General features: G+C 55.1%; 55 protein-coding genes and 1 pseudogene (1 of these 56 only partly in view). 26 read left to right on the plus strand and 30 right to left on the minus strand.

The features are described 5' to 3' along the window. Both AC2D8P_RS13205 and AC2D8P_RS13210 read left to right on the plus strand, forming a co-directional pair. Positions 1-288: pseudogene (locus AC2D8P_RS13205) on the plus strand (bifunctional methylenetetrahydrofolate dehydrogenase/methenyltetrahydrofolate cyclohydrolase); the annotation flags it as partial. Positions 289-446: 158 nt separating this feature from the next. Further along, entirely contained in the window at positions 447-1,187 is a 741-nt protein-coding gene (locus tag AC2D8P_RS13210) for a LytTR family DNA-binding domain-containing protein (RefSeq protein WP_484703253.1), read from the plus strand. On the opposite strand, the gene pdeM is transcribed toward AC2D8P_RS13210, so the two are convergent. The 11 genes from pdeM to AC2D8P_RS13265 all read right to left on the minus strand — a co-directional run bounded on the left by pdeM (position 1,178) and on the right by AC2D8P_RS13265 (position 15,977). Then, on the minus strand, positions 1,178-1,861 hold the full coding sequence (gene pdeM / locus AC2D8P_RS13215) for a ligase-associated DNA damage response endonuclease PdeM (protein WP_484703254.1): 684 nt from the start codon (positions 1,859-1,861) through the stop codon (positions 1,178-1,180). The two genes, AC2D8P_RS13210 and pdeM, sit on opposite strands and share 10 nt — an antisense overlap. Further along, entirely contained in the window at positions 1,858-4,266 is a 2,409-nt protein-coding gene (locus AC2D8P_RS13220; RefSeq protein ID WP_484703255.1) for a ligase-associated DNA damage response DEXH box helicase, read from the minus strand. The genes pdeM and AC2D8P_RS13220 overlap by 4 nt, the downstream gene beginning before the upstream one ends. Positions 4,267-4,364: 98 nt before the next feature. Next, positions 4,365-5,522, minus strand: a complete 1,158-nt coding sequence (locus AC2D8P_RS13225; RefSeq protein WP_484703256.1) for a DNA recombination protein RmuC — start codon at positions 5,520-5,522, stop codon at positions 4,365-4,367. After that, entirely contained in the window at positions 5,519-7,375 is a 1,857-nt protein-coding gene (mutL, locus tag AC2D8P_RS13230; protein ID WP_484703257.1) for a DNA mismatch repair endonuclease MutL, read from the minus strand. The genes AC2D8P_RS13225 and mutL overlap by 4 nt, the downstream gene beginning before the upstream one ends. Positions 7,376-7,429: 54 nt before the next feature. Further along, entirely contained in the window at positions 7,430-8,731 is a 1,302-nt protein-coding gene (locus AC2D8P_RS13235) for a M16 family metallopeptidase (protein WP_484703258.1), read from the minus strand. Next, on the minus strand, positions 8,728-10,083 hold the full coding sequence (locus AC2D8P_RS13240; RefSeq protein WP_484703259.1) for a M16 family metallopeptidase: 1,356 nt from the start codon (positions 10,081-10,083) through the stop codon (positions 8,728-8,730). The genes AC2D8P_RS13235 and AC2D8P_RS13240 overlap by 4 nt, the downstream gene beginning before the upstream one ends. A gap of 90 nt (positions 10,084-10,173) precedes the next feature. Beyond that, a complete protein-coding gene (locus AC2D8P_RS13245) occupies positions 10,174-10,707 on the minus strand; it encodes a DUF3035 domain-containing protein (protein ID WP_484703260.1) in 534 nt (177 codons plus the stop codon). A 53-nt stretch (positions 10,708-10,760) separates the two neighbouring features. Beyond that, complete coding sequence (gene lspA, locus AC2D8P_RS13250; protein ID WP_484703261.1) at positions 10,761-11,219, minus strand: signal peptidase II; 459 nt, start codon at positions 11,217-11,219, stop codon at positions 10,761-10,763. Positions 11,220-11,228: 9 nt separating this feature from the next. Further along, positions 11,229-12,818, minus strand: coding sequence for a bifunctional phosphoribosylaminoimidazolecarboxamide formyltransferase/IMP cyclohydrolase (purH, locus tag AC2D8P_RS13255; protein WP_484703262.1), 1,590 nt, complete (start codon positions 12,816-12,818; stop codon positions 11,229-11,231). A 22-nt stretch (positions 12,819-12,840) separates the two neighbouring features. Beyond that, positions 12,841-14,553 (minus strand): heparinase II/III family protein, encoded by a 1,713-nt coding sequence (locus AC2D8P_RS13260; RefSeq protein ID WP_484703263.1) that lies wholly within the window; start codon positions 14,551-14,553, stop codon positions 12,841-12,843. A gap of 152 nt (positions 14,554-14,705) precedes the next feature. Then, a complete protein-coding gene (locus tag AC2D8P_RS13265; RefSeq protein ID WP_484703264.1) occupies positions 14,706-15,977 on the minus strand; it encodes an RsmB/NOP family class I SAM-dependent RNA methyltransferase in 1,272 nt (423 codons plus the stop codon). Between the two features lie 78 nt (positions 15,978-16,055). On the opposite strand from AC2D8P_RS13265, the gene AC2D8P_RS13270 reads away from it, so the two are divergent. Then, the gene (locus tag AC2D8P_RS13270; RefSeq protein WP_484703265.1) at positions 16,056-16,244 is read left to right on the plus strand and encodes a DUF1674 domain-containing protein; all 189 of its coding nucleotides are present in this window, start codon (positions 16,056-16,058) and stop codon (positions 16,242-16,244) included. Positions 16,245-16,264: 20 nt separating this feature from the next. Here the strand turns inward: AC2D8P_RS13270 and AC2D8P_RS13275 are convergent, their stop codons facing one another. Together AC2D8P_RS13275 and AC2D8P_RS13280 are read right to left on the minus strand one after the other, a co-directional pair. Next, positions 16,265-16,870: an MlaC/ttg2D family ABC transporter substrate-binding protein gene (locus tag AC2D8P_RS13275; protein ID WP_484703266.1), complete on the minus strand. Its 606-nt coding sequence runs from the start codon at positions 16,868-16,870 to the stop codon at positions 16,265-16,267. Further along, entirely contained in the window at positions 16,860-17,630 is a 771-nt protein-coding gene (locus AC2D8P_RS13280) for an MlaA family lipoprotein (RefSeq protein ID WP_484703267.1), read from the minus strand. Before AC2D8P_RS13280 ends, AC2D8P_RS13275 begins: the two co-directional genes overlap by 11 nt. A 258-nt stretch (positions 17,631-17,888) precedes the next feature. Here AC2D8P_RS13280 and AC2D8P_RS13285 point away from each other — a divergent pair, with 258 nt between their 5' ends. Genes AC2D8P_RS13285 through AC2D8P_RS13305 form a run of 5 tightly spaced genes read left to right on the plus strand, consistent with a single transcriptional unit; the run spans position 17,889 to position 21,446 of the window. After that, complete coding sequence (locus tag AC2D8P_RS13285; protein ID WP_484703268.1) at positions 17,889-18,350, plus strand: RidA family protein; 462 nt, start codon at positions 17,889-17,891, stop codon at positions 18,348-18,350. Then, positions 18,347-19,117: a glycerophosphodiester phosphodiesterase family protein gene (locus tag AC2D8P_RS13290; protein WP_484703269.1), complete on the plus strand. Its 771-nt coding sequence runs from the start codon at positions 18,347-18,349 to the stop codon at positions 19,115-19,117. Before AC2D8P_RS13285 ends, AC2D8P_RS13290 begins: the two co-directional genes overlap by 4 nt. 45 nt (positions 19,118-19,162) lie before the next feature. Beyond that, the gene (locus AC2D8P_RS13295) at positions 19,163-20,341 is read left to right on the plus strand and encodes a GNAT family N-acetyltransferase (RefSeq protein ID WP_484703270.1); all 1,179 of its coding nucleotides are present in this window, start codon (positions 19,163-19,165) and stop codon (positions 20,339-20,341) included. A gap of 2 nt (positions 20,342-20,343) precedes the next feature. Further along, on the plus strand, positions 20,344-20,640 hold the full coding sequence (locus tag AC2D8P_RS13300; RefSeq protein WP_484703271.1) for a 4a-hydroxytetrahydrobiopterin dehydratase: 297 nt from the start codon (positions 20,344-20,346) through the stop codon (positions 20,638-20,640). Between the two features lie 32 nt (positions 20,641-20,672). Continuing rightward, a complete protein-coding gene (locus AC2D8P_RS13305) occupies positions 20,673-21,446 on the plus strand; it encodes a mechanosensitive ion channel family protein (protein WP_484703272.1) in 774 nt (257 codons plus the stop codon). Between the two features lie 35 nt (positions 21,447-21,481). On the opposite strand, the gene AC2D8P_RS13310 is transcribed toward AC2D8P_RS13305, so the two are convergent. Then, entirely contained in the window at positions 21,482-21,967 is a 486-nt protein-coding gene (locus AC2D8P_RS13310) for a redoxin family protein (protein ID WP_484703273.1), read from the minus strand. An 86-nt stretch (positions 21,968-22,053) separates the two neighbouring features. Here AC2D8P_RS13310 and AC2D8P_RS13315 point away from each other — a divergent pair, with 86 nt between their 5' ends. The 8 genes from AC2D8P_RS13315 (at position 22,054) to AC2D8P_RS13350 (ending at position 30,631) form a co-directional block, all read left to right on the plus strand. Further along, positions 22,054-23,262, plus strand: a complete 1,209-nt coding sequence (locus AC2D8P_RS13315) for an NAD(P)/FAD-dependent oxidoreductase (protein WP_484703274.1) — start codon at positions 22,054-22,056, stop codon at positions 23,260-23,262. After that, positions 23,259-23,819, plus strand: a complete 561-nt coding sequence (gene rsmD, locus AC2D8P_RS13320) for a 16S rRNA (guanine(966)-N(2))-methyltransferase RsmD (protein ID WP_484703275.1) — start codon at positions 23,259-23,261, stop codon at positions 23,817-23,819. Before AC2D8P_RS13315 ends, rsmD begins: the two co-directional genes overlap by 4 nt. Then, positions 23,816-24,460, plus strand: coding sequence for an HAD family hydrolase (locus tag AC2D8P_RS13325; protein WP_484703276.1), 645 nt, complete (start codon positions 23,816-23,818; stop codon positions 24,458-24,460). The genes rsmD and AC2D8P_RS13325 overlap by 4 nt, the downstream gene beginning before the upstream one ends. 68 nt (positions 24,461-24,528) lie before the next feature. Beyond that, positions 24,529-25,836, plus strand: coding sequence for a lipopolysaccharide biosynthesis protein (locus AC2D8P_RS13330; protein ID WP_484703277.1), 1,308 nt, complete (start codon positions 24,529-24,531; stop codon positions 25,834-25,836). A 67-nt stretch (positions 25,837-25,903) separates the two neighbouring features. Beyond that, positions 25,904-27,127: an O-antigen ligase family protein gene (locus AC2D8P_RS13335; RefSeq protein ID WP_484703278.1), complete on the plus strand. Its 1,224-nt coding sequence runs from the start codon at positions 25,904-25,906 to the stop codon at positions 27,125-27,127. Then, positions 27,115-28,119 carry a sulfotransferase domain-containing protein gene (locus AC2D8P_RS13340; RefSeq protein WP_484703279.1) on the plus strand — a complete coding sequence of 335 codons (1,005 nt, stop codon included), beginning with the start codon at positions 27,115-27,117 and terminating at the stop codon, positions 28,117-28,119. The genes AC2D8P_RS13335 and AC2D8P_RS13340 overlap by 13 nt, the downstream gene beginning before the upstream one ends. Continuing rightward, entirely contained in the window at positions 28,116-29,303 is a 1,188-nt protein-coding gene (locus AC2D8P_RS13345; protein ID WP_484703280.1) for a glycosyltransferase, read from the plus strand. Before AC2D8P_RS13340 ends, AC2D8P_RS13345 begins: the two co-directional genes overlap by 4 nt. Beyond that, positions 29,300-30,631 carry a polysaccharide biosynthesis/export family protein gene (locus AC2D8P_RS13350; RefSeq protein ID WP_484703281.1) on the plus strand — a complete coding sequence of 444 codons (1,332 nt, stop codon included), beginning with the start codon at positions 29,300-29,302 and terminating at the stop codon, positions 30,629-30,631. The genes AC2D8P_RS13345 and AC2D8P_RS13350 overlap by 4 nt, the downstream gene beginning before the upstream one ends. 3 nt (positions 30,632-30,634) lie before the next feature. Here AC2D8P_RS13350 and AC2D8P_RS13355 read toward each other — a convergent pair whose 3' ends face one another. From AC2D8P_RS13355 to hspQ, 5 genes are all read right to left on the minus strand, one after another. Beyond that, entirely contained in the window at positions 30,635-31,381 is a 747-nt protein-coding gene (locus tag AC2D8P_RS13355; RefSeq protein WP_484703282.1) for a maleate cis-trans isomerase family protein, read from the minus strand. A 1-nt stretch (position 31,382) separates the two neighbouring features. Next, positions 31,383-32,450: a pyridoxal phosphate-dependent aminotransferase gene (locus AC2D8P_RS13360; RefSeq protein ID WP_484703283.1), complete on the minus strand. Its 1,068-nt coding sequence runs from the start codon at positions 32,448-32,450 to the stop codon at positions 31,383-31,385. Continuing rightward, positions 32,447-34,099 carry a hydantoinase B/oxoprolinase family protein gene (locus tag AC2D8P_RS13365; protein ID WP_484703284.1) on the minus strand — a complete coding sequence of 551 codons (1,653 nt, stop codon included), beginning with the start codon at positions 34,097-34,099 and terminating at the stop codon, positions 32,447-32,449. Before AC2D8P_RS13365 ends, AC2D8P_RS13360 begins: the two co-directional genes overlap by 4 nt. Then, positions 34,096-36,195 (minus strand): hydantoinase/oxoprolinase family protein, encoded by a 2,100-nt coding sequence (locus AC2D8P_RS13370; protein ID WP_484703285.1) that lies wholly within the window; start codon positions 36,193-36,195, stop codon positions 34,096-34,098. Before AC2D8P_RS13370 ends, AC2D8P_RS13365 begins: the two co-directional genes overlap by 4 nt. Positions 36,196-36,416: 221 nt before the next feature. Then, positions 36,417-36,743: a heat shock protein HspQ gene (gene hspQ / locus AC2D8P_RS13375; protein WP_484703286.1), complete on the minus strand. Its 327-nt coding sequence runs from the start codon at positions 36,741-36,743 to the stop codon at positions 36,417-36,419. Positions 36,744-36,921: 178 nt separating this feature from the next. Between hspQ and AC2D8P_RS13380 the strand changes: the two genes are divergently transcribed. Continuing rightward, positions 36,922-37,506, plus strand: a complete 585-nt coding sequence (locus AC2D8P_RS13380) for a transglycosylase SLT domain-containing protein (RefSeq protein ID WP_484703287.1) — start codon at positions 36,922-36,924, stop codon at positions 37,504-37,506. Positions 37,507-37,662: 156 nt separating this feature from the next. Here AC2D8P_RS13380 and AC2D8P_RS13385 read toward each other — a convergent pair whose 3' ends face one another. After that, positions 37,663-38,091: a MarR family winged helix-turn-helix transcriptional regulator gene (locus AC2D8P_RS13385; protein WP_484703288.1), complete on the minus strand. Its 429-nt coding sequence runs from the start codon at positions 38,089-38,091 to the stop codon at positions 37,663-37,665. An 88-nt stretch (positions 38,092-38,179) separates the two neighbouring features. Between AC2D8P_RS13385 and AC2D8P_RS13390 the strand changes: the two genes are divergently transcribed. Together AC2D8P_RS13390 and AC2D8P_RS13395 are read left to right on the plus strand one after the other, a co-directional pair. Next, a complete protein-coding gene (locus AC2D8P_RS13390) occupies positions 38,180-38,971 on the plus strand; it encodes an antibiotic biosynthesis monooxygenase (protein ID WP_484703289.1) in 792 nt (263 codons plus the stop codon). 9 nt (positions 38,972-38,980) lie between these two features. Next, complete coding sequence (locus tag AC2D8P_RS13395; RefSeq protein ID WP_484703290.1) at positions 38,981-39,523, plus strand: cytochrome b; 543 nt, start codon at positions 38,981-38,983, stop codon at positions 39,521-39,523. Between the two features lie 37 nt (positions 39,524-39,560). Here AC2D8P_RS13395 and AC2D8P_RS13400 read toward each other — a convergent pair whose 3' ends face one another. From AC2D8P_RS13400 to AC2D8P_RS13425, 6 genes are all read right to left on the minus strand, one after another. Next, complete coding sequence (locus tag AC2D8P_RS13400) at positions 39,561-40,187, minus strand: LolA family protein (RefSeq protein WP_484703291.1); 627 nt, start codon at positions 40,185-40,187, stop codon at positions 39,561-39,563. A 112-nt stretch (positions 40,188-40,299) separates the two neighbouring features. Then, entirely contained in the window at positions 40,300-40,746 is a 447-nt protein-coding gene (locus tag AC2D8P_RS13405) for a hypothetical protein (protein WP_484703292.1), read from the minus strand. Positions 40,747-40,953: 207 nt separating this feature from the next. Next, positions 40,954-41,172, minus strand: a complete 219-nt coding sequence (locus AC2D8P_RS13410) for a hypothetical protein (RefSeq protein ID WP_484703293.1) — start codon at positions 41,170-41,172, stop codon at positions 40,954-40,956. 159 nt (positions 41,173-41,331) lie between these two features. After that, complete coding sequence (locus AC2D8P_RS13415) at positions 41,332-41,577, minus strand: hypothetical protein (RefSeq protein ID WP_484703294.1); 246 nt, start codon at positions 41,575-41,577, stop codon at positions 41,332-41,334. Positions 41,578-41,786: 209 nt separating this feature from the next. Next, positions 41,787-44,660, minus strand: a complete 2,874-nt coding sequence (locus AC2D8P_RS13420; RefSeq protein ID WP_484703295.1) for a DNA translocase FtsK — start codon at positions 44,658-44,660, stop codon at positions 41,787-41,789. Between the two features lie 382 nt (positions 44,661-45,042). Continuing rightward, positions 45,043-46,374, minus strand: a complete 1,332-nt coding sequence (locus AC2D8P_RS13425; protein ID WP_484703296.1) for an amidase — start codon at positions 46,372-46,374, stop codon at positions 45,043-45,045. 78 nt (positions 46,375-46,452) lie between these two features. Here AC2D8P_RS13425 and AC2D8P_RS13430 point away from each other — a divergent pair, with 78 nt between their 5' ends. The 5 genes from AC2D8P_RS13430 to rfbD all read left to right on the plus strand — a co-directional run bounded on the left by AC2D8P_RS13430 (position 46,453) and on the right by rfbD (position 51,064). Continuing rightward, positions 46,453-47,679 carry an FAD-dependent monooxygenase gene (locus tag AC2D8P_RS13430; RefSeq protein WP_484703311.1) on the plus strand — a complete coding sequence of 409 codons (1,227 nt, stop codon included), beginning with the start codon at positions 46,453-46,455 and terminating at the stop codon, positions 47,677-47,679. 64 nt (positions 47,680-47,743) lie between these two features. Beyond that, positions 47,744-48,613, plus strand: coding sequence for a glucose-1-phosphate thymidylyltransferase RfbA (gene rfbA / locus AC2D8P_RS13435; protein ID WP_484703297.1), 870 nt, complete (start codon positions 47,744-47,746; stop codon positions 48,611-48,613). Further along, a complete protein-coding gene (rfbC, locus tag AC2D8P_RS13440) occupies positions 48,613-49,179 on the plus strand; it encodes a dTDP-4-dehydrorhamnose 3,5-epimerase (RefSeq protein ID WP_484703312.1) in 567 nt (188 codons plus the stop codon). Before rfbA ends, rfbC begins: the two co-directional genes overlap by 1 nt. Next, positions 49,176-50,216 (plus strand): dTDP-glucose 4,6-dehydratase, encoded by a 1,041-nt coding sequence (rfbB, locus tag AC2D8P_RS13445; protein ID WP_484703298.1) that lies wholly within the window; start codon positions 49,176-49,178, stop codon positions 50,214-50,216. The genes rfbC and rfbB overlap by 4 nt, the downstream gene beginning before the upstream one ends. After that, positions 50,213-51,064 carry a dTDP-4-dehydrorhamnose reductase gene (gene rfbD / locus AC2D8P_RS13450; protein ID WP_484703299.1) on the plus strand — a complete coding sequence of 284 codons (852 nt, stop codon included), beginning with the start codon at positions 50,213-50,215 and terminating at the stop codon, positions 51,062-51,064. The genes rfbB and rfbD overlap by 4 nt, the downstream gene beginning before the upstream one ends. Here rfbD and AC2D8P_RS13455 read toward each other — a convergent pair. The 4 genes from AC2D8P_RS13455 to AC2D8P_RS13470 form a co-directional block, all read right to left on the minus strand. After that, positions 51,061-52,011: a GlxA family transcriptional regulator gene (locus AC2D8P_RS13455; RefSeq protein ID WP_484703300.1), complete on the minus strand. Its 951-nt coding sequence runs from the start codon at positions 52,009-52,011 to the stop codon at positions 51,061-51,063. The two genes, rfbD and AC2D8P_RS13455, sit on opposite strands and share 4 nt — an antisense overlap. A 114-nt stretch (positions 52,012-52,125) precedes the next feature. Beyond that, positions 52,126-53,172, minus strand: a complete 1,047-nt coding sequence (locus AC2D8P_RS13460; RefSeq protein WP_484703301.1) for an ABC transporter substrate-binding protein — start codon at positions 53,170-53,172, stop codon at positions 52,126-52,128. After that, positions 53,142-54,515 carry a sensor histidine kinase gene (locus tag AC2D8P_RS13465; protein WP_484703302.1) on the minus strand — a complete coding sequence of 458 codons (1,374 nt, stop codon included), beginning with the start codon at positions 54,513-54,515 and terminating at the stop codon, positions 53,142-53,144. Before AC2D8P_RS13465 ends, AC2D8P_RS13460 begins: the two co-directional genes overlap by 31 nt. Further along, entirely contained in the window at positions 54,512-55,177 is a 666-nt protein-coding gene (locus AC2D8P_RS13470) for a response regulator transcription factor (protein ID WP_484703303.1), read from the minus strand. The genes AC2D8P_RS13465 and AC2D8P_RS13470 overlap by 4 nt, the downstream gene beginning before the upstream one ends. Before the next feature lie 107 nt (positions 55,178-55,284). On the opposite strand from AC2D8P_RS13470, the gene AC2D8P_RS13475 reads away from it, so the two are divergent. Further along, entirely contained in the window at positions 55,285-56,271 is a 987-nt protein-coding gene (locus tag AC2D8P_RS13475) for a Bug family tripartite tricarboxylate transporter substrate binding protein (protein WP_484703304.1), read from the plus strand. Positions 56,272-56,561: 290 nt separating this feature from the next. Further along, a protein-coding gene (locus tag AC2D8P_RS13480) for a tripartite tricarboxylate transporter TctB family protein (RefSeq protein WP_484703305.1) crosses the window boundary here: on the plus strand, positions 56,562-56,706 show its start. 338 nt of this gene lie beyond the right edge of the window; only the first 145 of its 483 coding nucleotides appear in the window; the start codon lies at positions 56,562-56,564; its stop codon lies off the right edge, out of view.

The raw sequence follows: 56,706 nt of genomic DNA on the forward strand, positions 1-56,706 counted from the left end.
CGCGCCGATATCGTCGTGGCCGCCGTCGGCCGCCCGGAAATGGTCCCCGGCGATTGGATCAAGGAGGGCGCCACCGTCATCGACGTGGGCATCAACCGCATTGAACGTGACGGCAAGAACGTCCTAGTCGGTGATGTTGACTTCGCCTCCGCCTCCCAACGCGCCGGCGCCATCACCCCCGTCCCCGGCGGCGTCGGCCCCATGACCATCGCATGCCTCCTGGCCAACACAGTCACAGCATGCTGCCGCGCAAATAACCTACCAGAACCAGAAGGCCTAACAGCCTAAAGGGGGGGGTTCTGGTATCAGTTTGATATTTAAGACTATTTTGAACGCCCCAAACACCGTTTTGGGGCGTTTTTCGTTGCAAATATTGTTGCCGGACTTGAGTCAATCAAATGCAAATTGTAAACATTGTTTAGTTTGTAGCGTAAATGTGAGGCCGCATGAATAAGGCGACCGCTTGGATTTCCGGGGATCATTCCCTGTTTCAATATTCGTTATACTGGGTCGTGCTGACGACGATCAGCACGGTTGCCGGTCCTTTCGGGACATATGCTCAGGTGGATCGACCAGAGCGGTTCGTGCTTTGGGCCTATGTGATTTTCGTGGCCCTGATCGAAGTTTGGATTGCAAAACGGATTGTTGCATCTTTGTTGCCAAGATCGTCGGAACGACAGAAGGCCTTGTGCTTCTGCATTCTGTTTTCGACGATGTTTGCGATCTATCCGCTTTGCTGTGCTGCCCCCTTTACCGAGGCGTCATATATTCACCGGATCGAGGCAACAGTTGCGGCCTGCGCCATATGTGCCCTCAGCCATGTCAGTACGTTCCTGAACGGTGATGCGAAGATAGTGGAAGAGACAAACATCCCCCGCCTGATCCAGCGCTTGCCGGTTGATAAACAGGGGACGTTGCTGCGCATGACCGCCCGTGATCATTATGTAGAAGTGTATACCGACAAAGGGGTTCACAAACTTCTTATGCGCCTGCGCGACGCGACAGAGGAGGCGCGCGCCGATGGCATCGATGGGTTTTGTGTGCATCGGTCGCATTGGGTTATGCGGGAGGCGATTGACTATGTTGAAGTTGTCGGTGCGCGCAGTTATTTGCACCTCAAGGATGGGTCGCAGATCCCGATCGGCAAAAAGTATCAACATAATGTGGTTGAGGCCGGCTATCTGTGACCCCGCGGCATGGGGATCATGATCGGTGGCGAGGCCAGCAGAATGGCTCGTGCCTCGTCCTGCATCAACCGAGCGAACGCCCGATCACTGCTGCGCATACCGCCTGTATAGCTTCCATAGGCAGGCAGGATCAGGCGCGAAGAATCCAGTAGAAAACAGCGTTGGGTCATGGCCCGCCCGCGAAGGTGGATCGTAGCTTTGGGGTGGTAGTGGCCGGATATTTCTGACGTTGCCTCGGGATCAGCGATGTGGCGGAATGTCAGGCCGCATTCGACGCATTCCTGCAGGTGGCTGCCACCCAATGTCATAGGGGCCGGGTCGTGATTGCCTGCGATCCATACCCATCGCCGTCCCGCCATTAGGCGCATGATCCAATCTCGTTGATCCGGTTCCAGTTCCCCAACAGCAGCGTCGTCGTCAAAACTGTCGCCCAGGCAGATGACACGCGCGGGCTCGGTCCCCCGGATATCGGTTTCCAACCGGTTTAGCGTGTCCTCTATTTCATACGGGGGCAGGGCCAGCCCGCCCAATCGTGCCCGCCGCCCGGATTTGCCCAGATGCAGATCCGACACGCATAGGGTTCGCGCCTCTGGCAGATACAGTGCCCCGGAGGGCAGGGCCAGCAGATCAACACCGCAGAAGGTAAACCGGAGCCCGTTCAGATCGCTGCTCATCCCAAACCTTCCAGCCCAGAGGTCGACAGTATTTCGGCAGCCTCGGCAAACAGGCGCTCTTCTGCCTGCCCTTTGATCGGCACCTTGCCCACTTCCAACAACAAGGGCGCAGCAAAGGGGGTAATTCTGTCAACGGCCACATGATCGACCCGACCACGGGTGCGTGCCAACATTTCTTCGATCCGGCCGTAATCCACCAACCCGCACAAGGCTTCTTGCCGGGTGATACGCAACATCAGATGATCCGGGTCATATTTCATCAGTGTGTCATAAAGGATATCAGATGAAAACGTCGTCTGCCGTCCGGATTTCCGCGCCCCGGGGGCATTGCGATCAATCAGTCCGGCGATGGTGGCGACGGTCTTGAACGTCCGTTTCATCACCGCATTGCCCGACAGCCAAGTTTCAAACCCCTCTCGCAGTCCTTGCGCTGATAACAGCGCTGCCGGATCAGATACTTCCTCCAACCCCCAGATCAACGTCGCGTAATCGCTGGAGACGAACCCCAAAGGCGCCAGCCCCATTTCCTCCATCCTCTGGGTCAGCAAGAGCCCCAGTGTTTGCTGCGCATTGCGCCCGGAAAAGCCGTAGATGCACAGGTGGTGTCGTCCGTCATGGGGGAAGGTTTCTGCCAATATGCGATCCGCCTCTGGTAGACGCGACACACCCTGCTGTAGGCGCAGCCAATCCTGTGTGTGGTCGGGCAATGCGTTCCAGTCCCCCGTTCGAAACATCCGCAGCATCCGTGCCGATAGCTGGGTGGAGGTTGAAAACTTCGTCCCGGAAAACACCGCGATTTTGGGTTTGCGCCCGCCGCGTTTCGACACTTCCACCGTCATTTCGCGCAGCCTCTCATAACGCACGATCTGACCGCCGATCAGGAATGTGTCTCCCGGGGTTAAAGAGGCAGCAAAGGCCTCCTCGACCTCCCCCAGTGGCCTGCCGCCCCGGCTACCTTTCATCCGCACGGCCAGCAGGTCGGCATCCTGAATGGTGCCCAGATTCATCCGGATCAGGCTGGCCGAACGCGGGTCACGCAACTGCCAGTGCCCGTCCCGTTCTACGAGCCGCTGCCAACGGTCATAGCGTTTCAGCGCATAGCCTCCAGTGGCGCAGAAGCTCAGGCAATCGTCAAATTCAGCGCGGGTCAGATCGGCATAGGCGCCGCAGGTGGTGACTTCGGCAAACAAGTCATCCGACCGAAACCCGCCCGCGCAGGCGGCAATCAGGATATGCTGGCACAACACGTCGCGCGGCCCCGGTCCTCGTGGATCACCATCCAGATCGTGTTCGCGCGCGGCCTCCAGCGCAGCATGGCATTCAATCACCTCAAACCGGTTGGCAGGCACCAGCCGCGCCTTGGATGGGGCGTTGTACCGGTGGTTGGCGCGGCCAATGCGCTGGATCAGGCGCTTGACGTTTTTCGGTGCGCCGATCTGGATCACCAGATCGACATCACCCCAGTCGATCCCCAGATCAAGGCTGCCGGTGCAGACAATCGCGCGCAACTCTCCCTGCACCATTGCTGCCTCCACCCGTTTGCGCTGTTCCAGCGCCAGTGATCCATGGTGGATGCCGATGGGCAAGCCGTCCTCGTTCGCCAACCACAGGTGGTGAAAAAAAATCTCGGCCTGCGCCCGCGTGTTGTGAAAGATCAGGGTCGTTTTGTGCTTTCGTATCTCCTCCAACACCTCAGGGATCGCATAGCGCCCGCCGCCCCCGGCCCAGGGGGGCGGATCGGGCAGGTTCAGCATGGCGATATCCGGGTCCGGTCCGGGATCGGCGTTCAACACCTTGCACGGATCGGGATGGCACGCCAAAAGCCCGGCAATGGCGGCAGGATCCTCGACCGTGGCAGATAGACCCACCCGGCGCAGGGCGGGGCAAAACCGTTGCAAGCGGCTGAGGCACAGCATCAGCTGATCGCCACGTTTTGATTCTGACAGGGCGTGGATCTCATCCACAATCACCCGCTTCAGCCCGGCAAAGGTGCGATGGGCATCGTCATAGGACAGAAGCAGCGCAAGGCTTTCGGGTGTCGTCAACAGGATATGCGGCGGATCGGCCCGTTGCCGCTTGCGCCGCGACTGTGGCGTGTCACCGGTGCGATCCTCGATCCGGATTGGCAAGCCCATCTCTGTCACCGGGGTTGTCAGGTTGCGCCGGATATCCGCGGCCAGCGCCTTGAGCGGAGAAATATAAAGCGTGTGCAGTCCCTGATGTTCCCCATCTGCCAATTCTATGAGGCTCGGCAAAAACCCGGCCAATGTCTTACCCCCGCCAGTTGGCGCAACAAGCATCAGCGCTGGGGCATCGGCGCGGTCCAGCATTGCCACCTGATGCGGATGGATGGACCAGCCACGGGTATCGAACCAATCGCAAAATGGGGTGGGCAGTGTGCTCATGGGTAGAGGTTAGGCGCTGCAAGTAGGGAAGAAAACCACCTGAAATTTCGCACCGTCGTGATGCAGTCGCAATACCGACGTAATACCGACAGACGATTCTAGCGTCGGGTCAGGGGAACGACGCTGTCATCGGGCGCAGGGGCGATCTCCTCGAAATCGAAATTATCCAGCCGCTCCGCCCGCTTTCCGGCCCGCGTTGCCGCAGTCAGGATACCGCCGACATCGTCACCGGCTTGGCGCAAATGGGTTTCCAGTTTTCCGGCCCGTTCGCCGATCAGTTCCACATCCCGGTGCAGATGTTTCAGGGCGATTCTGATGGCACCGGCCTGTTCGCGCATCCGCGCATCTTTCAGGATCGCTCGCATGGTGTTCAGGGTCGCCATGCAGGTTGTTGGTGACACGATCCAGACCCGTGCGGCGAACCCTTCGCGCACCAATTCGCCGAAATTGGCGTGGAGTTCGGCATAGACGGCCTCTGAGGGCAGGAACATCAGGGCACCATCGGCGGTTTCGCCTTCAATGATGTACCGCTCTGAAATATCGCGGATATGTTTCTTGACCGAGGTGCGAAAAGCGCGTGTTGCCTCGGTCAGATCACGTTCATTTCCGGCATTTCGCAAGGCCTCATAGGCTTCCAGTGGAAATTTGCTGTCGATCACGATCGGCCCCGGCGGGTTGGGCAGATGGATCAGGCAATCAGCCCGTTTTCCGTTTGATAACGTGGCCTGCAAATTGAAACTGTCCGACGGTAGCGCCTTGGTCACGATGTCATTGAGCTGGATTTCGCCAAAGGCCCCACGGGTCTGTTTGTTCGATAGAATATCCTGCAGGCTCAGCACGTCACCCGACAGTTTTTCGATATTGGCCTGCGCCTTGTCGATGGTTGACAGCCGCTCCTGCAGCTCGGTCAGGGACCGCGTGGTCTTGACCGAACTGCCATGCAGGCTGTCGGTCATATTCCGCTGCACCTCCGACAAGCGCCGTTCCATCATCTGCAACATAGACGTCTGCGCCTTCGCCTGCGCCTCCGCCACGTGGGACAGGCCGCCGGAGAGCTGTTGTTGGCCATCGGATAGGGATTGGACGCGCTGTCCCAACTGATTGATATGATGTGACAATGGTGCGGTTATTTGAGTGGACCGACCAACCGCCCGAATGGCGACTAGCAGCAGGATCAGGATCAAAACAACCGCCCCGCCGGGGATCAGGATCACCGGGTCGGTCCAGTTAAAGCTTTGTCCTGCAATCTGGATCATGTGCGGCCAAACAGCCTTTCGATATCTTTCAGTTTCAGTTCCACATAGGTGGGGCGGCCGTGATTGCATTGGCCGGAATGGGGCGTGGCTTCCATTTCGCGCAAAAGCGCATTCATTTCTTCTGCGCTCATCCGACGCCCCGAGCGGACAGACCCATGACAAGCAACACGGCTAAGAATGGCCTCCAACCGCGACTGTAAGGCCTGACTTTCGCCCTGATCGGCCAGTTCGTCCAAGATGTCCAAAATCAATGCGCGTGCATCCACCTGCCCCAACAGCGCCGGGGTTTCTCGCACCGCAACCGTGCCCGGACCAAAGGGCTCAAGCATCAGGCCCAACTGAGCCAACTCATCTGCATGGCCCAGAATTTGCGCGGCGTCACTCTCAGAAAGATCAATAATTTCAGGGATTAAAAGCGCCTGTGTCCGAACGCCATTTTCAGCCATTTGGCGTTTCAGTCTTTCATAGACCAGCCGCTCATGGGCGGCGTGTTGATCAACGATCACCATTCCATCCGCAGTTTGGGCGATGATGTAGTTTTCATGCACCTGCGCCCGGGCAGCCCCCAAAGGTTGATCGGAAAGAGATGTTTCAGCGTCTTCTAAAGCAGGGGCTTCCACACGGGCTGACCGGGCGACCGCTTCGGCAAACCCGGGTTGCTGGATTGGTGGTGCCTGAACTGCGTAGGCGTTTTGCAGAGTGCCCTGGCGGGGGCGATCCATCTGATACACGCGCGCGGTCTGCGATGTTGCGGGTTCAACCCGCATGGCGCCGAGAACGCCATCCGCGACGGTAGATGATGCGCGATGCCCTGCCTCTGCCAACGCGTGCCGCAGGGTAGACACGATCAACCCGCGCACCAGTCCGGGATCACGAAAACGAACCTCTGCCTTGGCGGGGTGAACGTTCACATCCACCTTATGCGGGTCGCAATCCACAAACAAAGCCGCCGCAGGGTGCCGGTCTCGTGACAAGAAATCCGAATACGCACCACGCAATGCCCCGATCAACAACTTGTCGCGGACAGGGCGGCCATTGACGAACAGAAATTGCTGCACCGCCGATCCGCGCGAATAGGTGGGCAGAGCGGCATAGCCTGTCAGGCCGATGCCCTCCCGCTCAGCCTCTATCCGAACTGAGTTTTCGGCAAATTCAGATCCAAGTATCCGCCGCAAGCGACCATGCAGGGCATCGAACAAATCACCAGTTTCCGCATCCGCACGAAACAGTTCTCGCGGTTTGTCCCCTGAGACGTCGCGCAGGCTGAATGCGATAAAGGGCTCTGCCATTGCCAGCCGTTTAACTACATCATTGATTGCTTGCGCCTCTGCCCGATCCGTGCGCATGAATTTCAGTCGGGCGGGTGTGGCGTAAAAAAGATCACGCAATTCAACGATGGTTCCACCGCTCAGCGCTGCCGGTCTAACCACCCCGAGTTGCCCGCCGGAAACCGAAAGACTTGCGCCTTCTTCTTCTGACGAACGCGAGGTGATTGTCAGCCGTCCGACGGCACCCAATGACGGCAACGCCTCCCCTCGAAATCCGAATGTGTGAATATCCAGAAGGTCCGATCCGTCGATTTTCGATGTCGCATGGCGCGACAAGGCCATGGGCAGGTCCTCGGTAGTCATACCGCATCCATCATCGCGCACACGGATCAGTATCTTGCCACCATCGGTATAGTCGATATCAATCCGGCGTGCCCCCGCATCGATGGCGTTCTCTACCAACTCTTTCACCGCAGACGCGGGGCGTTCCACGACCTCGCCTGCCGCGATCCGATTGATTGCCGCATCGTCGAGCTGTCGAATGACGGGTCGATTTTCGCTTATATTGGGGTTAAGGGCGGTCATGGCACAAGGTTTAGCATGAATTCAGTCGATTCTGCTATTGGAAATCGGGATGGTTCACAAACCTTCTGGTTGGCCGACAACCACGAAATAGAGCCCCTCTGGATCCAACAATCGGCTGGCCACGCGCAAAATATCGTCTTGCGTTACGGCGTTAACCTTATCGTTGCGTGTGGCGATATAGTCGATGCCAAAGCCCTGCAGCTGCATCGACGCCAAGATATTGGCAATCTGCGCATTGCCATCAAACCTGAGCGGATAGGAGCCGGTCAAATAGGTTTGGGCGTCTTTCAGCTCTTTTGCGCCGACACCGTCGTCGATCATCCGTTGCCATTCGATCCGGACCAACTCAATCGCCTCGGCTATGGTGTCATTCGATGAGGCGACTCGCCCCATGAAGAGTTCCGACATCTCCATATCGACCAAAAACGTGTTGATGCCATAAGTTAACCCACGTTTTTCCCGGATTTCATCGACCAAGCGAGACGTAAATCCACCACCGCCCAGAATGCGGTTCATCACAAAGGCAGCGAAGAAATCGGGGTCCTCTCTTTTCAATCCCGCATGGCCGAACAAAGCAACCGATTGCGGTGTGTCAAAGGGGATGACCTCTACGCCGCCGTCGGGTTGGAAGGCGATTTCTTCCGGAAAGGGGGCGCCGATCTCAGGCAACTCGCCTAAGAGGGTGTCTATAAGTGTGCCAAGCTCTTCGGCAGTTATGTCCCCTACGACCCCGATATAGACGTGATCAAGAGTCATGGTTCTTGCTTTGGCTTCGACCAGATCTTCGCGGGTCAGGGCGGTTACGCTTTCGATCGATCCATCGCGCGAACTGCCATAGGGATGATCACCAAAAGCCGCGACATCGAACGCTTTGCTGGCAATGCTGTTTGGGTCTTGTTCACTAGACCGGATATTTGACAAAACTTGCGCGCGCACGCGATCCACAGCAGTGTCATCAAAACGCGGTTGCGTCAGCGCAAGGCGCAATAAATCCACCGCCTGATCGCGGTTTTCTGACAGGAAGCGGGCGGAGATTCGGAGCGTGTCATCGCCAGCCTCGAACCCAAAGTGGGCTGATAATTCTTCGCGTGCAGTGGCAAAAGCGCGGGCATCCAGATCACCGGCCCCTTCTTCCAACGTTGCCATCATTAGATTTGTGGCGCCACGCTTGCCGGGGGCGTCCAATACCGCTCCACCTTTGAAGCGGATTTCCAACGCTGTGAAGGGGAGCGTGTGCTCTTCGACAAGCCAAGCTTTGATCCCACCTTCTGATGTGATGGGTTGGATGTTGACCTCTGTCCAAGCAGGGAGTGCCGATGAGAACCAAATCAGAGTCAGAAATGCAAAACGCATCATTCCGTCGCCTCCTCGGACGTTGGTTTGGTCAACCAACCGGTCACGGATTTTTTCGTGTCAAACACGCGCCGTGCAGCGGACAATATATCATCTTCGTCGATCGACTGAACGATGTCTGGCCAATCCTCAATGTCTTGAAGCGTAAGGCCTGCAGTCAAGGCGCTGCCATAGCGCCGCGCCAGTCCTGATGCGCTGTCATCGGCATAGATGCGTGAAGCGCGGGCTTGCTGTTTAACACGTGCCAGCTGTTCTGGATCAATGCCCTCATTCAGAAACTCGGATATTGCCTGATCGAGTTCTGCCTCTGCCGTTTCCAAGGAAATGCCTTCGGCAGGCACGACAAACACCGTGAAGCTCGTATCATCATAGGTGGTGCCATCATAATAAGCGGCGCTGTGAATGGCGATCTGCTTGTCAAACTGCAATTTTCCGGCCAGCACTGATGTTGTCGAACTTCCGCCAAGCAACTGGGCCAAAATCGTCAACGCGGCGGCCTCTTCTTGTGCGCCACTGTCGCGTTCTGGTGCGAGGTAGCTCCGAACAATGTATGGCTGTCCGACGCGAGCATCCTCCATCGTCAGGCGACGCGCAGACAGTTGTGGCGGTTCCTGAGGTCTTTCTCGAGGTCCCAACCCCTCAGTAGGTTCAAGCGGGCCGAAATGCGCCTTTGCCAATGCGTAAACGTCGTCGGGCATCACATCGCCTGCGACGATCAGGATTGCATTGTTGGGCGCGTAGAAAGTTCGATAAAAATCGAGCGCATCATTCAGCGTCAAATTCTCTATCTCGTGGCGCCAACCGATCACCGGGACCGAATAGGGATGGTTCAGATAGAGCGCTGCATTTCGTTGCTCAGCGAATAAAGAACCAGGATCCCCGTCTGTCCTTTGCGCCCGTTCTTCCAGCACCACATCGCGTTCGGTGAGCATGTCCGCTTCGGTCAGTTGCAAATCGCGCATCCGGTCTGCTTCCATCCGGATGACCATTTCCAGCCGATCTGCCGCGATACGCTGGAAATAGGCGGTCTGATCGCGGCTGGTAAAGGCATTGTCACTGCCCCCATTTGCGGCAACGATTTCAGAAAATTCCCCTGGCGCCAGATCATCCGTGCCCTTAAACAGAAGATGTTCCAAAAAATGTGCGATTCCGGACTTACCCGGCGGTTCATCGGCTGACCCAGCCCTGTACCAAACGATGTTGACCACCACCGGGGCGCGGTGATCTTCCAGCACGACAATTTCCATCCCGTTGTCCAGCGTGAATGAACTGACGGTTTCAGCAAAAGTTGGCGTTGCCGGAACCAAAATCAGGATCACCAATCGGCCAAAAAAGGCACTGAACTTTCGGGGCATAAAGTCTCCTAACCGCGATACTGCTTTGGGCAAATGTAACCCCGAAAATTGTCGGTTCAAGCCGACAAACACCTTTGTGACATTCCGTGGTCAACCTTCCGGGTCGGGAGGGGCGGCTGGCGTCCAGATGCCCAGCCTGCGTAGCCGCAAAAGCTCCGCATGTTGGTCAAGAGATTGGTCACGATAGGCCTTGAAATAGATATTTAAGTTGAACCAACGCTCAAGCAGCCTTCCGTCATTATCACGGCGGTATTCAAGATCCTCAACAGCGAGAACCTGACGGATATCGGCCTGGCGTCCGAAGCGGGATGCAAAGTTCACCAAACCACCATCGCTATCAATGCTTCCGTCCCGCGCAACGATTTGTGGCTGACCGCCAAGTGCTGCAATTGCATCAGATGTTGGGGTCGGATCAATGCGATTTCCACCGCCAGGGGTTGGTGTCGGCAAAGCGGCATAGGTTTCTGGTGCTTCCAACGGCTTGTTGGGCAGAACTGTGAATTCGTCAGGTGTTTTTGTTCTGGGGAAATTCGCCAGATTGGGCTCTTTGTTTCGGTTGCCACATGCAGACAACGCCACAGCAACCACTGCCAAAATGGTAAATCCGCTAAACACCTTGTGCATCGAGCGCTCCCTAATCTAATTTAGATGTTCCATAGCGCATCCCGGTGGGCGCGTCACGGGGTCTTCTTATCCGGTGTAAACAAGATTAATCCAAATGCCCCAACGAAGATGGCAATGTCGGCGACGTTGAACGCATATGGGTTATCAATCCCACAGCATGACATGTTCAGAAAATCGGCAACGGCACCATAGATAAAACGATCAAGGACATTACCCAAGGCACCGCCGATCAAAATGCCCGAGGAGACATATGCGATCGGCCGATGTTCCCCCCTGTACATCCAAACAAATACCCATGTGCAGATGGCCAAGGCGATGATGATCAACAACCATCTTGATGTGTCGAACAGGCCAAAATTGATGCCATAATTCCAAGCCATCCGAAAATTTAGAATCGGGGACAGCACATCTATGCTACCCAGTTCCTTCAAATTCAGTGCATGAACCACCAGAAGCTTTGTCAGTTGATCCAGTAGAAATGTCGCAAGTGCGGCCCAGAATAATGGTTTCATACAATGCCCTTAATGAAGGAAATGACGCATGCCGGTAAAGACCATCGCCAATCCGGCCTCGTCCGCGGCCTTGATCACATCATCATCGCGCATCGAACCACCTGGCTGAATGACAGAGGTCGCACCCGCGGCGGCGGCCTCCAGTAAACCATCGGCGAAAGGGAAAAATGCGTCAGAGGCAACGGCTGATCCGATGGCGGGACTTTGTTCCAGGCCCAAAGCATCGGCCATGCGCAGCGCCTTGGCAGCCGCGATGTTTGCACTGTCCAGTCGGCTCATCTGACCGGCACCAACACCCACTGTGGCCTGGTCTTTTACATAGACGATGGCATTGGATTTGACATGTTTGGCCACATTCCAGGCAAACAAGAGGTCACGCAATTCTGCGCCTGTTGGGGCACGTTTGGTCACCACTTTAAGATCGTCCAGTCCGATATGTCCAATATCCTTGTCCTGCACCAACAATCCGCCGGCAACTTGTTTGTACGCAGTGATTGGCTGGCCGGGCACCGGCAAACTGTCGGTAGTCAGAAGGCGCAGGTTCTTTTTCGCAGCAAAGATTTGCTTGGCTTCATCACTTGCGCCGGGGGCGATGACAACTTCGGTGAAGATACAGGTAATTTCTTCGGCCGTGGCGGCATCCAGCGGTTGGTTCAGCGCCACGATACCGCCAAATGCAGAAGTGCGGTCACAATCAAATGCTTTCGTGTATGCCTCTTGCAAATTGCCGCCCCGTGCTACACCACAAGGGTTGGCGTGTTTGATTATCGCGCATGCAGCACTTTCAGAAGGATCAAACTCTGCAACCAACTCGTATGCTGCATCCGTGTCATTGATGTTGTTGTAGCTCAACGCCTTGCCCTGATGCTGAACGGCTGTTGCAACACCGGGACGGGCACTGCCATCGGTGTAGAAGGCCGCCGATTGATGCGGGTTTTCCCCATAGCGCAAAGATTGTGAAACATGTCCGGCAAAGACCCTGCGGCGCGGCGTGGTTTCGCCAATTGCACCAGCCATCCATGTTGATACAGCAGCATCGTAGGCACCAGTCCGTGCATAGGCAATCTGGGCAAGCCGCTGGCGGAAGGGAAGCGTGGTTTGCCCCTCGTTTGCATCTAACTCCGTCAACAAGGCATCGTAATCCTCCACATCAACAACGACGCTGACAAAGGAATGGTTTTTAGCAGCAGCCCGAATCATTGCAGGGCCGCCGATATCGATGTTTTCAATGCAGGTGTCGTAGTCTGCGCCCTTGGCCACGGTTTCCTCGAACGGGTACAAATTTACGACAAGCAGATCGATCGCGCCGATACCGTGCGTTTTCATTGCCGCTACATGATCGGCATTGTCGCGCAAAGCCAGAAGGCCACCATGCACCTTGGGGTGCAGGGTTTTAACCCGCCCATCCATCATTTCAGGAAAGCCCGTGACATCAGCGACATCGGTGACGGTTATTCCTGCATCACGCAGCGCACCTGCGGAGCCACCGGTAGATAAAATTTCCACCCCGCGTTTGGTCAATTCGGTGCCAAGTTCTATCAACCCGGTTTTGTCGGAAACAGAAATCAGGGCGCGGCGCAGGGGGGCGAGGTTGGTCATATGGAAGGGTCTCTTTGGTTGCTCAACGGGCCATCAGGTCACTGGTTTCCAGATCGCGCAGGGCACTTGGTGTTTCCTGCGCCTTGGCCAGCGACCAAGTTACGCGGCTCGAATACTCTACTATGCGGGCAGATAGAACCACTTGTTTCGTCGCACGTGGTTTCAGACGATTTTTTTCGAGGTAAACAGAAGGTGCCAGTTGGAGCTCGGCATAGCCATCATGGCGTAAAATCCAGATCTCTCCGCTTTTTAGGGCCATCGACACTGCGGTTCCGCCAAGATCCAACGTGGCATCAACATCGGGATGCAGGTGGAACCTGATGGAGTATGCGATCCCTTGCAGTTGGCTTCGATCCATCATCAGATCAAACCGGTTCTTATCCGACGGTTCCAGCGCCGCCAGAGTATCTTCGCCATCCAGCGTTCGGCCATCTGCACTTAGGTCCAGCTTGCGTGCATGTAGCAGGCCATGGCTGCGTCGATATCCGTCATGTGTACTCAGAAGTGCCGAACCATAGGATGTTCGGTCCTGTTCGCACGTCACGTGGCCCGGTCGTGAGGTCAGCAATTCCTCAGATCGATCACCCGTCGATGTTGCATTCCCCAATCGTGACGATGACACGCCTTCCAAGCCAAGGGTGGAGTGTGACGGAGTCGCTCTGCCCGCGCGCCGCCAGGACGGGCCGAAGTCGCTACCCGATCCGCAATTCACGATCAGTGGCCGCCGGCCTGATGTTAGTTCAAACGCAAGTGTTGAGGCATGCGCGTTGTGTGAATTTCGACCTGATGGAGGCGGGCTGTTATCCACCACCATGGTTGTTCGCCCGCCCGACATGCGCGCATAACCCATGGCAAGCCCATCTGTTTGATGGGATCGTGTGCCAGAGCTTGCCAAAGCGTGATCCAGCCGCCCCTCCAAACCTCGCCCACCCCCATGGAACCGTGCCAAACCGCCATCGGCATGTCGCAGAGCGCGTAGTGCAGGCGCAATTCGCTCGATCGCCGCTATATGATCAGGGGAGGGCGTCCTGCCGGCTTGGTTGAGCGCCAAAGCGGCCCATGTCAGCAACGTGAACACTTCCAACAAATCTTCGGGGTTTCGGTTGGGGATACCGCCATGCTCATCGATTTCTGACCGGCAGTCTTGATTAAATGCCTCCAGTGCAGGGTCGATCAATCGTTCCATGCCCTGAAGCGCGAGCCCCGCATAGATCAGCCCAGTCAGGGCCTCAAATCTTGGTAACCCGCTGGATGCCGACTTCCAGCGTCGCGAAAGGTAGACCACCTGTTTTCCAAGCGATTTGAAATACAGATCAGATGCTGAGGATTTCTGCCCATTCATCAGAAACAAAGCATGATTGATCCACCGGATCAGACGCCGCCCTGTTAGATCAGCCGTCCACCCGGGCCCATTACCGGTTCCATATTTGGTGATCCATTCCTGCGTCCATGCTTGGGCCTTCAGTCGTGCCGCATAGCTGCCGACGGCCGCCAAATCATCCAGCCAGACAAAACCGTGAAGCTCTTCCTCGAACTTTGGGTCGGGCATCGGCAAGCTCCAGATTGAGCCTTCAGGGACCTCAACCAGAAACCCAGCGAACAGAAAATTTCCGGCGATCAGCTGTCGGCCTTTGGCAAATGACCCGATTGTTCGCGGTTCTGGTTGTGATACAAATCCAGCTGCTGCCTTGGCAAAAGATGCCTGCCAAAGCTGAAACCGGTTGATAAGGTGCATTGCCCTCTCTGACAGAGGTGGTGTGCCCGTCAAAATCTGCCCCATCCCGGCTCACATTCAAGAGCCCTCAGTTCGTGTTGCCCAACTTAGATGTAGTTGTGTAAATCATACGATGGGGTGCGGGCTCTGTCATCGGCGAATTCGAACTTTGATTATGATTTGCGAAGACACGCCATATAGAAGCCATCCATGCCGCCGATACTTGCCCAGTAATCCGGACGCAGACGAATACCGCCCAAGGGAGAGCGCCAGTTCTCTTCAATCCAAGACAGCACAGTGGGCTCAATACTGAATTTCGGATTGCGATCCAAGAAATCAGCGATTTGTGTTTCGCCCTCCTGCGGCAACAGCGAGCACGTGCAGTAAACCATTCGGCCACCCGAGCGTAGCAGTGTTCCCGCGTGGTCCAGCATTCTTGCTTGAATGTCGATCAGCTCATCAACCGCTTGGGATGATTTTAGATGAGGCAGATCAGGATGGCGTCGAATGGTGCCCGTTGCAGAACACGGTGCATCCAGAAGGATTGCGTCATATTCGCCTTTGTGGTTCAGCGCGTCGGAATGAACGACGGTTGCCTCTAATCCTGTTCGCGCCAAGTTTTCATGAACACGTTTCAGGCGATCCTTGGACTGATCCAATGCAACAACATTCGCACCTGCTGCAGCCAGTTGCATGGTTTTGCCGCCGGGTGCGGCGCACAGATCGAGAATGGTCTCTCCGGGTCGCGGATTTAGCAGGTGAACCGGCATCGCCGCGGCGGCATCCTGAATCCACCAGTCTCCTTCGGTATATCCGGGCAGCGCACTGACCTGAACCGAGGAGGTCAACCGAACTGAGCCGTTTGGCAGGGCAGTGCCACCAACCAAGGCCGCTAGCTTGTCGGTGTTTCCATCTTTGGGCGTAAGGTCCAAAGGGGCGGTCTCGCTGTGCGCTGCTTCGATCTGCGTTACCGTTTGTTTGCCATAAGCGGTGATCAATTGTTTTCGGAGCCATTTGGGCAGTTGGGGCAGGGGTAACCCTGGCCAGAGTTCGGGGGCTTCGGTCGCGACTTTGCGCAATGTTGCATTTACCAGACCTGCCAGTTTTCCGGGCGCTTTGGCAGCTTTGGTCAGCGATACCGCATCGTGCACGACACCGTGAGGTGCTTCGCCATTTTGACATATCTCTATGACAGCAAGGCGCAGAATGTTCATCACCGGCAAGGGTGGCATTTTGCGCAAGTAACGTCCCAATACCCTGTCTGCCCGATCCATCCAGCGCAACGTTTCCATGGCAAGCCGACGCGCCCGGGCGCTATCAGACGGACTGAGAGCGTTCAGTACCGGGTTTTGAACCAGCAAATCTGACAGTAGGCGCTGATCAGACAGAACGCCGTTGATCAGTATCAGCGCGGCTTTGCGCGCCGGTTGACCTGTTTGCGACATATTTCCCGCTCCTGTCAGGTTGCAGCCGATGAAGACTGTGGACTATATCAGCATATGCCGTTCGACAAGGATCAAGCTATGACCGATGCCCGTGACGCAAAATCAGATGACCTGCCAGAGGCTGCAAAACGCGCCTTGGCGGAAGCTGAGGAGCGCAGAAAGCAAGCCAAATCCCAAGCAATGGCTAAAGAATATGGCGGACGTGATGGGCCAGAACCCGTTCGCTATGGCGATTGGGAGAAAAAGGGCATCGCTGTCGATTTCTAAGAAATCAGATAGGCTTGGCGCTAACCCAGAGACCGCAAGTCACGTGATAATCGCTCAATGTCCCGACCACGCGCGTCAAACATCGACCCGATCTCTTCGCGTTCCACACGGGTTAGGCTTATGCCCTCTATTTCCATATCAAAGAACAAGTCTCTGCCGCCTGCGGCTTTCACCATGAACACAACGCTAAAGGGTAATTCGCCCGGAAGCGTCACAGTCGTCTCCACCTCATGCCAGCTTTTGACGGCACTTGCTTTTTCGACAAGTATTTGGCCGCCAATGAATTCGCGAAAACGCCTGCCGTATTTTCTGGCCAAGTAGCCACCAAAAGCATCAATGAACGTGTTGAGTTGTGTATCGCTCATGGACCGTGAATCGGCGCCAAGTACCCGACGGGCAATGATCTGCGTATTGGCATATTTGTCGAACAATGCCTCGAAATCTCGCAACATCCGCGTTTCTGAGGCACCAGAATTAATAATCCGGTTTACCTCATCAACAAGGTCATCGATCAACACGCGTGCTTGCGAGGTGGTCAGCGCGACGGCACGACCCGGAATGACTGAAACGAATGCCAGGGCTGAGATTCCGCCCATAGCAGTGCGGCGGGATACATTATTCACCATATAAATCCTCAAACAAAGCGTCTATTTCGTCGGCTTCTTCTTCAGACGTATCTACACCCAATTGATGCCGACGGTTGTCAAGGTACAGCCGGCGAGTTTGGGCATAGCTATCCTCACTTTCATAGAGGATCGCTTCGATCGTCGAAGAATATTCATACCGGTTGTCCACGCCAGACAATGTAACAGCCGTTCCCGTCACGATATAGTTGTCCGGAGAGTCAATGATATACGTGAGCGGATTTGTGAACAAATCGACCACCCGACCGGTCAAATGCCGCTCAGTGGAAGGCCCGATAACGGGCATGGAGATCAGATTCCCCTCTGGCACGCCCCAGACATAAAGCGTCTGTCCAAAATCTGCCTCGACCACGGGAATGCCTGCTTCGGTCGCGATGTCGAGCACGCCCGCGAGACCGAATGTACTATTGAACGCGAACCGCATTGAATTCTGAATTGCGCCTTCGAAATTCAATTGCAGGATATTGTTCACAACTTTACCCGGCAGGGCCAGGTTAGAGGCAAAATTTGCAATCGCCTTGCGTCCTGGTCTGGGGACCGTTGTGCCATAGGTTTCTGCCACCGGACCGACGAGTGCCCGATCCAATGCTACGTTAAAATTGTGAACGCCACGGTTTTGTCTCTCATACGGGTCAAGCACGCCGTCGGGTGTTTCGGGGTTTGAGGCACAGCCAGAGAGGGTTGCAACAATACAGGCAGCCAGCGCTGCCTTGATTGGATTTATGGTCAGTTTCGTTGTCAAAATGGTCAGCTTTTTTCAATGGTGCTTTAATCGATGCAGATAATCATTTCTGAGCCGGAGCCAATGTTCAATCCCGTGAATGAACACAATTGTGATTATCTGGCAATTTGGTGTTTCAATACCAGTAAACTTTGATTTGGGGGTTGATTGCAGACGGTATTTCATGAGCCAACTTCAAAACTCGGTCCAAAAGCGAATAACTGTTTCGCAATATGTCATCTCAGATTAGCGTCCTGCCAACTGATTCTGGAGGATAAAATGAGCAATTTTGAATCTCGTTTGGCTGATATGGGCGTGACTTTGCCAGAGGCACCTGCACCGGCTGCAAACTATGTACCTTATGTGATCGTGGGCGACCTTGTGTTTGTCTCCGGTCAGATATCCAGCAATGCTGACGGCTTTATCATTGGAAAACTGGGGGACACCATGACCGTCGAAGAGGGCGCCGCCGCTGCAAAGGCCTGTGCGATTGCATTGTTGGCACAGGTGAAAGCGGCCTGTGGTGGGGATCTGGATCGTCTGGTGCGTGTCGTCAAATTGGGTGGCTTTGTAAATTCAACGCCGGAATTCGCAGAGCAACCGAAAGTGATCAACGGGGCGTCTGATTTTATCGGCGAAGCGCTTGGCGATGCCGGGAAACATGCGCGTGCTGCAGTGAGTGCGCCATCACTTCCGTTTGGCGTTGCAGTGGAAATTGATGGTGTGTTTCAGATCAGATGACCACACTACCAGATGTATTTCTGACCACGCCGATTGCCCATCGCGGGCTTCATGATGTTCGCGATGGGCGGCCTGAAAACTCGATCGCGGCTGCCAAAGCCGCGATTGCGGCTGGCTATGGCATCGAACTGGATATTCAGGCCTCGCGTGACTGGGTCCCGATGGTTTTTCATGACTATGACATGAACCGTCTGACCGGAAACCCAGTTGCAATCCAGACTCGCAATTCTGCTGAGCTTTCAGTGATAGAACTGCTGGGCAACAATGAATCCATCCCAACTTTGGCCGAGTTTTTGGAAGTTGTGGATGGTCAGGTCCCGCTTCTGATCGAGATAAAGGATCAGGATGGTGCCATGGGCCCCAATGTTGGTCCTTTGGAACGAGAAGTGGCCAGAGTCCTAAATGGATACACAGGCCCCGTTGCGGTGATGTCCTTCAACCCGCATTCTGTCGCGGCATTGGCAAAATATGCCCCAGAGATTCCTAGGGGTCTTACAACAGAAAGCTGGGCAGGGGCAGATGTTGAGATCATTCCGCAATCCAGACGGGATGAGTTAAAACAGATTGGCGATTTCAAACGTGTTGGTGCATCATTTGTTAGCCATGAGGCCAGCGACCTCGACCGCCCAGTCGTTTCAAAATTGAAAGATCAGGGGGTGCCGATCCTGTGTTGGACCATCCGAAATGTTAAACAGGAAGAGCGTGCAAGGCGCATAGCTGATAATGTAACCTTTGAGGGATACTTGCCAAAAGGTGTAAGCGCTTGAATTTCGGTCATTCGAACCTGATTTAAGAAAGGTCGGGGGCGAAGAATGAAAGATCAGATCGAGATTGAAATTGTCGGCTCCTTGCGCGAAATTTCGGCGCAGGAATGGGATGCCTGTGCCTGTCCGGAGGCCGCCGACGGATCCCGACCCGTTGATCCCTTCACAACCTATCGGTTTTTGTCAGCGCTCGAAGACAGCGGTTCAGTTGGGCCGGGGACGGGGTGGGAACCGCGATATCTGATTGCGCGAGATCGCTCAGAGGCCATCGCCGTTGCGCCGCTTTATGCCAAGGGTCACAGCCAGGGAGAGTATATTTTTGATCATAGTTGGGCTCATGCTTATGAGCGTGCCGGCGGTCGATATTATCCGAAACTTCAGTTGGCTGTGCCGTTTACCCCAGTCACCGGCAGGCGGTTCCTCACCAAACCACGAACCGGCCCGGCAAGTATTTCCGCGCTGGTTCAGGGAATGGTGCAATTGGGGGTGGAGCACCAATTGTCATCGGCGCATGTTACATTTTGCACCAAAGAAGAAGCAGAGATCGGAAAACAAATCGGGCTATTGCATCGCATCGGCCAACAGTTTCACTGGTCCAATGCCGACTACAGATCATTCGACGATTTCTTATCCACACTTTCATCGCGTAAACGAAAAAACATACGCAAAGAACGTGAAACTGCGGCAAGCTTTGGGGGAACCATTCACCACCTGACCGGTGAAGACATTGAACCCGAACACTGGGAGGCGTTTTGGCAGTTTTATCAGGATACCGGAGCTCGAAAGTGGGGTCATCCTTACCTAACACGAAATTTTTTTGATCTGGCACAGTCTGAATTGCGGGATGATATTCTTCTGATCCTTGCCGAACGAAATGGTCGTTGGGTCGCGGGCGCATTGAACTTTATGGGTCGAGAGTCGCTTTACGGGCGCTATTGGGGATGTATCGAACATCATCCGTGTCTGCATTTCGAACTGTGCTACTATCAAGCGATCGAGGTAGCGATCGAAAAGGGTTTTGTGCGCGTCGAAGCAGGTGCGCAGGGGGAACACAAGCTCGCGCGCGGATATATGCCGGTTGCCACGCATTCGTTGCATTGGATTGCAGATCAGGGATTTCGCGATGCGGTCCAAGAATATCTAAGAGCGGAGCGCAAGGCTGTTGATAGTGATATAGAGGTGTTGACCAGTTTCGGACCTTTCAAACATGTGATTGCGGAGGAGTAGATGTGACAGACAAATTGGATGATGTTCTGCGGCAAACGGAACTGCCTTTGCTCGTTGGAAACGGATGGGAAATGATCGCCGGTCGAGATGCGATCACAAAGACTTTCAAGTTCAGAAACTTCGTAGAGGCGTTTGGGTGGATGACCCGATGCGCCATCTGCGCAGAAAAGTGGAACCACCACCCGGAATGGGAAAATGTTTACAATCGGACCACTGTAACTTTATCGACGCATGATGTAGGTGGTCTGAGCGCGCTGGATATCAAACTGGCGCGCAAAATGGATGCACTGGCCGAATAGGCCTGATGGTTAAGTAAACTGAGAGAGTAACAATGAGTCTTGTCGTTAATATTGCCTACGCAATGGTAATCGCAATCGTGGCATTTTGGGGCAGCAGTGTCGTAAAGTCCAAGATCGAAAGGTTGCCCGAGCAGCACGAAAAATTTGATCCGACGCTTGCGAATTTTCTTGGCAGTATTGCCCGTTGGGCGATTGTTGCTTTTGCCGGGATATTTATCCTCGGTCGCTTTGGAATTGAAACCACATCGCTTGCCGCGATTGTTGGTGCGGCTGGTTTGGCGATTGGGCTGGCGTTACAGGGATCGTTGTCCAATTTGGCCGCAGGTGTTCTTTTGGTGGCGTTTCGCCCGTTCAAGGTGGGTGACTATATCACCGCCGGTGGGGAATCAGGCACTGTTGATGCCGTGACCTTGTTCACCACCGAACTGACAACCCCAGATCATGTCAAAATAATCGTGCCCAATGGGGATATTTTTTCTTCCGCAATCACCAACTATTCACACTATGACACCCGTCGCTGCGACATGGTGTTTGGCGTGTCATATGATAGCGATTTGAAGAAAGCAGAGAAAATTCTTCGCGATTGCATCAAGGCGGATGAACGCGTTCATTCCGACCCAGAGCCGTTCGTCAAGGTGACCAACTTGGGCGACAGTTCCGTTGATTTCACGTTGCGTGTCTGGTGCGACGCGTCTGAATACTGGAACCTGAAGTTTGATATGACCCGGTCTGTCAAAGAGGCGTTTGACAAAGGTGGGATCGATATACCCTTCCCGACGCAGATCGAGATTACCAAATCCGTATAAGTTTATAGCGCCCCGTTTTGGGGCGCTAACCCTGTTCAGAGCAAATCCAGCATTTCGCGGGCGACAGACATCGTGCACTGCCCGGGTTGATCTTCCAGCAGATGTTGGACGACGCCATTGTCGACCAGCGCCGCAAGTCTGCGGCAACGGTTGAACATTCCGTCGGGTTCGTAGTCATAGTTCCTTCCGATGGCTTTTGCGAAATCTCCGCCGGAGTCGGCTAAAAATGTTAGGCCTGCGGCCTTACCCCCGGTGGCATCGGCCCACGCATCCATCACGAAAGGATCATTGACCGAAACACAGATGATATCTTCGATGCCCTTGTTGTTCAGAGCCTCTTTTTCGTTGATGTAACTCGGAACATGGATCGCTGTACAACTGCGTGTATACGCACCCGGTACGGTGAACAGAATGACCTTTCGATTTGCCAACAGATCGTGAAGGTTCACGCGCCCAATACCATCGCCCTCTCGCCTTAGTAACTGCACGTCTGGTAGTTCGTTTCCGACAGAAATTGGCATCTGGATGTCCCTTTGCGCGATTGCATTTACAATACACTGGCATATAGGGTCCCCCATGATGGGTTGGCAACAGAAGGTCGGGATTAATGAGCCACATAGTCGTCGTCGGGGCCGGTCAGGCTGGCAGCTCGCTCGTGGTGAAACTACGCAATCTCGGGTTTGATGGTCAGATCACCCTGATCGGAGAAGAGACCGCCCCGCCTTACCAGCGCCCGCCACTGTCCAAGGCCTATCTGCTGGGTGAGATGGAGCTGGAACGCCTGTATTTGCGCCCCCTGGATTTCTATAGCGGTCAGAATATTGATTTGCGACTGGGGCAGCGCGTGGATGCAATCGATCCCACCGCAAAAACGCTATCGCTACACGGTGAAACGCTGAACTATGACCAGTTGGCGTTGACGACAGGTTCAATTCCACGTCGCCTTCCATCTGCGATTGGCGGTGATTTGGACGGTGTCTACACAGTGCGAACATTGGCTGATGTCGACGCGATGGCCGCCGAATTTGCTGAAGGTCGCCATGCTTTGATTGTTGGTGGTGGCTATATCGGGTTAGAGGCAGCGGCCGTCGCGGCCAAAAAGGGCGTCAATGTTACGCTTGTGGAAATGGCGGATCGAATTTTGCAGCGAGTTGCAGCGCCTGAAACGTCGAATTATTTCCGTGATTTGCACCGGTCGCGCGGTGTCGAAATTATCGAAGGTGTCGGACTTGACCATCTACTGGGCGAGGGCCGCGTAACCGGGGCGCACCTGAGCGATGGCCGTGTTCTCGACATCGACTTTGTGATTGTTGGTGTGGGCATTCAACCATCAACCACGTTGGCAGAGGCGGTCGGGTTGGAAATCGAAAACGGCATTCGAACCGATGAACATGGACTTACGTCGGATGCGTCGATCTGGGCTGCCGGTGATTGCGCCTCTTTTCCATTCCGTGGCGACCGCATCAGACTGGAAAGCGTACCAAACGCGATTGATCAGGCGGAAGTTGTCGCAGAAAACATGCTGGGCGCTGAAAAAACCTATGTTGCGACACCATGGTTCTGGTCGGATCAGTATGACGTAAAACTGCAGATTGCCGGGCTGAACTCTGGATACGACAATGTTGTGACCCGCAAGGGGGAAGGTTCCTCAGTATCCTTTTGGTATTATCAGGGGGATACCTTGACTGCGGTTGATGCGATGAATGCGCCTCGTGACTACATGATTGGTAAGCGATTGATTGAGGCCGGGAAATCGCCTGACAAGGCAGCAATAGCCAATCCCGAAACCGATATGAAAGCTCTGCTGAAAGCGTGAGGATAGTTGGCGGCAAATATCGCGGCCAAACGCTGGCGGCAGTGGGAAAAGGGGATTCTGGCGCACATTTGCGGCCAACCACAGATCGGGTGCGGGAAAACCTGTTCAACATGCTACTTGGGGGAAGGTTTGGTGATCCTGTGACGGATGCGCGGGTGTTGGATCTGTTCGCGGGCACTGGGGCGCTGGGGCTGGAGGCGCTCAGCCGGGGTGCATTACATGTGACATTTGCGGATAGCGGGCGCGTTGCGCAAAACTTGATCCGCGACAACGTCAAGCGGCTAGGTTGCAGCGAAAACGTACGGCTTATCACGGTTGATGCCCGGCGCCTGCCAGTAAATCAGGATCATCCCTGCAACCTGATTTTTCTTGACCCGCCCTACGGCAAAAACATGGGGCAACAGGCACTGGTCGAGGCCATGGCGTCAAACTGGATTGCCTCATCTGCCGTGGTTGTTTGGGAAGAAGCATCACCACAAGATCCGCCGGAGGGTTTTGCGCTTTTGGATCAACGGCGCTACGGGGACACAACGATCACAATTCTGGAAGCGTTGTGAGCACCCAGCTGGTCATATTCGATTGCGATGGGGTGTTGGTGGACACAGAGCGCCCAGTCAATGAGGTCTTGTCGAAAAACCTGGGGCGACACGGACTGTCCATTTCACCAGAAGAGTGCCAAGACTTGTTTGTCGGCGGCACAATCTATGGGGTCCAAGCAGAGGCAATAAAACGTGGTGCGGTTTTGCCTGATAGTTGGATCGAAGAGATTTACGACGCAATCTTTGCGCGCCTCACTGAAGGCGTCGAAGTGATCCCTGGCGTGTTTGATTTGCTGGATCGGCTGGATGTAGCAGGGATTTCTATAGCCATCGCCTCCAACGGGCCGATGCAGAAAATGCGCTTGTCACTCGGTCCATCAGGATTGTGGGAAAGATTTGAAGGGCGCATATACTCTCGCGAGGATCACGCACCCAAGCCAGAACCAGATATGCTTTTGCACGCGATGCGTGTTGCGGGTGTTGATCGAAAACAGACATACCTGATTGATGACAGTGTGACGGGCTGCCTGGCGGCAAAAGCCGCCGGCGTTAGCTGCTTCGGGTATGTGCCAACGGGTCCGGCCGACGGCGTCGTTGGTGTGGGGGCGGTACCGATCCGCGAGTTATGCGAAGTTTCAAGGCAACTCGACCTGGCATGACACAACTATAAATTGCATTTCGTGATTGACGGGCGCACTATGTGCAAATGGGGCATGGCCAAGTCAAGTTGATCAGATCGACATTTAAAAATGCTCTCGCACAGCTTTTCGGGCGAGATGCACTATTGCTTACGGCCAGCTTTGTATCTGCGCAGCTACTTTACGTTGTGGGCCTTGTATTTGTCGCCCAATGGGTGCCGCCTGAGGAACTGGGGACCTATGCGCTGTTTATCAGCTATTGTGCGTTTTTTACCGTGACCGGGGCGTGGGCGATTGAGAACGCTTTTTTCGTCTGCCAACCCGGACGTGATCGTCAATCTATATGGGATGTGGCGTTATTTGCATGTGTCGCGAATTCTCTGGCCGCTGCCCTAGTCTATTGGGGCTTCGTGGCGCGTTGGATTGAATTGCCTGCACCTATATCCTTTTTTATTCCTGTTTATGTCTTTGCGCAGTGTCAGGTTTCCGTCTTATTGGCTGACCATTTTAGCCGCGGAGGGGTTCGGGTCGTTGCGCGAAATCGGGTTTTTCGGGTGCTCTTAACGGTCTCGATCTGGTTGGCATGCGTTGTTTTTCCCACGGGTCAGGCGGATATGGTTCTAATCACGGGCGTCATTGTTGGAGCTGTGGTGTCGATGTTGCGATTGTATCCAACATCTTCGCGTAAAGGAGGTGTCGGCAAAAGCACGTTGGTCGAGCGTATCAAGACCCTTCAGGTGTACCGGCGTTACCCCCTGGCAGAGGCGCCAGCCCTATTCCTTAGTGCACTTTCCGGTCACGGGATCATATTGCTAACAGGGATATGTTTCGGACCAGAACTGGCTGGATTGATTGGGATGGCGATTTTAGCGATTACCAAGCCTGCAGGTTTAATCGCGCAATCCATTGGCAGGATGGCCCAAGCGGATTTTGCCCATACATTGCGAAACCAAGACTACGCCGGCGCGCGACGGATATTGATGCAGACTTTGGTCGTTCTGTGTATCTGGGCATTTGGTGGCGCAGCATTGATTTGGACCTTGGCGCCTTATGCGATCTCCCGCTTTATGAGTGCCAATTGGGCTGGTTTGGCGGATCTGGTTGTCATGTTCATCCCGGCATTGATTGCCATGGTACTCATACGTCCCGTGATCTTGTTTCTAAGCGTATCTGCGAAACAGAAGATCATTTTTATACAAGAACTTACCATTTCAATTTGCCCATTGATTGGGTTTGGCTTGGCATGTGCTATTTCAGGCATGTGGATAACAACCATAACAGCATATATAATTACATTAACTCTACTTTACATTGTGTTTTTTCCAATTGTGATTTATGCCTTGTATTCCATCGGAACGGATCAGGTGCCAAGCAGTGCGCTACGGGAGAGGCGATAAACAATTCCAATATCACCCAATGTTGTTGGCATGGGTGTGCCTCTGCCTGTATTGCGCCACGAATTGGATGCAGACCTGGTTTGTCACCTCGGGACTTCCTCTCAACAACTTTTTGCTGTTGGTGCTTGTGTTCGCCACCTTTTTACGGGGCCGCGCGCAATTCCCCAACATCTCACCGGGTTTAGGCGCGATTTTGGTTTGGCTTTGCTGCTGTGCCGCGGCTCTTGCAGCGCTATCGGTACTTTCTGTTTTGCACGCAGAAGATGTATTTCGCGTCGGCCGACCCATCTTGGTCTATGCGCAGTTCTTTGTTTTGATCTGGGCTGTATTGTGGATAAGCGAAGCGGACAATTCTTTTGATGTCGCGACAGCGTTGATCATTTCGGGATACATTGCTGCCGCGTTTGTTGTCCTTGATTTGATCGTGCCGATGACGAAAGAGCCGGGCGATGAATACGATCGTACATCCGGATGGTTCAAGAACCCTAATCAATTGGGCATTGCGTTATCCATGTTGCTGCCGTCCGCTGCCGTTGCGACAATTTATTCGCCAAAAGGAAAACTATTTCATTTTTTGGGTGCTCTGTTGCTTTTCGTTGCACTTACGGCAAGCGGATCCAAAACCAACTTCGTTCTTGGCATCATGGGTGTTGTGGCTGTTTTCTTAATCGCCCCGTGGACCCACAATAGATGGAGGTTCGCCGCGCTGCATTCGGTTCGCAATCTCGTGCTGTTGGGTGTATCTCTGATCCCCGTTTGGTGGGTGATCAATTGGCTCAACCCACGCACTGTCCATGTGCTAGCAAACTACTTCGTGAATTCGGTTGAAACCGCCACGATCACGGGCCGCAAGGCGATGTGGGCATATGGATTGGAGGCTGGATTTTCCAATCCCATTATGGGTGTCGGGGCGGGACAGTTCACGCTTCAACCTTTGACCGGGGAATATTTGTCGCACAGCCACAATGTTGTCGTTGACTATTTGCGCACGTCAGGCGTGCCCGGTGCGGTGTTGATATGTGCATTGTTGTTAGGGATTGCAGCGTTGATTATTCGCGCACTCTTTCACTCTGTGAACTCTGACGCAGATCGATTTGATCGTCTGCAGGCCGTTGGTCTGTCGGTTGGGGCCGCCTGCTTCATAGCAAGCAATCAAATGAGCGATTCCATCGGGCCAACGACGGCACCTTTGTTTTGGATTCTGTTGGGGTGCTTATTCATTTCAGCGAACAGGATGGAGAAAGCGTCCTCCAGTACAATCAGGTCAGAGAGAGTGGCATGGCAGAGCTAGATCCACATAAAAAAATGCGCGGTATTCAGCAAAGCGCCCCAAACTTTTTTCTGGTAGGTGCCGCCAAGGCAGGGACGACTTCACTATGGAAGTACATCTCGGACCATCCTCAAATCTATATGTGTCAAAACGCGAAGGAGCCGCATTACTTCCTATGGGCGGAGGAAAATCACCAGTTCGAATATTGCCAATGGCGCTATATTCCAAAGCCCTATCATACAGATTGGAATTCATACCTGTCATTGTTCAGGAATGCCCAAACATCCATCATTGGTGAGGCATCAGTATTCTATCTGCCGCATCCATCGGCGCCACAGAAAATCAGGTCGAGATGCCCAGATGCCAAGATCGCGATCTGCTTGCGAAATCCTGTTGACCGGGCCTGGTCGTGGTACAGGTTCAATCGAATGCGGCATGTCGAAAATGCCATGAGTTTCGAAGATGCAATCGCCAGAGAGGAGCGCAATTCAGGCCTATTCTATGCAAACCAGTATGTCGCTTTGGGTCTGTACGCAGCGCAGGTCGAAAGATATCTGGAGGTCTTTGGCAGGGAGCGGGTCCATATTATCTTGTTTGATGACCTAGTGCGTGATCCTGCAGGGTTGTGCAGAAAGCTGTTCGAATTCTTGGGAGTGGACAACGTTTCAATCGACGGTTTGGGGCGCGTATATAATCCAACCGCAGACCACCTTCCATCGCTTGATTTGTTGTTTCGGCTTCGATCCAGCAACACTTATTGGGGCAGAATTGCAAGACGTGCCCATGGTCTTGCATCCGGGAATTCGACCTATCGAACAACTAAGCAATTGGTATTCGATGCTGCAGAGAAGGTGACCTGCGCCCGCAAAGGCACCGCGGATCAACAGAGCATGTCCGAAGTCACCCGGGCCTTTTTAGAAGACAGGTTTTCTAAAGATGTCAGCCGACTGGAAGAATTGATTGGCAAAGATCTTTCCCATTGGGGCTGTCGCCCCGGAACGGCGGCCGCATGATCATCGTTCACATTCTTACCAGATTGCTTCAGGCGGGTTCTGAAGAAAACACGCTTATCAATTGTCGTGCGCAAGTGGCAGCGGGGCATGAAGTTCATTTGATTTTCGGAAAAGAGGTTTCGTCACACCTTTGGCACAGCGCAATGGAATCCGGGATTAAGATGCATCAGTTGGGCAGCCTCGTTCATCCTGTATCAGTGCTAAATGATCTGGCTGTGTGTTGGAAAATCAGAAGCCTGTGCCGAAAAATTAGGCCAGATATCGTCCACACACATCAGAGCAAAGCAGGTATCTTGGGCAGGCTCGGCGCAAGGCTGGCAGGCGTGCCAGTGATTTTGCACGGCGTTCACATTACCCCGTTTCAAGGCGTCACTGGTTTGCGCCGCATTTGCTATTTGGGTGCAGAGAGGTTGGCTGCATTTGCCACGGATGGGTTCATACATGTAAGCGAGGGGATGAAAGATCAGTATCTTTCTCTCGATATTGGGCCGGCAGCGCTGCATCACATCATACGATCAGGGATGGAACTGGATCGCTTTCGTTCTGCCGCGCCAACAGATGAGTTGACGCAGATTTTCGGTTCAGGAACTGGATTAGTAAGAAGTGGACCCACTTTGCTGATGGTGGCTGCGTTTGAGTCGCGAAAGAAACATTTTGTACTGATCGAAAGCTTCCGAGAGCTACTAAAACAATATCCCGATGCAAAGCTGGTGCTTTTGGGTGAAGGGCCCAACATGTCCACAGTCAAGATGCAGGTTGATCAAATAGGGTTGAGCAAATCCGTTTATTTCGCCGGGTATCGGGAAGATGCCGAGCGGTGGATCGCCGCCGCGGATCTTTGCATCTTGCTATCAGAACGTGAAGGTTTGCCCAGAGTGATCATCCAATATCTCGCTGCAGGAAAACCGGTCCTCTGTTCTGATTTGCCGGGCCTTAATGAGGTGGTGAAGCAAGGGGCGAACGGTTTGATTGTTTCTTCAGATCCCACCGAAGTTTGCAACGCGATGTGCGAAATGCTTGATCCAAATAAATACGGAAAATTTGTGAGGTCGGCCAAAGCATCCAAATTGGACGCTTGGGATCAAGATCGCATGTGTGATGATACGATCAAGCTCTATGAAAAATACGTGCGTCAGAACAAGGCTGCAAAAACAGGAATGCGTTCGGGGGCGCAGCACACATGAGTGTTTTACTAGAATTTCTTTATGTCCGGTTCATGGCTCTACGGGATTGTACAAATGCCATGTTGCGCCACTCCCTATTCGCCATAGTGGTCTTCCTATCTGGGTGCGGTACAGTCTATCACAGCCCGGGGGTTGACGCAGACAATAGCGATGGGGTTTCGGTAGAGGTCGTTGGGTTATCGGCAGAAACGATCACCCTTGCCAACAAATCACCGTATCAACCGCGCCCCTTTCCGGTGGGCTTGCTAGACGATGATCAACTCGGAACGTTTCCTTTAACAATAGAAACAGGATCACTGACATCCCCAAGTAACATGGTTGGTGGCGAAATCCCGGAGATTTTTCCAGAAAACCCACCGCCTGGCCCGTATCGGCTGGGTACAGGTGATGTGGTTCGATTGCGATTTGCCGAAGATACCGCAATGCCTAACCCTAATCGACAAGGTCGAGAGGGCCGGATGCTGATCGTGCAAGATGACGGTTCGATCTCACTGCCGCGATTGGGGCGAATTCAGGTGTTGGGACTGACCTTGCCCGATGCTGAACACGCACTTGTTCAGGCATTGATCGACCGCCATCAGGATCCTGCGATAAGCTTGGAAGTGGCAGAGTTTAAGGCCCACAAAGTGTCGGTGTCCGGTGCGGTCAAAGCACCAACCAACATAACGCTCTCTATGTCCCCCCTGACGTTGGAGGAGACATTGATTCAGGCAGGAGGAATTGAACCGGCTGCCACAGCACAGTTTGAAGTCACGCTTCAACGAGGTGGCAAGTCATATCGCATATCTGCACAAAAATTGCGAACAAGGCCGCAGGTTTGGCTTCAATCTGGTGACCGAATTCAAGTGGCCGCACAAGATTCAGGGTTTAACTTCCCGTTTGATCCTGATGAACTGGTAAAGTGGCGGCAGCTTGATCTTTTGCGCCATCGCGAAAACAGGGAGCAGTTCGAAGCCAGACTAACCCTGAACGCCGTGCCGCGTGACTACGTCTATCTGACAGGCGAAATTGGCCGGCAACATCGCTATGATCTGCCATTTGAACAGCGCGCAAGCCTAGCAGACGCATTGTTTGACGGCGGACGTGGTCTGCCGACCGAAACGGCGGACATTTCACAAATCTACGTCTTGCGCAAAGATGATGTCAGGGTGACCGCCTGGCATCTTGATATCCGAAATGCCGCCAATTTGACCTTGGCCACGCAATTCGAACTGCGACCCAATGATGTGATATTTGTTGCCGAGCAGCCCATTACCAGATGGGGGCGTGTTGTACGCCAGATTTCACCGTCTTTGATCACCACACCTTATCGGGATCTGGCTGAATAGGTATTAGTCGTTATTTAAACATTGAAACAATCGGCCGGGTTTAAAACTTGCGCCGTTCAAGGTCAGTTTTTTGCAAAGGGCGAATATCATCGCTTGATTGGACGTAACAACGGGCTTTCCCAGGGTCTGCTCCACACGCTCGATAACCTCAACACTGCGCATATCGGTGCAGGACATGACGATCGCTTCTGCGCTCGGATGATCGGCACGCAGAGCGAGCTCATAAACTTCGTCCGGTGTTAACTCGCCTTGCCCATAGTTGCTAAGGCTTCTTCCTATGTCCGCTGTCTTGACGGTCTGAAAGCCATAGCCTTCCAAGAAAGCCGTCGCTTGCCGGTTGATTTCCCCAACATATGGGGAAGCGAACCCCAATTTGTGAATTTCAAGCGCCTGTAGGGCAATCACCAATGATCCCGCTGCCGTAAGAGCATGTGCGCCGGACATCATTTTGATTTGTCGCGCCAGATCTTGATCGAATTCCGGTCCATGGGTCAACGTGGCAGATGTGCATCCATAAAGAACGGCTGCCGGACGCACCCCGCAGATCAGACGCAGGGATTGGGTCATATCTGACGCCCCCAACCCGGCCATCTGGTCGCTGCCGGGCACCTCATCCACGTCATAGCCGCCCAACCGTTCGAAGTGCATTGTGCACCCTTCGGGGCACAGGGCCATCATATCTGGCTCCAGATTTGTGTTTGTATAAGGCACCAGAACACCGATTTTCGGCCCGCTTCTTGGATCAATCATTCTAAAAATCTCCTGCGCTGGTGGTCAAAAGAGATGTCACCGCACGCATGTCCGAAGCTGGACCTATGGTGGCGCGCAAACATTGTGGCAAACCATATCCCCCCATTCCGCGTAGCAGGTATCCGGCATGGCGCAATATTCGGTCGGCGGTCGTTGCCTCCTCGGTTGATGCAAAGGGGATCATGATGAAATTGGTATGGCTTTCCGGTACGGCGTATCCTGACCGGCGGAGTGTCGCGATGGTTTGTTTCCGCAACGCTGCCGTTTTATCGACGACGTTGATCATGTGTTCCTGATCCAAAACCGCTGCCCGGGCCATCGCTTGGCTGATGTTGGATATGTTATTCGGGTTCAACAGCTTTCTGATTTCAATCGCGATATTATTTGGGAAAACGCCCCAGCCCACTCTTGCCCCGGCCAATCCGTAAGCCTTGGAAAATGTACGTGTAATTACCGTGTTTCCACGACCGGTAAGTTCGAATATGGGGGAATGATCCTGTGTGTCAAACTCTGCATATGCCTGATCAACGACCAACAAGACTTTTTCTGGCAAGGCGTCTCTGAGACGTACAATTTCTTCGTTGTTGATCCGTGTGCCAGTTGGATTGCCGGGATTGCACATGAAAACGATCCGCGTGCGATCCGTCACGGCGTTGATCAAAAAGTCCACGGAAACGGTGAAATCTGGCTCTGGGGCCGAGCGGTAATTCGCGCCCGCGATCTGTGTGGCGGTGACAACGTACAGATATCCATAAGCCGGGCATAATACCTCGTCTCCCGGTCCAGCGTAGCATCGGATCAAGGTGCCAATCAGTTCCATCGAGCCCGCGCCACACAGGATCAGGTCTGGGTCGATGTTGTGGATCATTCCAATCGCATTCCTTAACTCTTGCCAATCTGGATCGGAATAAAGATTGGCCGATTGTAAAGCGGCGGTTCCGGCCTTAATAGCGGCGGGGCTTGGGCCAAAGGCGCTTTCATTTTGAGCCAAAGAAATCAAATTTCCCCCGCCCATATCCGCAAGGTCATAGGTAGCCATCGCCGCGATGTGAGAATTGGGCTTGATCACGGGCAATCTCCATAAATGCGCGCCGCAGCATGGGCCGAGATGAGCCCCTCACGTAGGTCTTGTGCGACTGATGATCGGTCACGTTGTGTGGGGTCGCCAATTCCCCCGCCGCCTGGTGTCTCAAAGATCAAGGTTTCCCCCGGCTCGACCCGCAGTTCACATTTGCCCGGTATGTCTGTGGATCGTCCTGATACTCTGATCCGGCCCGGGGCACCGGGGTGGCCGCCTGACCGCCCAGCTGCCGGGTTTTTCAACCTTTCGACGGACAGGAAGACCAAAAAGGGTTCGTCAATCGCGGAACTCATCTCGATCCGTTGCCCTAGCCCGCCGCGATAGATGCCAGCGCCACCGCTGTCGGTGCGCAGCTCGCGTTGCCAGATCGTGACTGGCGCCACCGCTTCTGTTACTTCAACTTGACTGCCAAACACGCCCGACGGATAGGCTGTGGCTGACAGACCATCCGCATGTGCACGAGCACCGGTCCCGCCGTTATGGACCAGCTCCACCGCAAACAGGCGGCCACCATTGCGGACCGCTTCTGCCGTATGGCGCAGCGGTAGATCATACATGCATGACGCCCCTTCGGCCGGGACCTGATCTGGCACCGCTTGGGCAAGACAACCAAGTACAAGGTCGGGTGTCATTTGACCGATCGCATGTCGCATGGCGACCGGGGCCGGTCGTTGGGCATTCAGGATACATCCAGCGGGACCGGATACAACAAAGGGCTCCAGCGAACCGGCATTGTTGGGGATATCCGGTCCAATCAGGCAACGCAGTGCAAAAACCGTATAGGCTGTGGCATAGTTCAGCGGCACATTGATACCTTTGGCAGAGCATCCCGATGTACCTTCAAAATCAACGTGCAGATGATCAGTACCGATGGTCAGTGTGGCGTGAAGTTCGACTTCAGCCTCATAGCCGTCGATCCTCAGGGCATTGTGAAAGATGCCCTGAGGCAGTTGCGAAATCGCCTCAATTGTTCCGCGCCGCGATGTGTCGATGATGTGATCCGATAGGGCGCACAAATCCTCTATGCCGAAGTCGTCCATCATGCCCACCAGCCGATTTACACCGGCCTCGCAGCAGGCAATCAGGGCATAGATGTCGCCCTCATTGGCAATGGGTTCGCGGGAATTTGCACGGATGATATCCATCAAAAGCGCGTTGATCTCTCCGGCCTCGACCAACTTACAAGGCGGGATTAGTAGGCCCTCATCAAATACATCCGACCCCTCCGGCCCCATCCCCAGCCCACCAAGATCCACCAGATGCGATGTGCAGGATGTGAACCCGATTACACTGCCCTGATAGAATGCAGGCATCATCAGCAGGAAATCATTCAGATGGCCCGAGGCAAGCCAGGGGTCGTTGGTCATATAGATGTCGCCTGGCGCCATGTGTTCAATAGGAAACCGTGCACACAGGGTCTTCGCCGCTTCGGCCATGGTGTTGATATGGCCAGGCGTTCCAGTGACGGCCTGGGCGATCATTCGACCATCTACATCGAAGATACCCGCAGAGATGTCGCCACATTCACGCACGATTGGAGAGAATGCCGCCCGGATCAGGGTCTGACCCTGTTCTTCGACAACAGAAAGCAGCCGGTTCCACATGACTTGCAGGCGGGCAGGGGAAAGATGTGTCACGACGAAACCTCCCTTTGTTTGCGGGTCAGGATCAGGTTGGATGCCCTGTCGACCGTGCAATTGAAATCGGTGCTGACCAGCGTTGTGGTCTGCGGCTCTGTCACCAATGCGGGGCCGCTAATTTCATCGCCGGGGCGCAAATCCGTTCTTTGAGCTATGGCCGCTGAGATTGGTTCACCCGTTATATCGCATATGATGGTTTCATGATGTTTGCCATTTGCAGGACGCAATCGCTCAATCGTATCGGTGGAACTCGGCTCTGTCGGCACTGTGCTGACTTTGACGGCCCAGTTTAGAACCTCAATTGCCATTCCGGGCACCGGGCGCGAGAATTGCTGCCGATAGCGGTCTTCAAACAACGTGGTCAGCGTTGCAAGGTCGGATGCCAGCAAAGTGCGCTCGGGCAAAGCGATTTCGATTTCATGCCCTTGCCCATGATACCGCATAAAAGCACTGCGATGGATCAGCAACTTGGGATCATTTGTTCCCAGTTTGACGACACTACGTGCCTCTGCAATCAAACCATCAAAAAAATCGTTCAAGCCGTCTAAATCCAGTTTTGCCAAAATGGCGTAGCGGCTGCGCACAATTTCAAAGGAAATAGGGGCATAAAGAAACCCGACCGCGGAACCGACGCTGGGATTTGGCGGTATCAGGATTCTTGAAATTCCGGCGCTACGGGCCACGCGTGTGGCATGCAATGGGCCGTTCCCACCAAAGGCGATCATGGTGCGCGCCCCTAAATCCTTGCCGGATTCGACGGCATGCATTCGTGCCGCACTGGCCATGTTTTCATCAACGATCTGACTGATCCCGTCTGCAGCGTCGGTTGCCTCCAGATCCAATATTGATCCCACATCCCGTTGGATCGCGGCCGTTGCGGCCTGTGGTTGCAGTTGAAATTGGCCCTCTGCAAACCCATCGGGTCGGATATATTGCTGTTGAACGTCCGCATCTGTGACCGTCGGGTGTACTCCGCCTCGCCCAAAAGCTGCGGGCCCGGGGGTTGAGCCTGCGCTTTCCGGCCCAACCGTCAGCCGTCCCAAACGGTCGACGGCCGCAATTGACCCACCGCCAGCACCGATTTCGATCATATCGATGACAGGGATACGGACCGGCATGCCAGAGCCCTTGATAAACCGGGCTGCCCGGGCAATTTCGAACTGTCGAGAGGTTTGAGGCCGCGCCGCGTCAATCAAGCAGAGTTTTGCGGTCGTGCCGCCCATGTCAAATGAAAGCACATGATCCAGATCCGCTTGTCTGGCGATCCGAGCGGCCAGAATGGCCCCGCCTGCAGGACCGGATTCAACCAGCCGGATCGGGAAAGAACGCGCCGTTTGAACGGTGCACATCCCGCCGCTGGCCGTCATCATCAGTATAGGGCAGCACAGCCCCTCTGCCTCAAAACGCATTTGAAATTCAGACAGATATCGATCCAGCATAGGTTGTACATAGGCATTTGCCACCGTGGTACACAGGCGATCAAACTCCCGCGCTTCGGGGCTTACCTCTGACGATAGGGAAATGGACATGTTTGGCAGTGCCGAGCCGATCATATCCCTCAGGCGTTGTTCGTGGGTCGGATTTGCATAGGCATGCAACAGGCAGATTGCCAATGCATCCATTTGATTTGCCTGCAGCTCCGCAATCAGCACGGTGATATTCGCCTCTTCCAGCGGGATCAGGACAGTCCCGTCCACGGCCATCCGTTCCTGCACTGTAAAGCTCAGGTGCCGAGGCACCAACAGGTCAGGTTTTTGAAGATTGATGTCGTATTGGTCGTAACGCCGCTCATACGCAATCTCCAGTATATCACGAAACCCTTTGGTGGTGATCGTGGCAACCCGCGCCCCGCGGCGTTCAATCAGGGCATTGGTGGCGAGCGTGGTTCCGTGAACAAATCCACTGACGTCGGAAAGCGTCTTACCTATATCGCATAGGGCTCGCTGTGCGCCTTCCATCGCACCAATGACCGGGCTTTCATGTGTCGTCAGCGTCTTGGCAGAGGACAAAATGTGCCCCTTGGGGTCAGCCAAGACCGTATCCGTAAAAGTTCCGCCAATATCGATTGCAAGTCGCAGAGAGTTTGATGCCATAGTCTTATCCAGCCTAGATGCCCAGTTTCCGAACGCAGAGCGACGGATGTTAGGCGACGAGGTCGGACTTTAGTGCGCGACGATCGGTGCGGCGGCTGTTGAGTGACTGCATCATGGTTACAGGCTAGCCTGAATATTCAAGGGTGACCGGCGAAAACCGTCATAAATGCCGGATTCCGACATTTGTGCGCGGGCGGTAAGAGTGGATGATTGGCTGACGCTTAGTTCAATCTGAACTGCAGGGGGTAATGACCGTCCTCGAAATCACCGAACAAATCACCAAGGTCTGGGTGAGTCACGGGTTGTCCGGTATAGTCGGCGATCAGATTTTGCTCTGAAACATAGGCGACATAATAATCCTGATCATTTTCTGCGAGCAGATGATAAAACGGCTGTTCCTTGGTTGGTCGGCTGTCTTCGGGGATCGCGTTGTACCATGCGTCGGTATTGGAAAAGATCGCATCCACGTCAAAGACCACACCGCGGAACGGGTGGTTTTTGTGCCGTACAACCTGGCCGATATGATATTTCGCGCGTGATTTAAGCATTTGTTTAGCCCCGCTTTATTACTAAACCGCCAAAGGGGGCAAGTCCACCTGAGATGCGGAAACAGACTGTGGACAAATTCGCGCTGCTCGCGAAAAGCTGAACAGATTGGGCGTATTTGACTATTCCCCATAGGTCGTAGTTGGGTTAGCTTAAGACAAACAACATAGCGAGAGGCAAATGGGCAGAACTCTTCGCACGATCATTCTGATGCTGTTTGTCGCGGCCTGTGGCAGCAGTCAGTATTCAGCGCCGCGCAACCTGAACGATGCGTGCAGCATTGTCAGCCAGAGACCGCAATATTTGCGCGCCATGGAACGCAGCCAACGTCGGTGGGGTGTGCCGGTTCATGTGCAGATGGCGACGATTTATCAGGAGTCGAGATTCGTAGGAAATGCAAGGACTCCAGTACGTTACGCACTGGGTGTGATCCCGATGGGGCGGCAATCTTCGGCCTATGGTTATGGTCAGGCATTGGATGCCACGTGGGAGGAATACCAACGCGACACGGGCAATCGCCGGGCCAAGCGGGATGACATCGATGATGCAACCGATTTCATGGGGTGGTACATGGCGGAAAGCACTGAAAAACTTGGAATTTCCCCCTACGATGCCCGCAACCAGTATCTGGCCTATCACGAAGGTCGAACAGGCTTTGCCCGCGGGTCCTATCGTTCAAAATCCTGGTTGTTGCGTGTTTCAAGCGAGGTTGCCTCTCGTGCGGATACTTATCAGGCACAGCTGATTGGATGCGGCCGGGCGTAATCCCGCAACGGCGCTGTTAACCCTAAAACCCACTGTCGGCGTCACGTCGGTATTACGTCGGTATTGCGGCGGTACGATTTGTGGCCGCCCGGATCGCGTTAACCAGTGTGTTGAAATCGCAAGCTGGCCGCGCTTCGGCCTGTGGTTTGCGATCGATCAGCTGCGCAAGGTTTTGATGATGCGTTGCATGAAGTCCACGAACTGCCTCTGCTCCGCTTCAGAGAGGTCGGACATCGCAATGGTATTGGTCTCATTCGCCGCCGCATACGCGTCATCGCGAATTGCCTTTGCCTTGTCGGTCAGCTGAACAATTCTGGCCCGTCCATCCTTGGGATGCTCAGTGCGGATAATCAGCCCGTCACGTTCCATTCTGGCCAGGGTGTTGGCAAGGGTGGCTTGTTCGATATCCAGTTTTTCAACCAGCTGTTTCTGGGTTTGCCCATCATTGATCCACAGTTCCAACAGGGCGGGAAACTGGCCCGGAACAATGCCAAGCGGTTCAACACGTTGGCGTAGCCCATCGGCAAAAAGACGCGCGATGTGGTTCACGAGGTAACCGGCAGAATCCATGTGATTAAAGTCCATGTGTTTCACTAGCAGCGCACTGCATTGCTCGCTATGTAATAATAAATAGCTTGCTATGTAAAGTTAGTATGTATAGCAAGCTATTTAAATGGAATCATATGGAGTGACGATCATGAAAGGCCTTTATCTGAGCTGCGCTGCCTTGTGCCTGCTGGCAGGGCCGGCTCTGGCACTTGACCAGGAGCTGGAGGAGTTGAACCGGCAGGTCTTTGAGTCGATCGACGTGAATGGGGATGGGGCACTTTCGATGCGAGAGGTCGACCTGTTTCGTCAGGACGTCATGATTTCCCAGGACTATGATGATGATGGGATCGTGACGGCAGAGGAATACCTGAGCTGGGATATGGGCTGGGATTATCTGGCACAGGCGCGGGGTGTTTCTGATCAGTTTTGGGAGGCGCGCCGTAATGTGTTCGCCGCCTGGGATAGAGACGGCGATGGCGCACTTAGCCTGACCGAACAATCCTTATCGCAGTCCAATGATTTCTACACAGCCGTGAACCACAGCAATGCGCCGCTGAGCTTTGCCGCATTCAAATCAAACCTAAGGATCATAGCTGAAATGAATGACGTCGTTAAATTGACCACCGAAGTCACCCTGATCAATGTTTTCGAAGTGCCGGACGGAAAACTGGATGAGGCGATAGCCTCTTGGACAATCAGCCGAGACTTCCTGCAAACGCATCCGGGATATGTCTCGACGGCGCTGCATCGATCACTGACTCCAGATGCGAAATTTGCGCTGATCAACGTCGCGACCTGGGAAAGTGCTGCGGCGTTTAAGGCGGCAAGTACGGCGATGCAGGCGGCGAATGTATCGCCCGCGATTGAAGGTCTGAGATTTACGCCCGGTCTTTATACGGTCGTGGCAAGAGACTAGGGGTGGATCATGAAAAGTACAGAAAACAGGTACGGAACGGTTGCTGTCACCATTCATTGGCTCAGCGCGATTTTCATCTTTGCATTGATCGGGTCCGGGTTCCGGGCCGGATCGCTGACAGACAGTGCCGACAAAGCGGCGGCCTTGTCTGCGCATGTCCCGCTGGGATTAACTGTCTTGCTGCTAACCTTGGTACGGGTGGCCTGGTGGGGAATTGCGGATAAAAAGCCCGCCCCTGTCAAAAGTGATCCTGCCTGGCAGACCTCAAGTGCCAAGGCGGTGCATGTCCTGTTCTACGTCGTGATATTTGGAATGGCGGCTAGCGGGATTGGCATGATGGTTCTATCCGGTGCTGGGGGTGTGTTGTTTGGTGGAACAACGGCGCCCTTACCTGATTTCTGGGACTATGCGCCGCGTCTGCCCCATGGGGCCGGTGCACGTGTTATGGTCGCCTTGTTGATTTTGCACATCGGCGCCGCGCTTTATCACCACTTTGTCAAGAAAGACGGACTGATTTCGCGGATGTGGTTTGGGTTGAAGGGTGGCTATTGATCGTTGTGAGACTCAAGCGCAGGTGGCCTACGGCTCTTTAATCGCCGCCAGGCCGTTTTCGGTCATTGACCTCTGACGGGATCGAAAACAGGCGTTCTGGCAAATCGACCCCGCGGTCCAGATCACCCAGAATAACTGTGGTCTGCCAGCCGCCGCCATCTGTGATGATCCATTGGCGCAGCTCGATCGGATCAGCGGTAAAGACCAGTTGGATATTGCCATATTCAGGATGCTCAGGATCTTGGGCAGTGACGATGGTGGAATTGCCGTCCTCGCGGTGTCCCACAACCATGTTGGCGCGGGCGAGGTTGACGTTGCGATCCAGGATCAGTGACAGCGGCGTGCGGCGCAGCGGGTATTGTTCGGGCCCCGTATTGGATTTGCCGTCAAAGATCGCGACCTGCCCGCCACCGGCCATGACCAGCGTATCGTCGGGGGCTGCATATTCAAATCGGATCCGCCCGGGGCGTCTTAGGAAAATCTGACCGGTGGATATTGTGCCGTCGCCATTGACCTGGGTGAAATCGCCCTTGGCCGACTGCAACTGGTTCAAATAGCCCGACAACGCATCAAGCGAAATCGGCGCAGCCTGGGTCGGCGCGGCCAAAGCAGCCAGCGTTGTGGCGAAGGTGGCGGAGGCGATAAAATGTCGTCTGTTCATCATAAGGCTCACATAAGGGCTTTGCAGGCCGGGGACCAGCCCCGGGTGACGATACCGATATGGGGCAGGGGCGTGTGATAGGCGATATCATGCGTGGTGTCATGGGATAGCGTAGTCATAGAAACCTGAATCCACCGCCTATTGTTGTTGCGGGGTCTTTCGCAAAATCTTCCAAGAAATATTCGTGTTCTTGCAACATGCCTGAGAGGGTTTTGTCCAGCATGGTAATTTCAATCTTTGTCGTGACTTTGGTAATGGCAACATACTCAATCAGTAGGCTATACGGCTGCCAGTCATCTTGGGATGAGATCTCACGTTGTTCTAGGGCCGATTGCATCAATGTTCGATCTAGTTTTGCATGTGACTGTTCAATGTGTGCAATTACTTCGTCTTGAGTTCTTCCGGCCGCTGCCTCGAAATATTTAAATTTCGCGCCGCTTTCGGTATTCAGTCGAATGGATTCAACCACCCACCAATGGCGACCAAATTGGAGCGTCGGCAACGGTTCATCATAGACAAATAGACCACGGAAACGCATCAGAATGAATTTGAGTGATTTCATGATGGAAGATTCGATTTAAATATTTGTTTTATAAAATTTAAAGAGTTTTCTCTTAGGGAGCTATGAGTTCAGCAGTAGCGCTTTTCCGGATGCAGGAAGCGCCGGGCTGAAGCCCGGCCGACGCTGCTATTTTCTGGGCTTCCGTACCCCAAGTAGGACGATAACCACCAGCACCAGTATGCCGATCACAATGAATGACATTGCGATCTACCCCCCGACATAGACGCCTTTTTTGGGGCGGTAGAAGACTTTTTGATTGTGCAGTCGGCCCAGCAGGTCCTGGATCTGGTGGACGGTTTTTGCATCGTCCGCATTAGGCTGGGTGCTGAGCTCTTTGGACAGGGTGTCTTTGGTGGTCCGCAGGGCTGTTTCGATCAGGTCCATATCGTCGACAGACAGTTCGAACATATCGTTGTAGCTGGGCATGCGCGTCCTCTGGGTTTGACAGTGTTGGCAAAGATTCTTTTACACTACCCTGAACCACCTCGTGTTTCTAGCGCAGCTGTGGTTTCTTGCCGCCCAGCAAAAAAGGCGCACCTAATCAGCACGCCTTGGGGTATTTGGGATAGGGGAGTTTCGTCTTGCCTAGAACCGGATGCCCACTCGCAGCCAGATATGGCCGGTGTCCAATGTGCCACCCAATTGCCAGCCAGTCCCATCGCGGCCGAAGTCGCTGAAAAGCGCCCCGCAATTGCTGGCGAAAGAATAGGGGGTGTCGCGGCAATCAATGCCGTCGGTGTAGGTTGTGTCGTAAAGGTCGCCTGAAAATAACAACACTGCGGCGGCCGCGGTAAGCACTGGTGACACACTGTTTTTGGCTTGTGTGAACATGGGTTTAGCTCCGCGATGTGGTCAAAGCATAGTTAATGCCTGTGGCGGAAATGTGGCGTGATTGTGGAAATAGTGGTCAATACTGCCCAAAGCGCATTTTTGTATTTATTTCAGAAACAGTAAAGAAAAGGCGGGGTAAACCCCGCCCTCTTGTCGCTTTGTTGGTCTGGTTTAACAGTTGTTTACGTATCGGTACCGACCCGCGCCATTCACTGTTCGGGCACCAGAATTTCGCGTTTGCCGACGTGGTTGGCGGCGCTGACAAGGCCCTGATCTTCCATCTGTTCCACGAGCCGTGCGGCCTTGTTATAGCCGATCGCCAGTTTGCGCTGGATGTAGGAGGTTGAACATTTGCGATCCTTGATCACGATCGCCACAGCCTGATCATAAAGCGCGTCTTCGCCATCTGTGTTGCCACCCAGACCCAGAACCAGATCAATATCGCTTTCCTTATCCTCATCTGGGCCCTCAACAACGCCGCCAATATATTCGGGGGGCCCATAGGATTTCAGATGGTTGACGATTTCCTCGACTTCCTCATCGGAACAGAAGGGGCCATGGACGCGGGTGATTTTCGACCCGCCGGCCATGTAGAGCATGTCGCCCATGCCCAAGAGTTGTTCTGCCCCCATTTCACCCAGGATCGTGCGGCTGTCGACCTTGGAGGTGACCTGGAAGGAAATCCGGGTTGGGAAGTTGGCCTTGATCGTGCCGGTGATTACATCGACTGATGGGCGTTGCGTGGCCATGATGATATGGATGCCAGAGGCCCGCGCCATCTGGGCCAGACGCTGAATGCAGGCTTCAATCTCTTTGCCCGCGACCATCATCAGATCGGCCATCTCATCCACGATGACGACGATGAAGGGCATGGTTTCGGGCTGAATCTCTTCCGTCTCGAAAATCGGATCGCCGGTTTCATCGTCGAAGCCGGTCTGGACGGTGCGGCTGAACATCTCGCCTTTGGACAAGGCCTCGCGCACGCGGCCATTGTAGCCGTCGATATTGCGCACGCCCATTTTGGACATCTTGCGATAGCGTTCTTCCATCTCGCCCACCACCCATTTCAGGGCGACAACGGCCTTTTTGGGGTCGGTGACAACCGGCGACAATAGGTGCGGGATGCCGTCATAGACGGAGAGTTCCAACATTTTCGGATCGATCATGATCATCCGGCATTCTTCGGGGGAGAGCTTATACAGCAGGCTCAGGATCATGGTGTTGATCGCCACGGATTTACCGGACCCGGTGGTCCCGGCGATCAGCAGGTGGGGCATTTTCGCGAGGTTCGCGACAATCGGTTGGCCGCCGATATCCTTGCCCAGAGCCAGTGGCAGGCGGTGGGTGCCATCGCCATAGGTTTTATCGGACAGAAGTTCGCGCAGAACGACCATTTCGCGTTTTTCATTCGGAAGCTCAATGCCAATCACAGAGCGGCCAGGAACAGTCGAGACCCGTGCAGACAGGGCCGACATGGAGCGCGCAATATCATCGGCCAGGCCGATCACCCGGCTGGCCTTCAGCCCCGGGGCGGGTTCAAGTTCGTACATGGTGACAACGGGGCCGGGGCGGACTGAAACGATGTCGCCCTTGACGCCGTAGTCATCCAGCACGGCTTCCAGCATGCGCGCGTTTTCCTCCAGTGCCTCATCAGACAGGTGGTGGCGTTCGATCTTGATCGGATCGGTCAACAGGCTGAGCGGCGGGGTATCATAGACCTGCGCGGCATCATCAAATTGCAGGGACGGTTGTGCCTCTGCCCGGGCCTTGCGTGATGGCTTGGCCACTTTGCGGGGGGTGTGTTGCACGACACCTTGCCCTACCTCAGCAGGTGCGCGGGTATAGGTGGTGCGCTGCGGGGCCGGGGGGATCGTGTCGGCATCGAAATCATCGACCAGATCGGCGGCGTCAAACGGATCTTCGTCCAGTTCATCTGTAACCGGCGTGGATTGCTGGGTTTCGGCGATCAGTGGTTTTGGGCCACGGCCACGGGTCAGGCGTGGTTCCAGGCGGCCATTTTCATCAATCGGCTTGGGCTGGCGGACGCGCGCCTTGATCACGTCAGAAATTTTGGCGCGGATACGATCCTCGCTGTCCTCGTAGGCGTCATAGTTCTGTATGACGATATCTTCGGGATCCGGTTGCGGTTGACGACGGAAGATGGCGCTGAGAATGCCCGGCTTGGCGGGTTCTTCAATCGGGTCTTCCACCATGTCCGGGGCGGTGTGCACCTCTGACATCGCGGTTGCGCTGAGGACCGGTTCGGCACGCAGCACCCGGGCCTGAGACGCCGCCGCAGCTATGCTGCTGGCGGGGCCGTGGATGGCCTCTAATTCATCAAACCGGGCCTGTTCAGCCTCCAACGCTGCCGCCCTGCGGGCTTCGCGGGCGGCTTTCATATGGCGGGCCAGAGCAACGGATCCGACGGCACCGCGCCCCATCAGACGCATCAGTGTGGCGTAGGTCAAAATCAGGCTGATCAGCAGAAAGCGGCCAATGCGCGACAATTCGGGCCGGGTAAAGCCGGTGACAAACAACAGCATGGCAATCATGGCGACGCCTGACAGAGCCGACAGTGCCTTGAGCCAGAACCCAAGGCCGCCCCATTCTTGCAAGATAGACAAAAGCGCGCCGGAAAATGCGTCGCCAAACAGGCCACCCAGGCCGAAACTGTGGCTCCAGCCTGCAGGGGCGGGGAGGGTCGAGGCGTGAACCGATATCAGGGCAATCGCAATCGGGGCAAAAATCAACCGGCCAAAGGCGCGCCCATCGCCGCGATGGGTGATAAAGCGCACGCCCCAGGCGATCAGGATTGCTGCAATCCCCCAGCCGCCCCATCCGGCAATGATGTAAAGCGGAGAGGCGACAGCGGCGCCTGCCTGACCCAAAAGGTTGTTGATCGGCGCGTCCGTCGCCGAGAACCAGCTGGGATCATCAGGGGAATAGCTGCTGATGATCAGGGCAAAAATCAGACCCGTAATTGTCAGGGCAATGCCGACCAATTCCCTGCCACGCGCGGCCAATACGGCCTGCGTGTTGCTGTCGAAAAGCGGATCGCGTTGTCTGGCCTGATAAGATGCCATTTGTTACCTGTCCTTGCCCAACTGTGCCATTTGCCGGATCAAACATCAGACCCGTGGCGATTATCTGTTTTTGGGGCGCACACCTTGTCAAAGGTGCGGCCAGATCACGGATCAGGTTGAAAAGCGGCCTTTTGTCGCCCTTAACTTACCACAATCATTGGGAAATAATTGGAATTATGTGCGCATCAGTCACTTGCCGCTGATGCGGCTGTGGATGCAAACATATCCATTCTGGCGCGAAAAATGCCCGCGTCTTTTCCGTCATGACTGCCTCAAATCCAGGATCGTTTCGCCCTGCTTTTTCCAAACGATACAGTCATTTGCACAGGTCTGTCCAGAAATCAGCGGCAAAAAATATCACCTGTGGCAATGGCTGTTGCTTTTAGGTCAGCGCCTGTTCCGCAGCAGCCCCAAGCCGCAGCAGGCGTTCTTCCTGACCTGGAAGCGATTGCAGCATGATCCCTGTCGACGGCGTGCCGGTGGGTAGGGTGAGCGCGCATAACCCCATCAGATTGCCAATGCGTGTGTTGCGAAGGGCCAGCAGGTTTTCGGCAATGTAGTAATCATGATCCTCTTCCAAACGCGCCATGTTGGGCGGCAGGATCGGGCAGGAGGGCAGGATCACCGCATCGTAACCGGCTGTTTTCGCGGCATAAGCCTGGCGGGCGGCCTTTAGCTGATCCCAAGCCTGTATATAGTCGACCCCGGAAAATTTCGCCCCGAGGCGGAAGCGTTCCAGAATTTCGGCATACATTAGATGCGGGGCGGCTTCGATCACGTCTTTCCACTGGGCATAGGCGCGGGTGGTGTACAGAACGCCGGACAGGCCCATTGCATCGGTTAGTTCTGGAACGGCAGCATGTTCGATCTGGGCGCCGGCCTGACCCAGACGCGCGACGGCATCTTCGAACCCCTTGGCGGGTTCGTCTCGCAGATCATCAAAGGCGACGGTATCAAGTACCATCAAACGGGTCCCCACCAATGATGCGCCGGTCATATCGGGGCCTAAATCGCCTTCCATCAGACCCAAGGTCAGGGCCGCATCCTCTACCGTTCGGGTCAGAGGGCCGACCGTGTCAAAGGTGTTGCACAGCGGCACGACGCCATCCAGCGACAGGCGGCCATGGGTGGTTTTCAGCCCGACTAGATCATTCCACGCCGACGGGATGCGCACCGAACCACCGGTATCAGACCCAATCGCCGCTGGGGCCAGCCCGAAGGCGACCGAGCCTGCCGCGCCAGAGGACGATCCGCCCGATACAGCGCCGTGATCGTTTACACAGGGTGTGGTCGCAGTGCTGGGATTGTGGCCAAGGCCAGAGAAGGCCAGTTCCGACATGTGCGTTTTGCCCAGACAGACCGCCCCGCCCAGGGTCGCGGCCCCTAGAACCCGGGCATCGGTCTGGGGCACCCGGCCCTTCAAAAGCGCGGATCCGGCCTCTGATCTTGTGCCTGCCGTGTCAAAAAGGTCTTTCCATGAGAGAGGAACGCCATCCAATGGCCCCAGACGCTGACCTGCGCTTGCGCGGGCGCGGGCGGCTTTGGCCTCTGCCACGGCGCGATCACGCGTCGTGCGGGCATAGATGCGATCGGCCATCGGGTGAGCTGCGATTTGATCCAGGAAATACTCTGCCAGGTCCACCGGATCGATCTGTCCGGCAGCGATGCCGCGGCCCAAATCCGCAGCGCTGGATTGGTTCCAGTGTTTACTCATCACGGCCTCCACTTTTATGACAGGCTAGCGGCACCACGGCACATGGACAATCCCGAACTTGGCGGGTTATCAGAGGCTATGGCACATGACTCGGATATTCTGATTGTCGGGGGCGGATTGAATGGCCCTGCTTTGGCGCTTGCGCTGGCCGATGGCGGGTTTTCGGTCACAGTTGTGGATGCCCGGCCCGCAGAGGATCGCAGCCGTGCCGGATTTGACGGGCGTGGTTATGCGCTGGCGCTGGCCTCGCAGCGGCTGTTGTCGGCAATTGGCATCTGGCCCGACGTGGCAGAACAATCGCAGCCCATCTTGGATATCAAAATCACCGATGGCCGGGCCGAGGATGGTCCGGGGCCATGGATGTTGCATTTTGATCATGCCGAGATCGAAGAAGGCCCGATGGGATATATGCTGGAGGATCGGTTCCTCTACGCGGCGTTTCTGGCGGCGATGCGGGATCACCCGGGGGTGACGCATGTTCCGGGCCGAACAGTGATGGCGCAATCCGTTGACGTCGGTGCTGCCTCGATCACGCTCGATGATGGATCGACGTTGTCTGGGTCGGTTCTGATCGGGTGCGATGGCCGACAAAGCGGGACGGCGCAACGCGCGGGTATCAGGCGTCAGGGCTGGGATTACGGGCAAACCGCGTTGGTTTGCGCGATTGATCATGAGTGCCCCCATCACGGGGTTGCGCATCAGTATTTCATGCCGCCGGGACCATTGGCGATCCTGCCATTGCCGGGAAACCACGTGTCGATTGTCTGGTCGGAAAAGACAGAAACAGCGGCACAGATTCAGGCATTGGATGACGCGGGATACTTGGATGTCTTGCGGCCACGCTTTGGTGATTTTCTGGGCGATATTTCGCTGGCCGGGGCGCGGTTTACATATCCGCTGAATCTAACCTTGGCCGAAAGTTTCATAGCTGAGCGGCTGGCATTGGTGGGTGATGCGGCCCATGGGGTGCATCCGATTGCCGGGCAGGGGCTGAATCTGGGTCTGCGGGATGTGGGTGCTTTGGCGGAGGTGCTGATCCAAGCGCGGCGCCGGGGCGAAGATATCGGTGCTCAGGATGTTCTGGCGCGCTATCAGCAGTGGCGGCGCTGGGATACAACCTCGTTGGCTGCCGCCACCGATGGTTTCAACAAATTGTTTTCCAACGATAACGGCTTGTTGAGAATTGTCCGCGATATTGGCCTGGGTTTGGTTAACGGGATGCCGCGGTTGCGCCGCTCTCTGATCCGGGAGGCGGCCGGCCTGAATGGCGATCTGCCCGCCCTTTTGCAGGGGCGACAGATTTAGGCTGCTATGCTGGCAGGTACCTCGCGAACCAATCATGGCTTGGTTCACGTCGCGAGGATACAAGGTGGCACAACGCAAAGGCATTATTCTGGCCGGGGGATCAGGGACGCGGCTCTATCCGATCACTATGGGCGTCTCAAAGCAGCTCTTGCCGATCTATGACAAGCCGATGATTTACTATCCGCTCAGCGTTTTGATGCTGGCCGGTATTCGCGAGATTGCGATCATCACAACGCCACAGGACCAGCATCAGTTTAAGGCATTGTTGGGGGATGGTCGCCAATGGGGCGTATGCTTTACCTATATTGAGCAACCATCGCCTGACGGATTGGCGCAGGCCTATTTGCTGGCAGAGGATTTTCTGGACGGGGCGCCATCGGTTTTGGTGTTGGGGGATAATATTTTCTTTGGGCATGGGTTGCCCAAAATTCTGAAATCCGCCGATCAGAAATCTTCTGGCGGCACGGTTTTTGGCTATCACGTTGCCGATCCGCAGCGATATGGTGTGGTGGGGTTTGATGGTGATGGACAGGTCAAATCGATCATCGAAAAACCAATCGAACCGCCCTCAAACTATGCCGTCACCGGGTTGTATTTTCTGGATGGTACGGCACCCGAGCGGGCACGCGATGTCAGGCCATCAAACCGTGGTGAGCTAGAGATTACGTCGCTTTTGGATATGTATCTTGCCGAGGGCAAGTTGCGCGTCGAAACTATGGGTCGCGGTTATGCTTGGTTGGACACCGGGACCCATGCCAGCCTGCTGGATGCGGGAAATTTCGTGCGTACTTTGGAAGAACGGCAGGGTATCCAGACCGGCTCTCTGGACGAAATAGCCTTTGAGGCGGGATGGATCGGGGCCGACCAATTGCAAATGCGGGCCGAACTTTTTGGCAAGAACGTTTACGGCGACTATCTGATGGGGCTTTTGTGATGGAGGTCGGTAAAACCGCATTGCCAGGGGTGTTGGTGCTGACCCCAAAGCGGTTTGGCGACACACGCGGGTTCTTTTGCGAAAGCTGGAACAGGCGGGCGATGGCGGCGGCGGGGATTCATCAGGAATTTGTGCAGGACAATCATTCTCTGTCACGAGAGGTAGGGACTGTTCGGGGGCTGCATTTTCAGGCTCCGCCCTCGACACAGGCGAAACTGGTGCGTTGCGGGCGTGGGCGTTTGCTGGATGTCGCCGTTGATATTCGCAAGGGCTCGCCCACTTTTGGGCGCTGGGTGGCGGAGGAACTGTCCTTTGACAACGGGCGGCAGTTGCTGGTGCCGGTGGGTTTTTTACACGGGTTTGCCACCTTGGAACCAGACACCGAGATTATCTACAAATGCACCGATTATTACGACCCGGTGGCGGATGGGGCGGTGCGCTTTGACGACACTGATATTGGGATCGATTGGGGGCTGAGCGGCCCGGCGATCCTGTCTGAAAAGGATCAAAACGCGCCTCTGCTGGCCGAGTTTGACAGCCCATTTGTCTATGGAGAAAACGCATGAAGATCATGGTGACCGGCGGGGCGGGGTTTATCGGATCGGCGGTGGTGCGGCTTGTGGTTTCTCGTGGGCATCAGGTGGTGAATCTGGATGCGCTGACCTATGCCGCCTGTCTGGATAATGTGGCCCCGGTGGCGGACAGCCCGAATTATGCGTTTGAACAGGCAGATATCTGCGACCGTGAGGCGCTGGATCGGATTTTTGCCACCCATCAGCCGGATGCGGTGATGCATCTGGCGGCGGAAAGCCATGTGGACAGGTCGATCGACGGGCCGGGCGATTTTATTGAGACCAACATCACCGGTACCTACAATATGCTGGAAGCGGCGCGTGGTTTCTGGGTGGGGGCCGGGCGGCCAGAGGCGTTTCGGTTCCATCATATCTCGACCGATGAGGTCTACGGATCGCTGGGGGCGGAGGGGATGTTTACCGAGGACACAGCCTATGCCCCCAACAGCCCCTATTCGGCATCCAAGGCCGCCAGCGATCATCTGGTCCGGGCCTGGGCAGAAACTTATGGCCTGCCGGTGGTGATGACCAATTGTTCGAACAATTATGGACCCTATCATTTCCCTGAAAAACTGATCCCGGTGGTGATCCTGAATGCCTTGGCCGGTAATCCGATCCCGGTTTATGGCACGGGCGAGAATGTGCGCGACTGGCTGTATGTCGAGGATCACGTTGATGCATTGCTATGCGTGCTGGAGAAAGGCGCGTCGGGTCGGTCGTATAACATCGGCGGCGAGAATGAGGCGCGCAATATTGATTTGGTGCGGATGATCTGTGGGATATTGGATGAGCTGAGGCCGGCTAAACACGCCTATGCCGAACAGATCACGTTCGTCACGGATCGGCCAGGCCATGATCTGCGCTATGCTATCGATCCCACCCGCATCCGCGAGGAACTGGGCTGGCGGCCCTCTGTTACGCTGGAACAGGGGCTGCGCAAGACAGTTCAATGGTATCTGGACAATGAGAATTGGTGGCGTGCTTTGCAGTCCCGTCAGGGTGTGGGGCAGCGGCTGGGGATGAAGACGTGAAGACGCTTGTCTTTGGTCTGACAGGTCAGGTCGCCACCGAATTGCAGCGACAGGCGAAGGTGATCGCGCTGGGCCGTGATTTGGCGGATCTCGCGGATCCTGCGGCCTGTGCGGCGGCGATACGGGAATATGCACCGGATGTAGTGATCAATGCGGCGGCTTATACCGCGGTGGACCGGGTCGAGGATGAGGAGGCGCTTGCTACGGTTATCAATGCTGAAGCGCCTGGTGCCATTGCACAGGCTTGCGCCGATCTGGGGATCCCGTTCGTCCACATCTCGACTGACTATGTCTTTGATGGCTCTGGTGATCAGGCATGGCAAGTGGATGATCCGATCGCACCGATCAATGCTTATGGACGCAGCAAATTGGCGGGGGAGGTGGCCGTGCGGGCGGCGGGCGGTGTTCATGCGATCCTGCGCACATCTTGGGTATTTTCCGACCATGGGGCAAATTTTGTGAAAACCATGTTGCGTCTGGGGGCAGACCGGGATCGACTGACGATTGTGGCGGATCAAATTGGGGGGCCGACACCGGCCGCCGGAATTGCCGCAGCTTGTCTGGACATTGCTACGCAGTTGGCGGCCAATCCGGGTAAGTCAGGCACCTATCACTTATCCGGTGCTCCGAATGTCAGCTGGGCCGATTTCGCGCGCGAGATTTTCGCCCAGCAGGGTCTGGGTTGCGAGGTGGCCGATATTCCGACCGTCGACTATCCGACCCCGGCCAAACGTCCGTTAAACTCGCGACTGGACTGTTCGGCCCTGACTGAGGTTTTCGGGATTACGCAACCGGATTGGCGCATCGCCCTGACAAGAGTTCTGGCGGAACTCGCAAATCAACCTTAAACAATCCGGGTTTTCTGTTCCATCGGGCTGATGCCAAATTCGGCCCGGTACACCCGTGAAAAGTGGCCAGAGGAATTAAACCCGCACGCCATGGCAATTTCGGTCACTGATAGTTCTGTCTGAACCAATAGCCGTTGGGCCTTTTGTAGACGCAGGTCGATCAGGTATTTTTTGGGTGAACATTGCATGTAACGTCCGAACAGACGTTCCAACTGCCGGGTGGAGATCCCAAGTTCATCAGCAATATCTGTAGGCGTGATCTGATCCTCGATCGCGTTTTCCATGATGCGGATCGCCTTGGCCAGATGCGGATTGCGGGCCCCGATCCGGGATTGCATCGAGACGCGCTGTTCGGCCCCTGCCTCGCGCACGGCATTATAGACCATCTGATCGGCAATGTCGGTCGCCAGGTCCTCTCCATGTTTCTGGGCGATCAAATGCAGCATCAGATCACTGGCTGCTGTCCCGCCAGAGGCGGTGATAAACGGGGCGTCAGCGACGAAGACGCTGCGGCTGAGATGGACATCTGGAAACTCTTCCATGAACTGGTCATGAAACTGCCAGTGGATGGCGGCGCTGGAATTGGTCAAGAGACCTGTTTTGGCCAGGATATAGGTGGCCGAACAGATCGCGCCGATTTTGGTGCCCCGGCTGCGTTCGCGGCGCAGATAGGACATCAGGTTTGGCGTGACGTGGCGATCGACATTGATGCCGGAAATGACCAACATATGATCATGACGCCCAAGAGGCGCCATCCCCTGATCGACAAGGGTGACGGACCCGTTTGAGCATACGGCCTGTTTGCCGTCCTCTGACGCCAGAACCCATTCATAGAGCGTTTCCCCGCTCAGCAAATTGGCGATTCTCAGTGGTTCAATCGCACAAGCAAATGCGATGTGGGTAAACTCTGGGACTAACAGAAAAACAAAGCGTTCAGGCTGTGACACGGGACCCTCAATCGGCGTGATGGAACTTGCCTGCCTGTATAATAGATGATGTTGGGATTTATTGCGAATAACGACCTTGAATGCCGCAATCGGATCAATGGACAGGCGCCAGGCCTAAGGAACCAGTGCATAGCGGATGGCGTCGGTCCATTCTTCCAGAAATCCACGCCGTTTCAGACCATCCAGATACACCAAAAGCCCGGGGCCGAGGCGGATCGGCCGATGCGTTGCGGTGTCTTCGGGTGTGTCATATCTGGGGAAGGGATAGATATCGGTGTTTTGTGTTCCCCAGGCGGCGTGGATGAGATGATCCAGAAACTGCCCGGCGGTGTCAGCGTTTTCCGATCCTTTCAGGATGGCCGCGGTGCGCAGCATGATCAGCGTATAGTCCCGGGGTTCGATGGTGTGGATGCGATCGGCCAGATCATTGCGCGCCTGCGCGTAGCTGCCAAGTGCGTTATAGGCAACGGCAATTTCACCGCTGGCCAGATCATTCAGCATATCGGACGAGCAGCAATAGAGAGTGGTTTGCAAATTGCCCATAATCTCTGTCAGTCGCCAGAAGCTTTCTGATGTTCGGGCATCCTGTGTGGCAAAGAGGTAGCCCAGCCCGCTCGTCGTGATGTCATAAGTTCCAACACGCCCCCTGAACCGGTCCTCGTGATCGCGCATCAATGTGATCAAGTCCTGACGCGTTTCCGGCAGGTCAAGCCCGTCAAAGGCCGCGGGCGATATGACGATGGCTGCAGATTCTTGCGAGAAGGCAAACAGATGATCGCCCCAACGGGCCCATTCAGGGACCAGTTCTGTCGCATCAGATTTGTGGCTTTGCGTGTAACCATCATTGGACAGTTTGGTTTGCAGATCCATGGCCGAGGACAGGGCCAGGTCAAAGTATTGTTCCCCCTGGTAAATCGCCAGCATCAGATCGGCACTGCTGACGGTGGTGTATTCGATCGCCTGCGAAGGGTTGTTGGCCAGATACACCTCGATCAGCGGGGCCATCAGCTCTGTATCGGTGGTGGAAATCACCCGCAAACGGGTTGCGGCATCAGCGGGACCAAAGAGGCGTTCCTCCTCAACCTCAAACGCGGTGGCCGCGGAGGAGTTTAACAGCATCTGAACACAGATCAGGAAAGCGGAAAGTAAAGGGCTACGCATGCGCCATCCTTTGTATTGGTTATGGACAGGGTGCCGCCATGGGCCTCTGCCACCTCGTGGGCGATGGTCAGGCCCAAACCGGAGCCGATCGTATCTGTTGTGTTTGAGCCGCGCACGAAGCGACCCGTGACGCGGCTGATATCGTCGGGTGGAAAGCCGCCGGCCTGATCGGTCACCTGGATCGCGGCTCCCGTGGGATCGCTTGTGACGACGACTGAAATAGACCGCTCTGGCGGTGAATATTTGATCGCGTTGTCGACAATGTTGCGCAGCGCGTTCTGGGTCAGGATCGGGTCAATCAACACTGTGGCGTCCGGCCCGTCTTGCAGATGCAGGCGAATATCCTTCAGGTCCGCCACCGGGGCCAGACGATCAATGAGCTCTGCTGCCAGATCACGTAGAGAGGTTTCTTCGCGTTCCAGATGGTCGGCGCGAAAACTGACCATGGCGTGATCCAAAAGCTGCCCCGCAGCGCGCGAGCTTTCATCAATGGCACGGATCATTTCCTTGATCGATTTGCGGTTTTCCTCTTTTCTAACCCGGCGCAGGGTCAGTTCAGCCTGGGCGCGTACGGTGGCCAGTGGCGTGCGGACACGGTGCGCAGCCTCGGCGATGAAATCTTCGGATCGCGACAAGGATCTGCGCAGGCGATCGATGAACCGGTTCAGTGACAACACCAACGGCGCCATTTCCGCAGGAATGGGCGCGGTCACGGGCCGCAAGTCTTTGGGCCCGCGGCGCGACACGGCCCCCGTCAGTCGCTGCAAGGGGCGGATGCTGGATTGTGCTGTGATTATTCCCAGAAACACGGCCAAGGCAAAGAAGCTGATCCCCATATAGAGCGCGATCTGGGCAATGCGCGCCAAAGTTTCGGCCTCTCCGTTTCGGGTCTGGGCTACAGAAACCAAGACCAACACCGGTTTTCCCAGCAGGGATAATTTGCGGCTGACCGAGACCATGCGTATCGGCGTGTCATTGAAGTTGGTAGAGGCGAAGGATGATGTCACCCCCTGACTTTCCGGTTGGGGCAGGTCGGCGTAACCAGTCAAAACCGCGTCGTCGATCATCACCCGGTAAAAGACCCGATCATCGCTGATATTGCCCAGCATAGACAGGGCGGCATAGGGAATGTCTGCGGTGATCTCATCGGCCTGCACAGCGACGGATTCAAGGATCGACGTTGCTGAGGCCAGCAGAATATTGTCTTGCGAGCGTTCCGCCAGATCGCGAGCGAAATTCAGTACCGCCAGATAGAGAACCAGCGCCAATAAGGCGGCGCTGCCGACCAATTGCAGGGTCAAACGCCGCCGGATCGAGCCGCTGATGGTGATCTGGTCGCTCATTTCAACACCAACCGATATCCCAGCCCGCGCGCGGTCACGATTTCCACATTGGATCCCGCCAGATGCTTGCGCAGCCGTCCAACATAGACTTCGATTGCGTTCTCGGACACGTCCTCGTCATAGCTGAACAGCCGGTCAACCAAGGTGGATTTGGCAAAAATCCGGTCCGGCGCATTCAGGAAGATTTCCAACAGGCGCAATTCCTTGTTGCGCAATGTGATCTGACTATCGCCGACGGTCAGGGTGCCAGATAGGGCATCAAACCCGAGATTTCCGAATCGTCGCTCATTGGTGCCACTGCCGCCACGCCGACGCAGTACCGCGCGGCAGCGGGCCTCAAGCTCGGAAAAATCAAAGGGCTTGGTGATATAATCATCAGCGCCAAGGTCTAGAACGCCGACCCGATCAGAGACCTCGGAACGGGCGGTAAGCACGATGACAGGGGTCTTATCCTGCCGGGTTCTGTGGGCTTTCAGAAAGCTGCGCCCGTCCCCGTCTGGCAGCATAATATCCAATAAAATCAAATCGTAATCGGCGGTCGTCGTATAGGCGTCAGCACTGGCAATATCCGGGGCGTGATCGACGACATGTCCATCCAGCTGCAACCGGTCGAGGACGGCCGCGGCGAGGTTCTGATTGTCCTCGATCAACAAAAAACGCATGCAGTGGTTCCTTTGCCCGGATGCGTGCATGACAGGTTTATGTCAGCTTCGCGTGGTTCCTTCAGTCATGAGCGGCAAGTCCGCACTTTGTCAAATGGGAGGATATCATGACGAAGTTTACCCTGACCCGACGGGTCATGTTGGCGGCTGCTGCCGCCTCTGTTGGATTCGGTGCCCCTGTGATGGCTGATGGCCATCAGGTGATCGACAGCATCCACTTTCTGATCCCCGGCGGTGCTGGTGGTGGCTGGGATGGCACTGCACGCGGCACTGGCGAAGCGCTGACCGGCGCTGGTTTGGTGGGCACGGCATCCTATGAAAACATGTCAGGCGGCGGTGGCGGCAAGGCCATCGGGTTCCTGATTGAAAATGCCGACAGCAACCACGGCACGCTGATGGTGAACTCCACCCCGATCGTGATCCGGTCCCTGACCGGTGTGTTCCCGCATAACTTCCGCGATTTGACTTTGGTGTCCGGCACCATCGGGGATTATGCCGCGTTGGTTGTCGGCAAAGACAGCGCGATCAATTCGATGAGCGATCTGATGGCGGCCTATGATGCGGATCCGTCTGCGACCGCAATCGGCGGCGGTTCTGTGCCTGGCGGTATGGATCACCTGGTTGCCGCAATGGTGATGGAAGCCGCGGGCAAAGACGCGCTTGGCGTCAAATACATCCCCTATGATGCGGGCGGTAAAGCGATGGCAGCCCTGTTGTCCGGCGAGATCGCAGCGCTGTCGACCGGGTTCTCGGAAGCGGTGGACCTTGCCAATGCGGGCGAAGTGAAGATCATCGGCGTAACCTCTGAAGAACGTGTTCCTGCAGCGCCTGATGCGCAAACCATGATGGAACAGGGCATCAGCACGACCTTTGTGAACTGGCGCGGCTTCTTTGCAGCACCTGGCCTGCCTGATGACAAACTGGCAATGTATCAGGATGCGATTGCCAAGATGTACGAAACCGACGAATGGGAAGAAGTTCGTGCGCGCAATGGCTGGGTGAACATTCACAACTCTGGCGATGACTTCAAAACCTTTCTGGAAGCCCAGGAACAAGTCATTGGTGATTTGATGAAGAAGCTTGGGTTCCTGTAATCCAAATGAGCGGCTTCGCCGCACGCCTTTGGACTAAGCGAGGGTTCTACCCTCGCGCTCCCGAGGTATTTAAAGCGAAAGGAGGAGGGGCTTTTTGATCCCCTCTTCCAAGAAGAAGTTTCGACTTCCTCACGCACGGCCATCGGCTCCTCAGCCTGTACCGCAAATGCAAGGTTTCAGACTTATGGTTAATATTTGGTTTCCTTTCGCCAAAAATACCTCGGGGGAGCCGTGCAGAACACGGCGGGGGCAGAGCCCCATTGGATTGTCGCAGAAATTCGGAGGATAATATGGCGCTCGACCGTTGGATCGCATTGATATTGTTGGGTGTTTGTATGGTGTATGGCTACACTGCCTGGTTCACGATGGATGCGCAGCTCGCGCCCTTTATGCGGCGCAATCCGATCTGGCCCAGCACGTTTCCCAAGGTTTTGT

Source organism: Roseovarius sp. YIN77 (assembly GCF_057219155.1).

Excerpts from the sequence above, each read along its gene's own strand:
- AC2D8P_RS13350 (WP_484703281.1), top strand. The coding sequence starts at position 29,300 with ATGAGTGTTTTACTAGAATTTCTTTATGTCCGGTTCATGGCTCTACGG.
- AC2D8P_RS13405 (WP_484703292.1), bottom strand. The coding sequence starts at position 40,746 with ATGAAATCACTCAAATTCATTCTGATGCGTTTCCGTGGTCTATTTGTC.
- AC2D8P_RS13260 (WP_484703263.1), bottom strand. The coding sequence starts at position 14,553 with ATGCACCTTATCAACCGGTTTCAGCTTTGGCAGGCATCTTTTGCCAAG.
- AC2D8P_RS13380 (WP_484703287.1), top strand. The coding sequence starts at position 36,922 with ATGGGCAGAACTCTTCGCACGATCATTCTGATGCTGTTTGTCGCGGCC.
- AC2D8P_RS13460 (WP_484703301.1), bottom strand. The coding sequence starts at position 53,172 with ATGCGTAGCCCTTTACTTTCCGCTTTCCTGATCTGTGTTCAGATGCTG.
- AC2D8P_RS13410 (WP_484703293.1), bottom strand. The coding sequence starts at position 41,172 with ATGCCCAGCTACAACGATATGTTCGAACTGTCTGTCGACGATATGGAC.
- AC2D8P_RS13425 (WP_484703296.1), bottom strand. The coding sequence starts at position 46,374 with ATGAGTAAACACTGGAACCAATCCAGCGCTGCGGATTTGGGCCGCGGC.
- AC2D8P_RS13340 (WP_484703279.1), top strand. The coding sequence starts at position 27,115 with ATGGCAGAGCTAGATCCACATAAAAAAATGCGCGGTATTCAGCAAAGC.
- AC2D8P_RS13245 (WP_484703260.1), bottom strand. The coding sequence starts at position 10,707 with ATGCACAAGGTGTTTAGCGGATTTACCATTTTGGCAGTGGTTGCTGTG.
- lspA (WP_484703261.1), bottom strand. The coding sequence starts at position 11,219 with ATGAAACCATTATTCTGGGCCGCACTTGCGACATTTCTACTGGATCAA.
- AC2D8P_RS13470 (WP_484703303.1), bottom strand. The coding sequence starts at position 55,177 with ATGCGTTTTTTGTTGATCGAGGACAATCAGAACCTCGCCGCGGCCGTC.
- AC2D8P_RS13465 (WP_484703302.1), bottom strand. The coding sequence starts at position 54,515 with ATGAGCGACCAGATCACCATCAGCGGCTCGATCCGGCGGCGTTTGACC.
- AC2D8P_RS13400 (WP_484703291.1), bottom strand. The coding sequence starts at position 40,187 with ATGATGAACAGACGACATTTTATCGCCTCCGCCACCTTCGCCACAACG.
- AC2D8P_RS13315 (WP_484703274.1), top strand. The coding sequence starts at position 22,054 with ATGAGCCACATAGTCGTCGTCGGGGCCGGTCAGGCTGGCAGCTCGCTC.
- hspQ (WP_484703286.1), bottom strand. The coding sequence starts at position 36,743 with ATGCTTAAATCACGCGCGAAATATCATATCGGCCAGGTTGTACGGCAC.
- AC2D8P_RS13335 (WP_484703278.1), top strand. The coding sequence starts at position 25,904 with ATGCAGACCTGGTTTGTCACCTCGGGACTTCCTCTCAACAACTTTTTG.
- AC2D8P_RS13295 (WP_484703270.1), top strand. The coding sequence starts at position 19,163 with ATGAAAGATCAGATCGAGATTGAAATTGTCGGCTCCTTGCGCGAAATT.
- AC2D8P_RS13220 (WP_484703255.1), bottom strand. The coding sequence starts at position 4,266 with ATGAGCACACTGCCCACCCCATTTTGCGATTGGTTCGATACCCGTGGC.
- rfbB (WP_484703298.1), top strand. The coding sequence starts at position 49,176 with ATGAAGATCATGGTGACCGGCGGGGCGGGGTTTATCGGATCGGCGGTG.
- purH (WP_484703262.1), bottom strand. The coding sequence starts at position 12,818 with ATGACCAACCTCGCCCCCCTGCGCCGCGCCCTGATTTCTGTTTCCGAC.
- AC2D8P_RS13370 (WP_484703285.1), bottom strand. The coding sequence starts at position 36,195 with ATGGCATCAAACTCTCTGCGACTTGCAATCGATATTGGCGGAACTTTT.
- AC2D8P_RS13390 (WP_484703289.1), top strand. The coding sequence starts at position 38,180 with ATGGAATCATATGGAGTGACGATCATGAAAGGCCTTTATCTGAGCTGC.
- AC2D8P_RS13395 (WP_484703290.1), top strand. The coding sequence starts at position 38,981 with ATGAAAAGTACAGAAAACAGGTACGGAACGGTTGCTGTCACCATTCAT.
- AC2D8P_RS13420 (WP_484703295.1), bottom strand. The coding sequence starts at position 44,660 with ATGGCATCTTATCAGGCCAGACAACGCGATCCGCTTTTCGACAGCAAC.
- mutL (WP_484703257.1), bottom strand. The coding sequence starts at position 7,375 with ATGACCGCCCTTAACCCCAATATAAGCGAAAATCGACCCGTCATTCGA.
- AC2D8P_RS13345 (WP_484703280.1), top strand. The coding sequence starts at position 28,116 with ATGATCATCGTTCACATTCTTACCAGATTGCTTCAGGCGGGTTCTGAA.
- AC2D8P_RS13240 (WP_484703259.1), bottom strand. The coding sequence starts at position 10,083 with ATGCCCCGAAAGTTCAGTGCCTTTTTTGGCCGATTGGTGATCCTGATT.
- AC2D8P_RS13265 (WP_484703264.1), bottom strand. The coding sequence starts at position 15,977 with ATGTCGCAAACAGGTCAACCGGCGCGCAAAGCCGCGCTGATACTGATC.
- AC2D8P_RS13275 (WP_484703266.1), bottom strand. The coding sequence starts at position 16,870 with ATGGTGAATAATGTATCCCGCCGCACTGCTATGGGCGGAATCTCAGCC.
- AC2D8P_RS13430 (WP_484703311.1), top strand. The coding sequence starts at position 46,453 with ATGGCACATGACTCGGATATTCTGATTGTCGGGGGCGGATTGAATGGC.
- AC2D8P_RS13290 (WP_484703269.1), top strand. The coding sequence starts at position 18,347 with ATGACCACACTACCAGATGTATTTCTGACCACGCCGATTGCCCATCGC.
- AC2D8P_RS13310 (WP_484703273.1), bottom strand. The coding sequence starts at position 21,967 with ATGCCAATTTCTGTCGGAAACGAACTACCAGACGTGCAGTTACTAAGG.
- AC2D8P_RS13305 (WP_484703272.1), top strand. The coding sequence starts at position 20,673 with ATGAGTCTTGTCGTTAATATTGCCTACGCAATGGTAATCGCAATCGTG.
- AC2D8P_RS13270 (WP_484703265.1), top strand. The coding sequence starts at position 16,056 with ATGACCGATGCCCGTGACGCAAAATCAGATGACCTGCCAGAGGCTGCA.
- AC2D8P_RS13385 (WP_484703288.1), bottom strand. The coding sequence starts at position 38,091 with ATGGACTTTAATCACATGGATTCTGCCGGTTACCTCGTGAACCACATC.
- AC2D8P_RS13415 (WP_484703294.1), bottom strand. The coding sequence starts at position 41,577 with ATGTTCACACAAGCCAAAAACAGTGTGTCACCAGTGCTTACCGCGGCC.
- AC2D8P_RS13355 (WP_484703282.1), bottom strand. The coding sequence starts at position 31,381 with ATGATTGATCCAAGAAGCGGGCCGAAAATCGGTGTTCTGGTGCCTTAT.
- AC2D8P_RS13225 (WP_484703256.1), bottom strand. The coding sequence starts at position 5,522 with ATGATCCAGATTGCAGGACAAAGCTTTAACTGGACCGACCCGGTGATC.
- pdeM (WP_484703254.1), bottom strand. The coding sequence starts at position 1,861 with ATGAGCAGCGATCTGAACGGGCTCCGGTTTACCTTCTGCGGTGTTGAT.
- rfbC (WP_484703312.1), top strand. The coding sequence starts at position 48,613 with ATGGAGGTCGGTAAAACCGCATTGCCAGGGGTGTTGGTGCTGACCCCA.
- AC2D8P_RS13475 (WP_484703304.1), top strand. The coding sequence starts at position 55,285 with ATGACGAAGTTTACCCTGACCCGACGGGTCATGTTGGCGGCTGCTGCC.
- AC2D8P_RS13210 (WP_484703253.1), top strand. The coding sequence starts at position 447 with ATGAATAAGGCGACCGCTTGGATTTCCGGGGATCATTCCCTGTTTCAA.
- AC2D8P_RS13235 (WP_484703258.1), bottom strand. The coding sequence starts at position 8,731 with ATGATGCGTTTTGCATTTCTGACTCTGATTTGGTTCTCATCGGCACTC.
- AC2D8P_RS13285 (WP_484703268.1), top strand. The coding sequence starts at position 17,889 with ATGAGCAATTTTGAATCTCGTTTGGCTGATATGGGCGTGACTTTGCCA.